This is a genomic window from Cytobacillus firmus, from assembly GCF_023657595.1.
GTDB classification, from domain to species: domain Bacteria; phylum Bacillota; class Bacilli; order Bacillales; family Cytobacillaceae; genus Cytobacillus; species Cytobacillus firmus_B.
In genome coordinates this window covers 4,489,868-4,547,538 of the sequence record NZ_CP098323.1, presented here as the reverse complement: position 1 = coordinate 4,547,538, position 57,671 = coordinate 4,489,868, and the positions used below count along the sequence as shown (strand labels likewise).

Sequence of the window (57,671 nt, the reverse complement as noted above, 5' to 3'; positions counted from 1 at the left end):
GTTACTTGTATAGATATAGATGAAGAAAAAGTAAGAAAAATGAGTAAAGGTATTTCTCCTATTTATGAGCCAGGATTAGAAGATCTGATGCTCCAAAATATTCAAAGTGGGCGTTTAACTTTTACAACAGAGCATAATAAGGGCTTTGCTGGTGTGGACGCAATATATATTGCAGTAGGTACACCAGAAAAAGAAGATGGTTCAGCCAATTTAATGTATATTGATGAGGTTATTAAAAATATCGCTGAAAATGTTGATAAAGATATTATTGTGGTAACTAAAAGTACTGTTCCAGTTGGTACTAATCATTATATTAAAAAGTTGTTAAAAGAATTAGTAAAAGGGGCTATTAAAGTAGAAGTTGTTTCTAACCCTGAGTTTCTCAGGGAAGGTTCTTCGGTATATGATACCTTTAATGGAGATCGGATTGTAATCGGTGCAGATAGTGAAGAAGCGGCTACGGTTATTGAAGAAATCAATAAGCCTTTTGGAATTCCCATATTCAAAACAGATGTAAGAAGTGCAGAAATGATCAAATATGCATCGAATGCTTTTTTAGCAACAAAAATTAGCTTTATTAATGAAATTGCAAATATTTGTGAAAAGCTTGGTGCGGATGTAGAAAGTGTCTCTCTCGGAATGGGAATGGACAAGCGTATTGGTTCTATGTTCTTAAACGCAGGAATTGGTTATGGTGGCTCTTGTTTCCCAAAAGATACAAAAGCATTGACTCAAATTGCATCTAACATTGATCATGAATTTGAATTACTAAAAGCAGTAATCCAGGTGAACAACAATCAGCAAAGAATTTTACTTGATAGAGCAAAAGAGCGATTTGATTCTATTAGAGGAAAGAGAGCAGCAATTCTAGGGTTAGCATTTAAGCCTAATACGGACGATATGCGTGAGGCTGCTTCTATTATTTTATCCAAGCAGCTAGTAGAAGAAGGGGTACAAGTTACTGCTTTCGATCCGATTGCAATTAGTAATGCAAAGAAGCTTTTACCCGAGCAAGTGGTATACGCAAATTCTTTGGAGGATGCAATTGACGGAGTAGATATGATCTTTATCCTAACAGATTGGGATGAATTTAAAGATATTGATTTAAAAGTATATGTCGAAAAGATGAAAGAGCCGATTATTTTTGATGGGCGTAATTGCTATGGGTTAGATAGGGTGAAAGATTATCCTATTGAATACCACTCTGTAGGACGAAATACTATATACAATCTTGAAAAACAACTGATTAAACATTAAATGATAGGGCAGACAAGTTAAGTCTGCTCTATTTTTAATACAGGAGGAATTCATATTATGAAATTAGTACTTTTATCGGGTGGCTCTGGCAAACGCCTCTGGCCATTGTCGAACGATACGAGGTCAAAACAATTTCTTAAAGTATTAGAAGGTAAAGATACTGTAAAACAATCAATGGTTCAACGTGTATGGGGACAATTGGAATCTGTGAATCTATCCGATTCAGCAGTTATTGCAACATCAAAAATGCAGCGTGATATGATTCATAGCCAGATTGGTACTTATGTTCCGCTTATTATCGAGCCGGAAAGAAGAGATACTTTTCCAGCTATCGCATTAGCAGCATCTTATTTATATTCTGTCCAGCATGCTGACGAGAATGAAGTAGTAGCTGTATTGCCGGTAGATCCTTATGTTGAAGATGATTTCTTCGAAAGAGTTAAAGAATTAGAGAATGTTTTATTAAATTCAGAAGCTGATTTGGCATTAATGGGTGTAAAGCCTACATACCCGTCATCCAAGTATGGATATATTGTTCCTAAAGGAAATGTAGATAAGAATGAGCCATTTACAGTTGACCGATTTACCGAGAAGCCAAGCGAGGAAAAAGCTCAGGACTTAATTAACATGAACGCACTTTGGAATTGCGGAGTTTTTGCTTTCCAGTTAAAATATCTAATTAATATTCTAAAAGAGAAAAATTTGCCCTTGGATTTTGAAGAGTTATCCCTTCAGTATAAAGAGTTACCAAAGATTAGCTTTGACTATGAAGTGGTGGAAAAGGCAAATCATATTGTTGCTTTGCCATATGAAGGGTATTGGAAAGATCTTGGTACTTGGAATACGCTTACTGAAGAAATGGCTACGGTTCAAATTGGAAAAGGTGTGCTTAGTGAGGATTCTAATAATTCTCACTTGATTAATGAGCTTGATATTCCAGTTACTGTGTTGGGTGTTAAAGATGTTGTTGTGGCTGCTAGTCCAGATGGTATTCTAGTAGCAGACAAGGCTTCTAGTCCAAAGATTAAAGACGTGATTAGTGGATTTGATCATCCTCCAATGTACGAAGAAAGATTATGGGGTTGGTCCAGAGTACTTGATTATGCAAAATATAATGATGGGCAGGAAATGGTAACGAAGAGAATTTGTATTCATGAGAGTAAAAACTCAAGCTATCATTATCATAATCTCCGAGATGAAGTTTGGACAATTGTTAGGGGTGAAGGGGAACTGGCTCTTGACGATTATATTACCCGTGTAAAAGCAGGGGATATTATACATTTACCTGCAGGAAAGAAACATGGTATTAAAGCTTTGTCTGATTTGGAGTTTGTTGAAGTTCAAACTGGGATAGGGATTAGTGATGAGGACTTTACACGGTTATACTTCCAATGGGAAGATGTTCTTGAGCATTTTAATAAATCGAAAGCAAAAGTTATTTTGTAAGGAGAAGAGGTTTTCTTCTCCTATTTTTTGTGATGTATTATGAAAACAATTGCCTATTATATTTCTGATTATGGTTATGGACATGCGTCCAGAAGTATTGCCATCATTAGAGAATTACTAAAACTGTCATTGAATATAAGAGTAATAGTTTGTCATTCTTTTGCATTATCATTCTTGAGAGAGTCTCTAGATCAAAATAAAGTTGCATATAGGGAAATTAAAACAGACATTGGATACCTTTTAAAAAAGGACTCTATTCTGCCTGATAAACAAAAAATTATTGAAGAATACATGCAATTTGTTTCAAACTGGGACAATAGAATTAGCACAGAAGAAAACTTTTTGAAGAGCAATGAAGTAGACCTGGTTATTTCTGATATTTCTCCCATCGCTTTTGAAGCTGCTAAGAACCTAGACATTCCATCTATTGGATTATCTAACTTTACATGGTACACAGCATATGAAAACTTTATTGAGAAAGAGGATTTAAAGGTTTTTGAAGAGGCATATAAGGCCATGAATTGTTTTATTTCTTTGGCAGCCAGTAAAGAGCCGGAATGGGGAAGAGAACAAAATATAGAGCGTAACTTTTATTCTAGAGAAGTAATTACTAACGAAGTTTGGAGAATTAAGAAAGAGATTAATCCCTTTAACGATAAATATATTGTTTTTGTAGGAATAGGGATGAAAATGGATCTCCAATTTCTTGAACAGCTACCTCTTTGGGATAACCAAGATTGTATGTTTGTTGTTTCTTCAAATATTAATATAAATCGGCAAAATATTATACAGATACCTCCATGGTATTTAGAATCCCAAAATTATATAGCAGCATGTAATTTTGTGATTACAAAGGCAGGTTGGGGGACAGCTAGTGAAGCGGTTTCTTCTAAGGTTCCGCTTTTAATCATAGATCGGGAATCAATGCAGGAGGATCAAAATACGATTGCATATTTAAAGAAATATAACCTCTGTAAAGTCATAGACTGGAACGAATTCAAATGCCTTAGACTTGAGAAAGGTTTTCTAGATAGTGTAATGAATATAAAACCGAGAATTTTTCATAATGAAAATGAAGTAAAGAAGATTTTACAAGATATTCTACAGTTTATTTGATTTACTCATATAAGTAATCAAATACCTTTTTATATCTCTAAAAAAGGGGTCAAGGGAAAATGAGTTGGAAAGAATCGGCGAACAACTGGCTTAGTTTTGAAAATCTAGATAGAGAGTTAAAGAGCCAGTTAGAAGAATTATTCTACACAGAAAAGCTATTGGAAGATTGTTATTATAAACACTTAGAATTTGGTACAGGTGGTATGCGTGGAGAGATCGGACCGGGTACTAATAGGATGAATATCTATACGATTCGCAGAGCTTCTGAAGGCCTTGCTCAGTATATCGCAGAGCAGGGAGAAGAAGCTAAGCAAAAAGGAATCGTTATTGCTTTTGATTCCCGTCATAAATCACCTGAATTTGCCTTGGAAGTGGCAAAAACAGTAGGGAAGCATGGCATTAAAGCCTATTTATTTGAGGAACTAAGGCCGACTCCGGAACTATCATTTGCTGTAAGATATCTAACTGCCTATGCTGGTGTGGTTATCACTGCCAGCCATAATCCTCCTGAGTACAATGGATTTAAGGTCTATGGTGAAGATGGTGGTCAAATCCCGCCAGAAGCTGCGGATAAAATTATTAAGTATGTAAATGCTGTTGAAAATGAGCTTACTGTTAAAGTAGCTAATGAAAAAGAAATGCTGGAGGATGGTCTTTTAACTTATATCGGTGAAAGCATTGATCGGGCATATGTGAATCAGCTAAAAACGATTCAATTAAACCCTGAACTAGTTGCGAAGATGGCGAAAGATTTAAAAATTGTCTTTTCTCCTCTTCATGGTACAGCGAATAAGCCGGTTAGGGATGGGTTAAAAGCTTTTGGTTTTGAAAATGTAACGATTGTAGAAGAGCAGGAACTGCCTGATCCTAACTTTTCTACAGTAAAATCTCCAAATCCGGAAGAGCATGCTGCGTTTGAATTGGCAATCAAGTATGGAAAAGAAATAGATGCTGATATTTTATTGGGAACAGATCCGGATGCAGACAGGCTTGGCGTTGCAGTGAAGAATAGTGAAGGACAATTTGAAGTGTTATCAGGTAATCAAATGGGTGCCTTAATGCTTGACTATTTACTTTCTCAGAAACAAGAGAAGGGACTTCTTCCCGAAAATGGGATTGTTATAAAAACAATCGTGACCTCTGAAATTGGCCGTAAGATCGGTGGTGCCTATGGTATTCCAACTCTTGATACTTTGACAGGTTTTAAATTCATTGGCGAAAAGATTAATGAATTTGAGAAAACTGGCCAGCATTCCTTCCTATTTGGATATGAAGAAAGTTATGGTTATTTGATTGGTGACTTTGTTCGTGATAAGGATGCTGTTCAATCTGCAATTTTTGCAGCCGAAGTAGCAGCTTATTATAAATCAAAGGGAATGAGTTTATATGAAGGGCTCTTAGAGGTTTTCGAAAAATACGGATTCTTTCAGGAAGCTTTGGAATCTATCACTCTAAAAGGTAAGGACGGAGCCGAGAAGATTGCTCATCTAATGGAAGCCGTTAGAAAACAGCCATTGAAGGAAGTTAATGGAATTGCGGTTAACCGTATAGAAGACTACTCTTCCAGTACATATTCGAATGTACAGAAAGGGGAAGAAGGACCGATCGAGCTGCCAAAATCAAACGTCCTTAAATATCACCTGACAGATGGATCCTGGTTCTGCCTTCGTCCATCAGGTACAGAGCCAAAAGCTAAGTTTTATTTTAGTGTAGTATCAGATAACTTGGAAGACAGCAAAAAGAAGCTCAAAGAGTTAAAAAATGCTGTCATGGATAGAATAGAAGAAATTCTGAAATAAGAGAAGCCTCCCGTGCAGGGAGGCTTTATTTGTGTTGGGAGAATTCAAGTGAAACTTAATCGTATCCATCATATTGCTATTATTTGTTCTAATTATGAAAGATCCAAGAAGTTTTATATAGATACCCTTAGGTTGAACGTTTTAAGAGAAGTCTACCGTGAGGAGAGGCAATCATACAAACTGGACTTGGAAGTAAACGGGCTTTACCAGATCGAGCTATTCTCTTTTCCGAATCCGCCAGAACGGCCGAGCTTTCCTGAAGCAGCGGGACTTCGTCATTTAGCTTTTGAGGTAGATGATATAGAAGAGTGGAGAGAGTACCTTATTTCAAATGGGATAGATGTTGAACAAGTGAGAATAGATTCATACACAGATAAGAAATTCACATTCTTTGCTGATCCGGATGGTTTGCCGATTGAAATTTATGAAGTTTGATAGCTAAATATCGGCATTAACAGCTCGATTAATGACTTCTTCGGCCATTAATCAAATTCCGATATTCTACAAGCAATAAATCCAAGAAAAGTTGAAAGGGTGCCCGGGAGCACATATCAATATCATCAAGGTAGCAATGTTCAATGGGAGTGTAAAAAACAAAATCCGATAGTTCCACTAAACGGTTTGATGGAGTTCCGACGATGGATAGAATCGTGATTCCACGTTCTTTTAGGATATGCGCATACTCTAAAATATTTAAGGTTTCTCCGCTATAGGAGACAAAAATAGCAAGATCATCCGTTCTTACGTTGAGGGCAGCACTTCGTAAATCATCCCAATCCATTCGAGCCATGCTGCTTTTGCCTAACATCAGCAGTTTTTTGGATGCATCCCAGCAAACAGAATAGGAATGGCCCATACCGAACCATTCTACATGTCTTGCCTGTATCATCATCGAAGCAGCTTTATTCAGCTTCTCTTCATCGATTCTATTTAATACTCCTTGTATATCTTTTTCATAGCGTTTTACATGGAAAGATAAGGATTCAGAAATTCCCTGGCTTACACCTTGAGCTTCATCCCTTATGTTTAAATGCAGCTGGAGTTTAAAATCTTGGAAGCCTTGAAAGCCAAGTCTTTTACAGGTTCGGCTGATGGTAGCAGTCGAAATATACATTTCCTTTGCGACCTCTTCGAGTTTTAAATGAACAAGCTTCTTGGGGTAGCGAATGATATAATCCAGTACCTGCTTTTCCAGCTGACTTAATTGATCCCGATGCTGGATCAGCCGTTTCATAAAAGATTGCATGTTATCACCTTTTCTAACCATGGATCAAGAGTCCTAATCAGTTACGGTGTAAGAGATAGAACCGAGCGTTTTAGTCTCTCTAAACCTTCGCTGACTTTTGATTGAGGACACCCAACATTCATTCGTAAAAAGATTCCTCTGTCCTCGCCATAGACTGCGCCAGACATGATTCCGACCTTCCCCACTTCAACGAGGGCTTGCTGGAGCTCTTGATTGGTTTTCCCAAGTTCGGTGCAGTCCATCCATGCTAAATACGTGGATTCAGGGATATGAAACTGAATGGATGGCAGTTCTTGATCGATGAATTCTTTCACCAATTTCATATTATTATACAGATAGGAACATAGCTCATCAACCCACTGATCACCATGACGATATCCTTCGATAACGGAAATTTCTCCAAAAATAGTGGCACTCGAAACGCCATCCCTATATTTTAAAAGCTTCATAAAGCTTTCTCTCGTCTTTTCGTTCGGAATCAATAGATAGGACCCGCCCAAGCCTGGTGTATTAAAGGTTTTACTGGCAGACGTACAGATATAAATATTTTGCAGATCATCTGCCAAGCCGGTAATAGGAATAAACCGGCGGTCTTGGTAGGTAATATCCATATGAATATCATCAGAAATGATCTTTACCTGGTACTTGGCACAAAGTTCGACGATTTTCTTTAGCTCCTGCTCTGTCCATACCCTTCCCGTCGGGTTGTGAGGATTGCAAAGCAATAAGACCTTTGCTTTTGGATGCAGCAGTTTTTTTTCCAAATCATCGAAATCAATTTCATATTTTCCATTTTGATACAAAAGCGGGTTAGGAATTAGGTCGCGTTTCGATTCGTTAATGACATGAAAAAAGGCATCGTAGGCAGGCACCTGCATAATGACGTGATCACTTTCAGATGATAAAATTTCGATCAGTCTTGCAATCGAATAAATGACACTCGGACTATAGAGTACCCAATCTATTGATATTTCGGCATCGAACCTCCTTTTATACCAACCGGTAATCGAAGATTTATAATCATCATGGTTCCATCTCGTATAACCAAAAATCCCATGATCGGTGCGTTTGTGGATCGCCTCAATCATTTCTGGAGGGCTTCGAAAGTCCATATCTGAGATGCTGAAAGGCACTAAATCATTTGAACCAAATCGATCCTTCATATAATCCCACTGGGTACAATATGTTCCGATTCGATTGACAGATTGATCAAAATGATGTTTCATTATATCCCTCTTTTCTCTGGTTGTTTCCAAAGCTGCGTAAGATGAAAAAAGGGATGAGAGATTCTCATCCGCTCTTCACTTCATTAATATCTATAAGCTTATCCATTTCAACTCGAACATGGTTTACTTGCGGGCCAATGACCACTTGAACATTATGGGCATCTAATTTAATCACGCCAAGGGCGCCATTTTTCTTCAATGCCGGTTCATTGAGTTTTTTCATATCATCAACCACTAATCGTAATCTAGTAATACAGTTATCAAGCGAGACAATATTTTCTGCTCCACCTAAAGCATATAACAATTCTCTTGCCTGATTACTTGTTTTTCCATCCTTACTTTCTGGTGCAGCCGATACTCCCGTTTCCGATTGGTCTTCCCTGCCAGGAGTCTTTAAGTTAAATTTGACAATTGCATAACGGAAAACAGAATAATAAATCGCAAACCAAATCAATCCTACTACTAAAACCAAATACCATTTTGATTCAGCTCCTTGTAGGATTCCAAAAATAAAGAAGTCCAAAATCCCACCATCAGTATTTCCGATTTTCACATTAAGAAGGGCCATCACCATAAATCCAAGACCAGTTAAAACCACATGGATTCCATATAAGGCTGGTGCAAGGAACAAGAACAGAAACTCGATCGGCTCGGTAATCCCTGTCACAAAAGTAGCAATAACTCCTGAGATTAGAAGTCCCTTAATCTTATTGCGATTCTCAGGCTTTGCTGTGTGGTAAATAGCTAAAGCAACCGCTGGCAGACCAAACATAAAGGTCGGCATTTTCCCTTGTGATAGGAAGGCTGTTGCTGAAGAACTAATAGGCTCCCCGCTTTGCAGCTGGGCATAGAAAATATTGAGCGCACCTGAAACAGTCTCACCGTTTACCACCATGGTTCCCCCGGCTTCTGTAAAACGAATCATGGCTACTAAAATATGATGTAATCCAAATGGAAGAAGCAATCGTTCGCCGGCACCAAATAGAAATGGACCGAACACACCAGCACTGCTTATCATCGATCCTATTCCATTAATAATCATGGTAAACAATGGCCAAATCATTGGAATCACGATTCCTACGACTGACATGACAATAGAAGTGATGATGGGAACGAATCTAACCCCTCCAAAGAAGGCAAAGGCATTTGGCAGCTTAATCGTATGGAAGCGCTGATGCAGCAAATAAACAAGAATACCCGCGATAATTCCGCCTAAAACACCCATCTCGAGGCTCTGAATACCAAGGACCATCCCTTGTCCTTCTTGTCTCATCACATCGGCAGCCGCAAGCTGATCGGTTTCTGTTAAATAAAAATTAATCGATAAATGCATCATGATATAACCAATAAGACCTGCAAAAGCGGCGACCCCTTTTTCATAGCGGACTAGTCCAAGTGGAATCGCTACAGCAAATAAAAGCGGCAAATAGGTAAAAGCAAAACCGCCAACCATTGACATAAAACGTAAGATAATCTGAATCACGTTATAATCTAGAAAAGGTAAATTTTCGATGGTTGCAGGGCTTGTAAACGAACTGCCGATACCTAAGAGCAAACCCATAAATGCTAGGAGTGCAACAGGAAGCATAAATGTTTTTCCAAGCCCCTGGAAGAACTCCCACCCTATTGAAGATTTCTTCATCTTCGTATTCATCACTTAACCCCCTTGACGTAGATGTGGAACAATTACCTTCACTTTACTTCCATATCAGCTCGTTCGCAACCGCTTTCAAAGGGAATGTAGCTGTATACAATTTTTGTATGCGCAATACAAAGCTGCAAAAAGAAGTAAGCCTCATTCATTTGTTATAATAAATAGAGGTTTAATTTGAGCGAGGTGAGAACAATGCACTTTGAAGAACGTATACATAAATTTGAATATAAACTAAATGATACGGATGATCAGATTATTGAATATATCCTCCAAAATAAATCCGAATTTGTAACCAAGTCTATACAAAGTCTGGCAGCAGCTTTTTATACAGTCCCCAACACCATCACCAGGCTTTCAAAAAAGCTGGGGTATGACGGTTTCTCTCATCTTAAAAATAGCATTAAAGATGAAATTGATACTACTAATTTTGTGGATGAGGAAAGTTCCTATTACCTTATTCAAAAGACATTTGAGCTTTTAGACATGGAGCAAATTGAAAGAGTTACTAAATTAATTCATGATGCCAAACATGTTTTTTTCTTCGGAGTGGGGGATTCTGCTGATTTTTGTGAGATGATGGTGCGGAACTTGCGTGTAGCTGGAAAGGGATCCGAATTCTCTATTCATCGTCATGAAGTACTCCATAGGATAGAACTAATGAATAAACAGGATGTTCTCTTTTTAATTAGCTTAACAGGTGAAACTGAGCAGGTTCTTGAGATGGCTGAGCGAGCAAAGGGAAGAGGGGTTACAATCGTGTCACTGACCCATTTCAACCGTAATTCCCTGCAGAAATTAGCCTCCTTTAATTTATATTGTTACTCACCCAAAAAGGTAATGAACGGGTACAATATCACGGATAGAACGCCATTAATGATAGTTTTACAGACCATTTCTCAATTCTATTGGGATCATTTTTAAAGATGTGTATAAATACACATGAAAACGCTTTATAAAATAGTGTTCGTGTAAAAATAAGAAGAATCCAGCTTCTTATTTTTTTTTTGATAAGATTGGAATCATAAATGAAAGTGCTTTCAAATTCCGATTTAGGAGGTAATCCTTATGCTGCTTCAAGCACTTACCTCACCAAGCTTAATTAGTACCGGAGAATCATTTCATTCAAAGCAGGAAGTCATCAGGTACTTAGTCAATCAGCTGGGTGACGCTGGAAAATTAACGAATAAAGAAGATTTTCTTCAAGCTGTAATAGATAGAGAAAAGCTTTCGCCAACAGGCTTTGAAGGTGGACTTGCTATTCCGCATGGGAAGTCAGCGTCTGTAAAGGAGGCCGGTTTTGCCATTGCCACTCTTCGAACACCGTTAACAGACTGGGAAAGCATTGATCCGAACAACAAGGTTCAGCTGGTCATTTTGCTGGCCATTCCAGAAAGTGAAGCTGGTTCCACCCATTTAAGTTTGCTATCTGAGTTTGTAACACGTTTATCAAATGAATCATATAAAAACGAATTACTGCAAGCAAAAACTAATACAGAATTGTTTGAACGGCTCGATAAAACAGAGGATGTTCATATGAATGCTGCTGAAAAAAAATTAGATAAAACCGTATTAGCAATCACAGCTTGTCCTGCAGGCATTGCCCATACCTATATGGCTGCTGAAGCATTAATCAAGGCCGGAAAAGAAATGGGTGTTGATGTTTTTGTTGAGAAGCAGGGGGCAAATGGCATTGAAGACCGGCATACAACGAATCTTCTAAAAAAGGCAGATGCCATTATTTATGCCAATGATGTAGCAATAAAAGAAGAAGAACGTTTTGCTCACTTGCCTAAAGTAAAAACATCAGTAGCAGCGCCACTTAGAAATGCAAAGAGCCTGCTTCAGGAAGCGCTGGATAAAGCGGCGAAGACTCCAAAAAAAGAGTATAACCCGACTCAGGGAAGTGCTTCCAATGATGAGGAAACTGACGAAAAGTCATTTAAGACGGAGATTAAAGACTCGATCTTAACAGGTATTTCATATATTATTCCGGTTATTGTCGCAGGCGGAATGACATTGGCCGCAGCCGTTTTAATCTCGCAGGCTTTTGGGCTTCAGGATGTATACGCAGAAGAAGGTTCCTGGCTATGGCTGCTAAGACAGCTGGGCGGCGGGCTGCTTGGTCAGTTGATGATTCCGATCTTAGCTGCTTATATGGCCTACTCAATTGCCGATAAGCCGGCACTTGGACCTGGTTTTGCAGCAGGGGTTGCGGCGAATCTCATTGGAAGCGGATTCCTTGGCGGGATGCTCGGTGGTTTCCTTGCTGGTTTCTTCTTAAAGTATCTGAAGAAAAAGGTGCAGCCTAAAGGCACATTTGCAGGGTTCATCAGTTTCTGGGTTTATCCAGTTGTCGGTACACTTGTAGTCGGTTCGATTATGTTATTTGTAGTGGGAGAACCGCTGGCTCTATTAAATCAAGGTTTGCTTAATTGGTTAAGCAGTTTGTCAGGTACAAATGCGATCCTTTTAGGAGCTATTCTTGGTGCCATGGTTTCTTTTGACCTGGGAGGACCAGTGAATAAGGCAGCTTATACATTCTGCATCGGTGCTATGGCAAGCGGAAACTTTATTCCATATGCAGCCTTCGCTTCGGTTAAAATGGTCTCTGCTTTCTCTGTGACAGGTGCAACTATTATCGGAAAAAAGTATTTTACAAAACAAGAACAGGAAATTGGAAAACAAACATGGCTGCTTGGCCTGGCGGGTATTACGGAAGGTGCCATTCCATTTATGATCAATGATCCTTTGCGTGTTATCCCTTCTTTAATCGCAGGTTCAGCAGTAACAGGAGCAATCGTTGCTTACTTTAACATTGGCTTAAATGTGCCTGGAGCCGGGATATTCTCACTCGCTCTGGTTCAAGGCCAGCCGCTCTTCATCGCAGCAAGCATTTGGCTCGGTGCAGCATTGCTTGGAGCTCTGATTTCCATGATTTTATTGATTGCAACAAGAAAAAGCAAATTAAGAAAAGATGGCAGTTCTGTACAAACACAGGATGCTGCGTAATATATAAAGTTTTCAGCAATAAAAATAAAAAATGGTACCTAAAGAATTCGCTTTAGGTACCATCTTATTTGGAGGACATCATGAAAAAAGTTCATATTGTACCCCATATGCATTGGGATAGAGAATGGTATTTTTCAACTGAAGAGTCACGGATCCTTTTAGTTAATAACATGGAAGAAATTTTGGGAATGCTGGAAACCAATCCAGATTATCCTTACTATGTTTTGGATGGGCAGACTTCCATTCTGGAAGACTATTTCGCAGTCAAACCGGAAAATAAAGAACGTGTCAGAAAGTTAGTTCAAGCAGGCAAGCTGATCATCGGCCCATGGTATACACAAACAGATGAGATGGTTGTGGGGGGAGAATCCATTGTTCGTAATCTCCTTTATGGATTAAAAGATAGTGAGGAATTCGGATCACCGATGAAAATCGGATACCTTCCTGATTCATTCGGACAATCTTCACAAATGCCCCAAATCCTAAATGGATTTGATATTAAATATTCTATTTTTTGGCGTGGAACTTCGGAGCGCCACGGCACAGATAAAACGGAATTTTATTGGGAAAGCGATGATGGTTCAAAGGTATTAGTACAGTTATTCCCGCTAGGTTATGCGATTGGGAAATACTTGCCTGAGGATGAAGAGAAGCTTCAAGAACGTATTAATAAATACTTTTCTGTTCTCGACCGCGGAGCGACAACAGAGAATATCATTCTTCCGAATGGCCATGATCAGATGCCTATTCAGAAGAATATCTTTACGATTATTGAGAAGCTGCAGCGCTTATATCCGGACCGCGAGTTTTTCTTAAGTAAATATGAAAATGTATTTGATCAGCTAGAACAAAATCACACATTGCCTACCCTTCAGGGCGAATTTCTAGATGGAAAGTACATGCGTGTCCACCGAAGCATTTATTCGACACGGATGGATATTAAGGCTGCGAATACAAGGATAGAAAACAAGATCACGAATATCCTTGAACCGCTGGCATCCATTGCGTATTCATTGGGCTTTGAATACCATCATGGCTTGATTGAATTGATTTGGAAAGAAATCATGAAGAATCATGCTCATGACAGCATCGGCTGCTGCTGCTCGGATAAAGTTCATCGTGAAATTGTCAACCGCTTCTTCCTTGCAGAAGAAAAAACCGATCAGCTTATTGAATTCTATAAGCGGAAAATCACAGATTCTATTGCCACTGAACGTAAAGAGGACCGCCTGACAGCTTTCAATCTTCTTCCGTATGAGCGGGCAGAAGTGGTTACCACGAAGGTAATTACCAAGCTTGATGCTTTTACACTTGAAGATGGGGCAGGCAATAAAGTTCCATTTGAAGTAATGAATAAAGAAATCATGGACCCAGGCCTGATTGATCGTCAGATTGTTCATTATGGAAACTATGATCCATTCTATCAATACACGATTCAATTAAAAGATTCCATTCCTGCAATGGGATATAAAACATACTTTGTGGTTAATGAAGAAAACGATATGGGTCATACTTTTGCCGAAAAAGAATTAGTAGAGACCGACTACTATGAGGTTTCTGTAAATCCGAATGGCACGCTGAAAATTTACGATAAACAGCTTCAAAAGGAATTCGACAACGTTCTATTATTGGAAAATGGCGGTGACGATGGAGATGAATATGACTTCTCCCCGCTGGCGGATGAAACCTTGCTATACAGCAACGATATAGAAGCTGATGTGAAAGTACGCCAAAATAAATACGAAGCACAGCTGGAAATTCAGCTGAAAATGGATGTCCCAGGTGATTTAGAAAATCGTAAAAACAAAAAAGCAGACCGGTTTGTACATGTTCACTGGAAGATCACGATTCCAAATCATCAGCCAATCATAAAAGTTGAAGCAGAAATTGATAATCAGGCGAAGGACCATCGTCTCCGCACCTTGATTCCAACTGGCATTGCTTCATCCTTCTCTGTTTCGGACAACCAGTTCGGGTTTATTAAACGGGATGTATATGATTCTGCGATGGATTACTGGAAGGAAGAAGGCTGGGATGAGCGCCCGGATTCGATCTATCCAATGCTATCGTTTATCGGGTTGTCAGATCATGAGCATGGTATAAGCGTGCTTACGAATAGCACACGTGAATATGAAGTGATCGGGGATCAGTTTGATACGATTGCCATTACCTTATTCCGTAGTATCGGTGTACTTGGGAAAGAAGAAATGCTCAGAAGGCCAGGTCGTCCATCCGGCATTAAGCTGCCAACACCAGATTCACAGATGCTAGGAAAGCTAACGCTTGATTTTGCGATTACAACCCATAAAGGTTCAACGGCATCAGCAAATGTAGGAAGAGCTGCAAAAGAATTTACCACTCTTATTCAAACATATAACAAGATTCCGCATAATGCGATGAAGCTGAATCAGGAGGATGTTCATACACCATTAAGCTTTAGTCTTCTTCAGGAAACAAACAGCACGACAGTCCTTAGTGTACTGAAAAAAGCGGAAAATGAAGATGGATTTGTATTAAGGTTCTTTAATCCAACTGACTCTGAAAAGGATGGTTCATTTAAAGTAAACCTTACTATAGATCAGGTTAAAGAAGTAAATTTAAATGAAGATACGCTTTCACCATTAAATGTTGAAGACAATCAATTTGTAGTGGCGGTAAAGCAAAATCAATTGAAGACGGTTATGTTCTAAGAATTCACAATCAGAAGTCTGCTCTTGTAAAAGGGTAGGCTTTTTCCTCTTTATGCTGCGCTCTCCCCATTTGATTAGACTCACAAATAAAGATAAACTTTACCTATATCAACTTTATTAGCAGGTGCAAGAATGAATAATAGACAAAGGGAACTACTTAGAATATTGCTCCTTCATGAGGAAGGGGCAGTGCAGATAAAGGATTTGTCTGATGAACTGGATTGTTCGGAGAAAACGGTCCGGAATGATCTGGATCGAATGGAGGAATTTTTACAGGATTCAAGGGCCGGTCTTTTGCGCAAACCTGGTATTGGAATCTCAATTGAAATAGATGAAGCAGAACGCACGGAAATTTTGCGCAGCCTGTTTTCAAATGAACAGAAAACTGCAGAAGAGCGGCTGTTTGAGATGGCCTTTCAGCTGTTGACCAGTACAAAGGCCATTACACTTCAATATTGGGCGGACCGTTACTATGTGCCGAAACCTACGATAAAAAAAGATATCGATACAATCACCTATTGGCTTCAGCGTTTTGACCTTGAGATTGTATCAAAGCAGCGGATCGGCAGCCTAATTGAAGGGCCGGAGTTAAAGAAACGGAATGCCATGGCACATTTGTCTGAGTTAATCCCTTCTCTTACAAATGAAAAAAATATGGTTCTGGATCTATTCTTTTCTTATGAAATTGCAGTTGTGAAGGAAGCGCTTAATTCCCTGCAGGAAAAGTACAGCATTGGCTTTACCGATGAAGCTTTGGATAGCTTGCTTGTTCATGCTTTGATTATGGTCAAACGGATAAGGCAAAAGTCGCCTGTTTTTGTACAAGATTCTGAAAGGGAAACGGCTTTGAACCGAAAAGAATATCAATATGCCAGCTGGTTCTTTAATCAGTTGGAAGAGGCATTCGGGCTAAGGTTTCCTGAGGCGGAGAGAATCTATTTTACGTGGCACCTTATCAGCGGAAAGCGGGTAGAAGAATCAGAGCAGGCTTTGCAATATGTTCAAGAATCTAAGGAGGTTGTCCTCCAGCTTGTTCGGAAGATGGGAAAACTGACATTGTTTCCATTTGAAGAAGATCCTATTTTACAAAATGGGCTTACTGTCCATATGCATTCTGTCATTAGCCGCATTAAATATGGTTTTCCTATCACAAACCCTCTTCTTGCGAATATAAAAAAGATGTATCCCTATATGTTCAGCATGGTAATCTTGGCAATTGAGGAAATGAAAGATAGTGTCGGATTCGACATCCCCGAAGACGAAGCTGCTTATATTGTTCTGCACTTTCAAGCCTCTATTGAACGTCTGGAAGGGAAAAGAAAAGTGGAGAAAAAGAAGGCGCTGATTGTCTGCCATATGGGCATTGGCATGTCACATTTGCTCGAAGCCAAAATTCAACAGCAATATCAGGACATTGAGATTGTTGCTTGCATTGGCAAAGCGGAGATTACGGATGCCTTGAAGGAGCATCAAGCTGATTTCATTATTTCAACAGTCAATCTAGAAAAAGCAGACATGGAATATATACAAATTTCACCTCTTTTCGGGCAAGAAGATAAGAATAATTTAAGTCGCTTTGTGGATAAGCTTAAGATGAAAAGAGGGGTACAGCAGGAGCAAAGTATTTTTTCTTCATTCATAGCTCCAGAACTGGTATTTTTTGAGATTAAAAAAGAACATAGATATCAAGTTGTTGAAATGCTGGCAATGGCTCTTTACGATAAAGGCTATGTAAAAAAAGAATTTATCCATAGTGCAGTCAATCGTGAACGGAATTCAGCTACCGCAATTGGCGGGGGCATTGCCATTCCTCATGGAGATCCTGCCATGATCCATAAGACCGTTTTAGCGATAGCGATCATGAAGGAGCCAATCGAATGGGGGAATGAACAAGTTTCCCTTGTCTTCATGCTCGCCATTTCAAAGGAAAACCAGGGAGAAATCCGAAATATTATTGGCAGGATTGCCGCTCTTAGTGAATCACCGCTTATTGTTCATGAGTTGATTGCAGCAGATAATGATAAAGAATTTTTAAGAGTGCTGGAAGAAATGCAGTAAGACTAATAAGAATTAGGGCAGTGGAATGACAGTTCCACTGCTCTTTTTAATGAAAAATTCCTTTTTACCGTAAGTTCCGGTAAAAATAAAAAAAATATAAGGACATGTTTGGATTTATTATATAGGTAAGCGATTACATTAGATTTTGACAACCAGGAGGTTAGGTTATGGCTAAAATATTAGCGGTTACCGCATGTCCAGTAGGTATTGCTCATACGTATATGGCTGCAGAGAATTTGCAAAAAGCCGGCGAAGCGCTGGGTGTGGATATAAAGGTTGAAACACAGGGCTCGATTGGTGTGGAAAACGCTCTAAGTGAACAAGACATTGCTGAAGCAGACGGAATTATTATTGCGGCTGACAAAGAGGTTCCAAAAGAGCGCTTCGCAGGTAAAAGAGTGATTGTAACCGGTGTTCAGGATGGGATCAGAAAACCAGAGGAGCTAATTAAGAAAATCCAAAATGGCGATGCTCCTGTATATAAACCGGAATTAGCGTCTAAAGAAGGGCCTGCTAAAGGTAAACAAAAAGAAAACCCTATATACAAGCACTTAATGAGCGGTGTTTCTTATATGGTGCCGTTCATCGTGGTAGGAGGGCTTTTGATTGCACTTGCCTTAACACTAGGTGGGGAGCAGACACCTGGAGGAATTGTTATACCTGAAGATTCGATCTGGAAGCAGGTAGAAAGCCTGGGCGGAACGGCCTTCATGTTCATGGTTCCAATTCTCGCGGGCTTTATTGCGGTGAGTATTGCAGACCGCCCCGGTCTTGTCCCAGGGATGATTGGCGGGTATATTGCAGCAAACGGCAGCTTTTATGGAAGTGAAGCAGGTGCAGGATTCATCGGCGGGATCATTGCCGGTTTCCTGGCTGGATATGTGGCTCTTGCTATTAAAAAGGTGAAAGTGCCAAAAGCGGTACTGCCTGTTATGCCGATTATTTTTATTCCGATTCTTGCATCAGTCATTGTTGGTTTATTATTCATTTATGTAATTGGTGCTCCTGTAGCCCAGGTGTTTGAATCCTTAACAGGATGGCTTGCAGGCATGCAAGGCGGAAGCTCGATTGTATTGGCTTTGATCCTTGGTGCTATGATAGCTGTTGATATGGGCGGCCCATTCAACAAGGTAGCTTTCCTATTTGGTTCAGCGATGATTGCAGAAGGAAATTATGAAATTATGGGCCCGATTGCGGTAGCCATTTGTATTCCGCCAATTGGACTTGGACTGGCAACCTTTATTAACAAACGCAAATTCCGTCCAACGGAGAGGGAAGCAGGGAAAGCTTCTTTTACAATGGGGCTATTCGGGATTACAGAAGGTGCAATTCCTTTCGCTGCGCAGGATCCTCTGCGTGTGATTCCAAGTATTGTTGTCGGTTCAATGGCTGGTTCAGTTATCGCTATGATTTCAAATGTAGGCAACCGTGTTGCACATGGCGGGCCGATTGTGGCTGTATTGGGTGCAGTTGATAATGTATTGATGTTCTTTGTGGCAGCTATTGTTGGTGCTGTGGTAACAGCAATTATGGTAACAGCTCTGAAAAAAGATGTGGAAGAAGCAATAGTGCCTGCGGGTGCTGAAAAAACAGTCTTAGATGAAAGTGAAGGACATGCTGTAATAGAAGAAAGTCCTGCCGATGTTGAGATCAAGAAATTAACAGACATAACAAATACAAAGCTAATCGAGCCTAACTTAGCAGGAACAACTCGGGATGAAGTAATAGATGAATTAATTGGGCACTTTGATAATAGTGGGATATTGAGTTCAAAGTCAGAATTCAAACAGGCAATTCTAAATCGTGAAGCTCAGAGCTCAACGGGCCTCGGAATGAATATTGCGATTCCTCATGGAAAATCAAATGCTGTTAAGCGGCCTGCTGTTGCCTTTGGCATCAAACGTGATGGCGTTGATTGGAAAAGCCTTGATGGTTCAGATGCAAAGCTGATTTTTATGATTGCCGTGCCAGAGAAAGCGGCAGGGGATGCTCATTTGAAAATTCTCCAGATGCTTTCCCGTAAACTAATGGACGAAAATTTCAGGGCGCAGCTGCTAAAGGCTGCTTCAAAAGAAGAAGCTTATAAGCTCTTGGAAAATATTCAATAATTATAAATAAAGGCTAGATAAACAAGATAAACATGCTGCATGCCTCCATTTAAATAGATGAAGTTTTAAAAACGAGCTGCCTGACTTTAAGATTCTCTCCTTTTAAATTTACTGTAGGGAGGGAAAAAGGCAGCTCATTTTTATATAATATATACAAATGTCTCAAATTTGGGGGAATTGGATAAATGCTAGGTGCAATAGAAGCAGGCGGCACAAAATTTGTTTGTGCCGTCGGGGATGAAAAAGGCAAAATTATAGACTCCATTAAGATTCCTACTACCGTTCCGGAAGAAACCATGTCAATGGTTATTGAGTTTTTTAAACAATATGATATAGAATCAATAGGTATTGGGTCATTTGGTCCCATTGATGTAAATCATGAGAGTGAAACCTACGGTTATATTACTTCCACACCTAAGCTTGCTTGGAGAAACTATCCTTTTGTTCAGGCGCTTGAGGGGGCATTTGGTGTTCCTGTCGGATTTAATACAGATGTAAATGCTGCGGCGTTAGGTGAAGCGACCCTTGGTGCAGCAAAAGGATTGGATAGCTGCTTATATATAACGGTAGGAACGGGTATCGGAGCAGGGGCTGTGGTTAATGGTAAATTGCTGCAAGGGCTATCTCATCCCGAAATGGGCCATATCATTGTTCGCCGTCATCCTGAAGATACCTATAATGGAAAATGTCCTTACCATGCCGATTGCCTCGAGGGTCTTGCATCTGGCCCGGCGATTGAAGAACGCTGGGGTAAAAAAGGGGTCAGCTTAATAAAACGCAATGAAGTCTGGGATTTGGAAGGATATTATATTGCCCAGGCGCTGATGCAATATATTTTAATCATATCGCCGAAAAAGATTATACTGGGCGGGGGAGTCATGAACCAAACGCAAGTATTTACTTCTATTTATAAATACTTGCCTGAACTGCTAAAAGATTATGTCACCATGCCGGAGTTATCCAGCTACATTGTCAGTCCGGGATTGGGAGACCGTGCAGGCATTACGGGATCACTATTGCTTGCAAATCAAGCTTTAACGGAAAAAGAATAAAAATTGGAGGAAGAAATTGTGCAGCCATTATTTTTAAAACCGGTATTTAAAGAAAGAATTTGGGGAGGAACAGCCTTAAAGGAATTCGGCTACCATCTTCCAAGCGATAAAACGGGTGAGTGCTGGGCTATTTCTGCTCATCCAAATGGACCATCTGAAGTTGAAAATGGTCCATTTGCAGGTAAAACCTTAGATAAGCTTTGGGAAGAGAACCCTGAGCTTTTTGGAAATCCGCAAGGAGAGGTATTTCCTCTTTTAACGAAGATCCTGGATGCCAATATGGATCTGTCAGTCCAGGTACATCCCGATGACGCCTATGCAATGGCTAACGAAAATGGAGAGCTGGGAAAGACGGAATGCTGGTATATCATCGACTGTAAAGAAGATGCAGACATGATTTTCGGCCATAACGCCAAAACAAAAGAAGAATTGGTTGAGCAAATAGAAGAAGGCAATTGGAATGAACTGCTTCGCCGAGTGAAAATCAAGCCGGGTGACTTTTTCTATGTGCCAAGCGGAACTATCCATGCCTTGTGTGAAGGAACACTAGTGTTAGAAACACAGCAAAGCTCCGATACTACTTATCGCGTCTATGACTATGACCGAAGAGATGACCAGGGGAACTTGCGTGATCTTCACTTGGACAAGGCGATCGATGTTACGACTGTACCACATCAGGATTCCAAAAGCGTTCCTAAGATTGAAAAGAAGGGGGATGCTGAAATTACTGCGTTTGTACAATCTGAATTCTTCTCTGTTTATAAATGGGATGTTAAAGGGTCAGCCACATTTAATTACGAAGAAAAATACCTGCTTTTGAGTGTGATTAAAGGAGAAGGTTCTCTCATTCATAATGGTGAAAATTATTCATTTAGTAAAGGCAGCCATGTCGTTTTACCGGTTGGACTGGGAGAATTTGAAATAAGCGGTGAATGTGAAATTATTGTTTCGCATCCATAATACGTCCTGTCCGATAATGTAGTTTGATTTTAGAAAAACCTTGCTGATTTGGAGCAAGGTTTTTTTCTATGGCGAGGAGAAAGTAATAATATTTCTCGTACGGGATATTAGGGAATTTGACTGTCCATACTGTGCCTGTTAAATACCGTAAATATTGACGAATAAACATTTTATTTCCCGAAAAATAATAGAGATTATCGAAGGTTGTAAAAAGCAGAGAAGCTAAAGAATTTATAAAATCCTATGAGCTATTAGGTTGGGTGAAAAATCCTTTCTTAAAGCAGCCGAGTGGCTACTTTGCAGAAAGGGATAGATACATCTCCAAGCTTTATCTAAATTTCAAATGAATCCTTTTTCACTAAATATCTTAATAAGGCTGCCATGCCAGCACCATGCTGAAATTCTCCTTTATTAATTATATGATATAACTCATTTATTTCGAGTGTATATAAATCGATTTGCTCACTTGGCTCCAGTCTTTGCTCTGTTTTCTTAAGGCCGGTAGAGGCAAAAAGGTAGATTTCTTCTGAGGTTGAACCCGGAGATGGATAAAAGCTTCCTAACGGAATCCATTCCTGTGCCTGATAACCTGTTTCCTCCTCTAACTCTTTTTTTGCCGTCAAAAGAGGGTCTTCCTTTTCGTGGTCAATCATTCCTGCAGGCAATTCCCATTGCCATTGTTTTATTGCATGACGATATTGACGAATACAAACAATCTTTCCATCATCTGTTATCGGCAAAATACAAACACCTTGGGAAAAGTTAATATAGGAGAAATCGAATTCTGTATCATTTGGCAAGGTAACCGATTCTTTTATTATTTCAAATCGGGATACTTTTTCTTTCTTGATTTGATTAGTTTTCCACTCCAATGATATCAGCCTCACTTTTCTTAAATGATAACCCTAAAGAACTGCTATGATGAAAATCTATTAAATTTCTGGAATGATGTTCTATTCTCTTTTCTTACTTACTGTTTCGTGACTATGAAGATGTCTGGAACTGCTGCTTTCGAGATGGAAAATACCGGTGCTTTTTATTTTTACCTTACTTTAGTTCCACCAAATTAAGATTTAAAAGGATCTTTGTTGTCGAACGTTTTTATTAAATGACATTATTATGTCCCTATTATGACACCCTTTTTAGCGAGTGTCATTTATACTTTATGCAAGTCTCTGGTCGAGCACCTAAAGAGAATCCTAATTAGGGGTGTGCTATGTATAAAGAAGAAAGCTTTGTTCATGGTTTGCTATGGGGTACTTGTATAGGGGTAATATGCTGGATTTCTTTTTTTGGCTGGATAAAGCTTATTTTGACAGGATGATAATAAGGAACAGTTTCATTCAAGGGCAGAATTTTTCTGTCCTTTTTTATTTAAGGCTAAGGTAAAGGGGGCATTTAAAATGAAAGAAGGATTTATTAAAGAAAAGAAGAACATCTCCCTATAGAGCAAAAGTTCCAGACAAAGGAGAATCTTCATGAATCTAAAAACAATTAGAAAATCCTATAAAGCAAAGCTGCTCTCTCTTCCTTATCGCATTAAGCTCATTCTGGTTTTCTCCCTCCTAATCTTACTAACCGCCTCAATCCTTGGCAGTATCACCTACTATCAATTTGGTGGAGCAAGCCAAAGGAACGCTGAAGAATACTCGATACAGCTTGCTGATCAAATCAATCGGAATCTGGACCGTTATATTAAAGAAATGCAGATCATCTCTTTATCCCCTTTATATGATCAAGAAGTAATAAATATATTAAAGAATCACCAGATTTCAGGGGTGGGAGCCCCCTTTCCGCCAGCGAATGAGAGAGTGAAAATCTGGCGATATATTTCGAGTTTTGTCCATATGAGAAATGAAATTCGAGGTATACACATCCTGGCCAATGATGGGAATATATTCAGCAATCTGGATTCAAATACCATTATGCTCCAAGTATTTGAACAAAATAACGAGTGGCTTCAAAGAATAATAAAAGCAGATGGTGAACATGTGATTCTCCCGCTTCATCATCCGAACTATTACTTAAATAAGGATACAGCTGTCTTTTCGGTGGCTAGATTAATAAGGGATCCGTCCGATCAAACTCCGCTAGGTATTATTAAAATAGATTTGAAGCAAGAGCTGATCCAAGATATGGTTAAGAATACAAAGACAAAAAGCCAAATTTTTATTGTAAACAATCAAAAGGAAATCATTTATCCAAACAGTGAGGAAAATGATATTTATCCAAACATTTTGCCAGAAATGGAAAATATAAAAGTTAATAATTATACCAATATCCCAATTGAAGGTGTAGATTATATGATGGTTTATAATCAATCCGAATACTCGGGACTTAATATTGTCATGCTCACACCCAAATCTGAAATTTTTAGCGAAGTGAACTATCTTCGGAAAGTACTTTTCGTTGTGGTTATGGCCGGTATTTTAATAGCGTTCATATTAGGTTTTATTTTATCAAAGCCTCTAGTTGGTTCCATTCATAGACTTAGTGAGGCGATGGAGGGAGTGAAAAAGGGGAATTTCTCCCAGCGGGTAATGGTTCAATCAAATGACGAAATTGGTGATCTTGGAAAAGGATTCAATCTTATGGTTAGTGAAATCGATCGTTTGGTTACCGAAGTCTATCGAACGAGCCTGAGAGAGAAGGATGCGGAGCTGAGAGCCCTGCAAAGCCAGATGAATCCTCATTTCCTCTATAACACATTGGAGTCCATTAATATGCTGGCGATTACCAGAGGGAATTTTGAAGTATCGGATATGGTCTCTTCATTAGGCAAGCTGCTCCGGTATACGGTGGACAACAAAGCGAAAATTGTCAGATTAGAGGAAGAGACGGCATTCGTTGGCTCTTATATCACAATTCAAAAAGTAAGGATAGGAGAGAAGCTGCATTATATAGAGGACATTCCAGATTCCTTAAAGGATTCAGTCATACCCAAGCTAATCCTTCAGCCCATTATTGAAAATGCGATTGTCCACGGATTGCGCAATACTGGCGGGAAGATAAAAATACAGGCTTTTAAAATAGGGGAACAATTGAAAATAATCATTTCGGATAATGGAGTGGGAATGGAATTGGAGAAATTAAAAGAATTAAAACAAATTATTAGAGCTCAAAAACCAAGCCATTCTAATGAACAGCATCATGGTGTGGCATTGCCAAATATACATGAACGGATTCAGTTGCTGTATGGAAGTGATTTCGGCTTGGATATCCAAAGTGAAGAACATAAAGGGTTTTCTGTCTCTGTTTCTTTACCGCTATATAGGGAGGAGGAAAAATTGTATGAAAAACGTATTAGTGGTTGAAGACGAATCAATTATTAGACAAGGGCTGAAGGTATTGTTAGAGGCCATAAGTGGAGAGCTTCGAGTATGGGAAGCGAACAGCGGTGAGGAAGGCATGATGCGGGTTCGTCAACAGATCCCGCATTTAATAATTACGGATATACGTATGGGAGGAATGGATGGTTTAGCATTTATTTCAAAGGTAAGGCAAGTCTCTGAAGATGTACCCGTTATTATCCTGAGCGGGCACAGTGATTTTGAATATGCAAGAGCTGCTCTTAAATATGGTGTTAATGATTACTTGCTTAAACCAGTTAATCGGGTTGAGCTTTCTAATGTAATCACCAATATTTTTAAAGATAAAGAGGAAGAATCATATACAGATGTTTCCGGACAGTTTCAGAAAATCTTGCATTACGTTCACGATCATATTGGGCAGGAAGTAACACTTAAACACATTGCTGATCATATGTTTCTCCATCCCCAATACATAGGGCAATTATTTAAGTCTGAGCTGAATCAGACCTTTACAGACTATTTAACGGGTGCACGTTTAAAGAGAGCGAAAAATCTGCTGAAGAACACAAACCTAAAGGTATATGAGGTAGCTCAGCTCTCAGGTTATAAGAGCCCAAAGCATTTTATGTCACTTTTTAAACAGGAAGTAGGCTTAACACCTAAAGAATACAGGAAGTTATCTTAAGATTCGATCAACTATTAAAATAGTACTTTTTCTTTGATTGAAGGGATATTTTGAACCGGATTTTCCTTCTACAATTAGAGTCAAAGGAGAGGGGGAAAAAAATGAAAAAGCTTGGTGTAATTTTTTTAATTTTATTAATGACAACGTTTACATTCGCCTGCAGCAACAAAGCAGAACCATCCAGCTCAGATGGAGATTCGAAAAAGAATGATGAACAAGTTGAACTTACCTTTATGATATGGGGAAACGAAGCGCATCAGGAGATGTATAATAAACTGCTTGAAAAATTCTATGAGACACATCCTAATATCAAGGTAAATTTAGAAAGTGTTCCATTTCCGGATTATCAGCAAAAAATAACCGTTTTAGCAGCTGGCAGAGAATTGCCTGATATCGGCTGGGCAGCTGAACGAATGGTTCCTCAATTTATGGAAAATGGCATTTTAGAAGATGTATCTTCGTTTAAAGATGATGCGGAATATAATATGGATGACTTCTTCCCATCTACTTTAGAACTGTTTGAAAAAGAGGGAAAGTTATATGGACTCCCGTTTTCTACACCTCCCATGGTTCTTTTCTATAACGAGGACCTGTTTATAAACGCAGGGGAAAAGACACCAAATGAACATGTGGAAGCTGGAACATGGACCTGGGAGCAATTTGAAAAATCCGCAAAGGCAATCTCTGCAAGCGGCACATATGGCGCTAATTTCTTCCGTGACTGGAACACTTGGATTGCATTGCTTTCACACACTTGGAGCAACGGAGGAAGCCTATTTAATGAAGAAACAACTGAGTTTACGTGGAACAGCCCACAAGGGGTTGAGACACTGGAAATGCTCGATCGCATGATGTTTAAAGACAAGTCTCATCCGAAAGCTGGTGAACAAGTAAGCTTTGAATCCGGCAAAATTGGAATGTTCTTTGATGTATACAGCTATGTATCACGTGCCCGTGAGGTGAAAGATTTTAAATGGGATATCGCACCGCTTCCGGAAGGTCCTGAGGGAAGATTCCCAATGCTGGGCCAGGCTGGTTACACGATGTTTGCAGGATCTAAGCATCCTGAAGAAGCAAAGGAACTCCTAAAGTTTCTAACGAGCCAAGAGGGAATTACTGCCTCATCTACTTTCTTTGTACCGCCGCGAGAGTCTGTCCTAAGTTCTGATGAGTTTGTAAATCAGCCGAACAACCCGCCGGTTGAAAGTATTCAGCGTGCAGTTATTGATGAGATGGATAATGCAAGACTGCAGGAAGGCCATATGGAATGGCAAAAAATTGATAACGCAATCCAATTCGGATTCGATGAACTGTTTGGACAGTTAAAGAAACCAGAAGAAATTCTGAATGGAATGGATGAAAAAATTGATCCGATTTTGAAATAAAACTGTTTAGCAAGCGGTTAATCCTCATTAGGTTTAACCGCTTGCCTATTCATGGGAGTTGAGGGAATGAATTCTTCTTTAAGCAAGTGCCTGAGTGAGAAAAAAGTTACACTAATTGTAAGCTTGCCTGAGAACAATCTCAAATTGGCACTAGCTGCATTAAGTGAAGGTGCAGATGCTGTAAAAATGCATGTGAATGTGAAACATCGTGCATCAGGCAATGAGTTCAATGCAGCAGAATCCTATATCGATGTCTTCCGGCATATTCGGTCAAAATATACTGGTCCCCTGGGGATAGTGCCAGGTGGTTCTTATGAAGAAATCAAACAAAGTGAAATGAATCTGCTTTCCCAGATAGGTTTCGATTATTTTTCAATTTATGCTCACCACATGCCTAGCTGGATGTTAAAGCTTTCTAATATGGAAAAAACTTTTGCCATATCGTCTGATTATGATATTGAGAAAATGGGTCAGTTAAGGTCTCTGGATATAACAGCGCTTGAAGCATCTATTGTGCCTGGTGAGGAATATGGGTCTCCCCTTACTTTTAAAGACATTCTTGCTTATAAATTTTTAGCAGAGAAGGTGGATGTACCAGTTCTTATCTCATCGCAGCGAAAACTGGTGCCAGATGATATTTCTCTTCTTTCTCAAGCTGGTGTTAAAGGGATTATGTTAGGCGCGGTTGTAACTGGACATACAGCAGAAAGCATTAAGAGTTCAGTTGCTGATTTTAGGAATGCCATTGACAATATTTAGGAGGGTGCAGAATGGAAGCAAACTTAAAAACTCCGGCGCATCTCTCTTTGGAAAAGAAAAGGCGCAGGAAAAAGTTTATAGGGAGTGAAGCCTTTTACGGCTATTTGTTTGTGAGTCCGATGGTGTTAGGTTTTTTAATTGTGATGCTGGGACCGCTGCTTTACTCCTTTTATATGAGTCTCACAGACTGGCAGCTGCTTGGTGATCCAAACTTTATTGGATTGGAAAATTACCGCCGTTTAACTGCAGATCCTGAATTTGGGGCTGTATTGAAGAACACGCTCATTTTTTCAGTCGGACTGGTGCCAGTCAATATTATTATGGCCCTTATGCTGGCTTTGCTGCTGCACCGAAACCTGCCTGGAATGGGAATCTTCCGGACGGCCATCTTTATTCCTGTCATGACATCGATTGTTGTGTGGTCCATTATCTGGAAGTATATGTTCGCAACGGATGAAGGATTTATTAATCAAATTCTGCAGGTGTTCAGCATTGAGGGTCCAGCATGGCTTTATGATCCGAAGCTTGCCATGGCGGCAGTTATTGTAGTCAGTGCCATGAAAAATGTCGGTTTGAATATGGTACTTTTCCTTGCCGCTTTACAGCAAGTGCCCCGTACACTTTATGAAGCCTCTTTTTTGGATGGTGCCAACAAAAGCAAACAGTTCTGGTATGTCACGCTGCCAATGATAACACCAACTGTATTTTTAACACTCATCTTAACGGTGATCGGATCCATGAAGGTGTTTGGGCAAATTTATGTCATGACCGGAGGAGGGCCTGGGAATCATACAAAGGTTCTTGTTTATTATATTTGGGAAACAGCCTTTAAGCTATTTGATTTCGGCTACGCTTCGGCCATTGCGATTATTCTATTTTTAATCATTTTAGTTTTCACCATAGCCCAGTGGGTGTTAAGAAAGAGGTGGGTTTTCCATGAACAATAGAAAAAAGAAGAGTTTTGGAACAAAGGTTATATTTTATGGAGTATTGACCCTTGTATCTCTAATTATGATCGTGCCATTTTTATGGATGATAAATACATCATTTAAAGACTCGACCAAGATTTTTACTTTCCAGTGGATACCCGATCCCTTCCGCTGGCAGAACTATTTGGATGTACTGGAGAAAACACCGTTTCACCTATTTTATTTTAATAGTATTTATATTGCTATATTGGTCACGATTGGCACCATTTTCTTTGGGTCATTAGCTGGCTATGCGTTTGCGAAGTTATCCTTTCGCGGCAGTTCGATTCTGTTTCTTTGCTTATTAAGCACTATGATGATCCCTGTCGAGGTCATTACTATCCCGTTATTTCTATTAATGAGAGATTTGGGATTGGTGAATACTCATATCCCCCTAATAGGGATACCAATTTTGGGGCCAGCGGGAGTATTTGGGGTATTTGTCATGAGGCAATTCTTCCTCCTTGTACCTAAAGAGCTCGAAGAAGCTGCAAAGCTGGATGGGTGCTCCTATTTCCGAATCTATTGGAGCATCATGCTTCCTCTTGCCAAACCAGCGATTGCTACATTGACCATATTTACTTTCTTAACAAGCTGGAATGAATTCTATGAACCATTGATTTATATTAATTCGAAAGAACTCATGACGCTTCCGTTAGCATTAGCCTTATTTACAGATGAAGTGGGAACAAAGTGGGAACTGTTGATGAGTGCCTCAGTTATGGCAACAGTTCCGTTATTAATTGTCTTCTTCTTTGCTCAAAAGCAGTTTATTGAAGGTGTGAGTATGACAGGAGGAAAATAATAGACTGGTAGATTGTTGAAAGGACGTGATCGTTTTGAAAAATGAGTTGGAATTTGATGTAGTCGTTGCAGGAGGGGGACCTGCAGGAATTAATGCAGCTATTGCGGCCGGGAGAGGAGGAGCCAGGACACTTCTTATTGAGAGGTATGGATTTTTAGGAGGCATGTCTACTGTTGCGCTTGTCTATCCATGGATGACCTTTCATACGGAAACTGGACGTCAGGTCATTAAAGGGATTGCTCAAGAGATTGTAGAGAGGCTTATAGCTATTGATGGATCTCCCGGCCATTTGCGGGACACAGTGGGCTTTACCAATACAGTCACTCCATATCATCCTGAAAAATATAAGCTTCTTGCACTTGAAATGCTTGAAGAAGCTGGAGTGGAAGTTCTTGTTCATAGCTTTGCAGATTCAGTTGAAGTGGATGGAGGAACCATTAAAAACATTCGATTGGTAACCAAATCGGGTCCAATACGAGTTAAGGCCAAACAATTTATAGATTCAACTGGAGATGCTGACATTGCATTTCTATCAGGTGCTCCCTGCTTAAAAGGGAGAGAAAATGATCAAAAAACCCAGCCCCTCACAATGAAATTTCGAATGAGGGGCGTGGATGTTTCGAAAGTAAAGGAAGCCATGAAAAGGAATCCTGAAAATTTTTATAAGAAGACGCCTATTAATGAATTAGATGAACTTCCTCTTACGGGCGTACAAGGCTTCTATAAAGAATGGAACGCTTCAGGAGTTCCTATTAATCGTGATCAAGTGCTATTTTTTATTGGGCCTGAAGAAGATGAGGTCCTGGTTAACTGTACAAGGGTCCAAGGGCTTGATGGCACGGACGTATTTGACTTAACAAAGGGTGAAAGAGAAGGAAGAAAACAGGTCATGATGATGGCAGAATTTCTGCAGACAACCATTCCTGGTTTTGAAAAATCCTCCATTTCGGCGGTTGGTTCCCAGATTGGCATACGGGAGACAAGGAGAATTTCTGGCGAGTATTCTTTAACAATTGAAGATGTGATTACTGGCAAAAAATATGACGATACGATTGCCTTAAGCGGCTATCCAATTGACATCCATGACCCGACCGGAAAAGGTGTGCAGGCGAATGACATTGAAGGGGATGGAAGCTACGGAATTCCTTATAGATGTCTTATTCCTAAAGGGATTGACAATTTGCTCGTAGCAGGAAGATGTATTTCTACCACACATGAAGCACTTGCTACGACTCGTCTAACACCAAGCTGTATGGCAACAGGCCAGGCAGCAGGTACGGCAGCAGCCCTATCACTGGCTGAAGGAATCGCTCCAAGAAATCTTGATGCCATCATGCTGCGTAAGAAATTATTAGAGGGTGGGGCAGTTTTACAATAATATCTAAAAGGCATCTTACTTTACATCCTGAATCTACTTTATGTTATTGGATTATAAAGGAGGAGAAGGCGTGAATAGATGGAAAGCTTTGTTTTCAGCATGTATGGCTGTTCTGTTGTTATTTGTTAATTTAGGTGAAATGGAGGCTGCAGACAAGAAGGATGGTTTAGCTAAGATTCTCATGGTTCCATTGGATGACCGACCCGCAAATCTCTATTTTCCGCAGCAAGTTGGAAAAGCTGCGGGTGTTGAAGTGATAACTCCGCCAAACGATATGATTGGTTTTTACACAGAGCCTGGAAATGGCAAAGAAATCAGCAAGTGGTTATTGGATAATGCTGAAGAAGCAGATGGGTTTGTGATTTCTGCAAGTATGCTGGCGTATGGGGGATTAATTGCTTCCCGTACTGGAGTGAAATCCGAGGAAGAGGCACTTTCTGATATACAGGTAATTAAAAAACTCAAAGAGCTTTATCCTGAAAAGCCTGTATACGTTTATGACACCATTCAGCGGCTTGCCGTAACAGCAATAAGCGAGGAATATTTGAAATACTACGACCAAATCAGAAGATGGGCAATTTTATATGATCAGGTCATTAACTTAGGAATGGAAGAATATCGAGCTGAATTTGAGAAATTAGAATCCGAAATACCGGAATCTGTGCTGCAGGATTATCTAAATGCGAGAGCAAGAAACCATTCTATTAATAAACTGTTAATTGATTGGGTTAACAACGGTTCAATTGATTATTTGATTCTTGCCCAGGATGATGCCGCTCCTCATGGCCTTCACCGCGCCGAAAGAGAGATTCTAGTTGAAAAGGTAACAGAATACGGTTTGGAGGATCAAGTTTCCGTATTCCCTGGAGCCGATGAAGTTGATGTGGTATTAGTATCTAGATTCGTAACTCAGCTGTTTAATACAGAACCATTATTTTATATTGAGTACGGCGGCATTCACGGAAAGGACTGGATTGCACCATTTGAGGATACAACCTTCGACTATAATGTAATCAAGCATATTACCGCTTCAGGCGGCAAGATTGCCGAAGATGAAAAGGCTGCTGATATCCACCTGTTATTGAATACTCCTTCAAGTGATAAAAATAATAGAACTATAGATGTCGAAAAAATGGTAAATAGAACGAGTGACCTTATTAAAGCAGGAAAGCAGGTTGCAATCGGGGATGTAATTGAGGTTAATCGGGCGGATGCTCTGCTTATTAGCCAACTAACTGAGAAAATCGATTTAACTAAACTTCTTGCCTATAGCGGCTGGAATACTGCTGGCAATACAATTGGCATTACAATTGGTCATGCTGCTGCCCGTACTGCATTTCTTGAACAAACTTCAGGATTTGGTGTACCACTTTATGAAGACACCGCAGAAGCACATTATGAATTCCTTCTTCATCGATTCTCAAAAGATCACAGTTATAAAAACATTGTTCATCCTGCAGCAAGGGCCTATATCTCCAGTATTGGCGCAAGTGAATGGGGCTTAGGTGAAGATTACGACTTAGTTAATCAATTTGTTCATGATCAATTAAACTTAGAAACACAAAAATGGTTCGAGCATTTCGAAGGGAAACACGTTTATATTGGAAAAAGAGGGAACAAGAAATTTTATAGGACGATCAATTCTTTAGAAAGTGTCCATGTTAAGCTTCCTTGGCCGAGGATTTTTGAAGCGGAGCTGGAGCCGGAAGTAAATCTTAAATAATTTTTTGATAACCTAATAACAATTTAAGAAAGGAGCAGGCTAATCTGCTCCTTTTGTATTTCTTTTATAAAAAGTCGAATCAGTATGACATTATTTCCCGAAAAATAATATATATGATCGAAATATGGAAGAAACCAACCTAAATAGATTTTTTCATTTCTGAAAAAGGTGTGGGTAAGCCTTTGTAACACAAATGAAATAAAATTGGAAAATATTGAAACTTATTTCATCTTTAAACGTCTAACTAATATAGATCCAATGGGAAAGGTGTGGAGGAGATGAAAGGGAAAATTCCGTTAATAATCCTTACTGCGGTGTCATTATCTACAGTGGGTGCATTTTATTATGGAGGTGCACCTAAAGAAACGAATGCAAATGAGAAAGAGCTGGTATCTAATGAACTTCCACAATCACAGAAGTACGCTGAGTATAAAGATGGTGACACAGAAAAATTTATGGAATCCAAAGAAATTCCTCCTGCAAACAAGGTAGTAACAAAAGGAAGTGAAGCAACAGAAAAATTGGAGGAGACTGGAGAAGTTGTTCAATCGAGTGAAAACAAAGAAAGAATAACTGAAAAAAACAAAGATGCCAATGATGAAACCCAGGAAAATGAAGAGGAACAGGTGGCAACAATTAAATATGGCGATCTCATTTATGTGGAAACCATTGATGTTAGTGAGAATAATAGATTAAAACATATTAGGAATGTTGCAGCCAAATATGGTTCAAAGCTATACGTTGTGCAGGACACTGATCTTTATGCAATGTTTAAAAATGGGGAAATGATCTATACCAGCAGTACTGGCTATGCCTCTGCTTCTTCTGGCTATTCGGAATTGCTTAAAGGAGTGTTTACAGGAGAGGGGTTCGTATATGAAGGCATGACTGAAAATATAGATTTTGTAAAAAAAACAGGGGCAAAGGTTAGTGTTGAATTTACGCGACACAAAGCGTATACAATTGATCAAAAAGAGGATGGATGGATTACGGTTAGCTGGTAAAATAATAAACAAAAGTCTTTATATTTTGATATAGCAAGTTTTCTATTAAACTGCAACTAACATTTAATCAAACGTTTGATTAAATTAAAAGAGTGATTTAACTCATTGTATATAGATATAAAGAGGCCGGTTAGAAAAAAACTTGTTTCTTCCATAATAGCCCATTTAGACTCTTCATTGGATGAGTCTAAGTGGACTATAGCAAAATTAGAATCGTTAAGGGTGAGAAGAACACCATTTATGTTTATCTTAATCAGGAATTAGTAAAAAGCATCATGAAAAATGGGAAACACTATATTCATCAAAAATCATTTTATATATTTCATTCTCCAACCTTTTATTTTAATTCAAAGGTAATTTCTTGTGGTTCTGCAATTGTGTTATTCTCTTTATCGGTAACTTTGCCAGTTATTAATTTTATCGTTTTTACTTTCAGTGGTTCCGGTTCCACTATAAAGCCAATTCTTGATTCATCCCTTTCTTTACTGTCAAATTCTCCTCCATTATTTTTACCCCTAAACTCGATATCAGCCGCTATTTTTTCTTCATCTGTGTTTAATATGACCTTATCTATAGGAGCGTAGAATCTAAGATCGTCTTCTGAGGTGTTCTCCACCGAATAATCAATGAGCATGTAGTTATAATTTTTACTGCCAAACCCTTCGGACTGGGATGAGCCGTATGGATATTCATCAGTAACTTTCATATTTATTATCTTTATATTATTAATAGTAAGAGAAATTTGATTTAGATTGATTGTTTTATTTGCTTCTTTTAAAACAAGGAGTTCACCTATCATCCCATTGTATTCGATTATTTGTCCAACAGTCTTAAGAGTAGTCTTATCGTCTTTATCACTTTTTTCATCCAATGTGTCTAAAGGTTCCTGTATATTTTCCTTTGGCTCAGTAGCTCTGTTGGTTTCAAATAAATTAATCTGTTTTCCAGCAAAATATGTGATTCCCAGAAATAGTTGGCAACAGTCAGGTAGATAGTATTAGTCCTTTAGCAGAATTAAAATCCTTAAGTTATTTACGTTTAGATGGAAATGAAATTTCCGACCTCACACCATTAAGTGGGTTAAGCAACTTGACGTCCTTATCTTTGAACGGAAATAACATTACGGAGTTGACGCCTTTAAAAAATTTAAATGGTTTAAATTCCATTGGGTTAAGCGGTAACAACATTTCTGATATAGATGTATTGGCAAGTTTGAATTATCTTCAAGTACTGGAGTTAAGCCATAATTCATTAACAGATATAAGCCCTTTGAAAAATTTGACCTGGTTAAAAACACTTTATCTGGAGAACGCAGGGATCACGGACCTTACTCCATTAAGTGAAATGTCTGATTTGGAGCAGCTTAGGCTGGAAAACAACGCTATATCTGACCTGACCCCTTTATCAGCCCTTACTGAATTAACCGATTTAAGTTTGGCACATAATAGGATAAGTGATATCAATCCCTTGTATAACCTCGGTAATTTAGACTTTTTGGATATATCATTCAATCAGGTTATTAACTACAGCCCCTTCTCTGGGATAAGGAATCTTTATATAAATAATAATTTCATTGCCGGCAAGAGAGATCAATATAAGTTCGTTATTCCTTCAAATTATCAATCGATTGTGCTAGGCGAGAAGCAAATGGAAGTACCTTATAACTGGTATTTTAACAATGAAATCATGTACGAATGGGACGATTATATTAGGAACCTGGTAACTATAGAATCAAAAAATAACAATGTGTCTGCTTCAGTTTTGGAACCTTCAGCAGGTACTAATGGAAAGATAATATTGAAAGGTAACTTAAATGGGGTTGATGAGGTTACACTTAAATTTGCAAACCCAGACTTAAATAAGACCATTAAAATAAATGAAATTGATTTAGTTCGTCCGGCTGCTCCAAAAGTTAATATGGTGGCTGATTTTTCAGAGACAGTATCGGGAAAAGCTGAGCCATATGTAAGTATAACTGCCAAGGTTAACGGAAGAGCCTGGGACATGGATACGAGTGCGGATCAGGACGGAAACTTTTCTTTATGGATTACTCCTCAAAAGGCAGGGACGGAGATAGAACTGACGGCCATAGACCGGGCAGGAAATACTAGTGATACAGTAAAAGTAATCGTTGTTGATGAAACTGCACCTGCTGCTCCTATTGTAGAGAAAGTAACCGTGGACTCAATCTCAATTAAAGGCAAGGCAGAAATAGAGTCTGAGATAACTGTTAAAATAGGAAGCCAAGATTGGAAAGGAACGGCTGATGCTAATGGGGATTTCTCCATTGATATACCAACTCAAAAAGCAGGAACATTCATTGAAGTAACTGCAAAAGACACTGCAGGCAATGTGAGCTCAGCTGCTAAAGTCATTGTAGTTGATGAGATGCCACCTGCACCACCAGCGGTAAATGGAGTAACTGATTTGCAAACCCAAATTACAGGTACTGCTGAACCGAATGCCACTGTCATTGCGAAGGTATCTGGCAATGAAATTGGAAGAACAGAAGCTAATGCACGCGGCCATTTTGTTATGGAGATTGAAAATCAGCAAGCTGGAAGCTATATTCAAATACTCGCGATAGACGCTGCAGGTAATTCAAGCGATATTTCGGAGATCGAGGTTACTGATGTAAAACCTCAAATTCAGAAGCTAGTTGGAAAAACAAGATATACAACCGCAGTGGAAATCTCTAAAGTCGGCTGGGATAAATCTGATACAGTCTTTTTAGTAAATGGTTGGGCTATTGCCGATGGATTAACGGCTACACCATTAGCATCAGCTAAGGACGCTCCTATTCTGTTAACAACCAAAAATGCTCTGCCGGAAGAGACACTTGCTGAAATAGAGCGGCTTCAAGTAAAGAATATTGTATTCATAGGGGGATCGGGTGTTATTTCAGATCAACTAAAGAGCAGTCTATCTTCTAAAGGATATCAGGTCACGCGAATTGGCGGGAAAACTAGATATGAAACGTCACTTCTTATCGCACAGGAGCTTGATAAACTAATCGATGTCCAAACTGTATATATGGCATATGGCTACGGAGAACCAGATGCTTTATCCATTGCGGCTCAATCTGGTCAAACTAAACAGCCAATTATTCTTTCAGACAAAAATGCTGTGCCTTCAAAGACCTTTTCATGGTTAAAAGGTGAAGGGCTGGATACTTCTTATTTCATTGGTGGGAAAGGTGTTATATCCCCAGCCATCATGAATGAAATGAATCAAATTACAAGTAAGAACGTATTAAATAATAGGTTAAGCGGTGTCAACCGCCAGGAGACAAATGCTAAAGTCATTGAGACATTTTATAATCAGTCTGAAATGCCAACGATTATGGTGGCTCATTCAAATACAGCGAAACTAGTGGATGCCTTAGCGGCAGGGCCGCTGGCAGCAAAGTTTAATGTTCCTGTATTATTAGTTTCCAGTACTCTAACTGATTCACAGATCAGCACCTTGGAAGCTAAACAATCTGCAGATGTTCACCAAGTTGGCGGAGGAATTGGAGAACCTGTGTTAAAGCAAGTAGTTGATTTAATGAATTAGCATTGGAGGGGATTAATGATTGTCGAGCAATCAGTTAGTCTCTTTTTCCAAGCATTTGGCATCATTTATTTAAATAAGATGCCGCAGAACTTCGATATTCTAGACTTCAATCAAACGTTTGATTGAAAAAATTATTTAATTGATAGATCTATAAAATGGTAACAATATATATAATATTACCATTTATTATGTTATACTTTCTTGGAATTATTTAGGAGGAAGTAGTGTGGAAGGTAAAAAAAGTAAATGTAATTTTCTTAGGGTTATTTTATGGGGAACATTATTTTTAATAGAGATAATAAATTATAAAATACGAAATAAAGTAAAACCATCTCTGAAATGAGATGGTTTCAGTTTGTAGACAAAAAGGGTTCGGATTAGTCTCATTCCGAACCCTTTTTTGATTTTTTATGGTTTTTTAAGCAATTACAGACCTCTCCGAGGTTATCATTTAGGCCATTTCTGGACCTTGCCAAGTCCAGTTGGCCATTTTCTTCAAATTCATGGCAGCGAAAGTAAGCATCGCCTGCATCGACAATTTTTTAAGTCCCCTGAGGGTTGTCCAACGCATGCCATGCTTTTCTTTTGCATCTGCGAATACTCGTTCAATTGTTTCTTTGCGTTTTTCATAGATCGATTTGACGTCTCGATGATGGCGAAGATGATCTGCTTCTTCCACATGCTCCTCCCACACATGACGTTGAATCAGTTTTTGATGTGCTTGACTCTGTGTGCATTGAGACAAGAAAGAGCATCCAGCACAAATTCGAGGATCTGATTTATATTGGCGATACCCTTCCTTTGTAGTTGTTGTATATTTTAATATCTCACCATCCGGGCAAATGTAACAGTCAAAATGCTCATCATAAACATACTCATGTTTTCTGAAGAAACCCTCTTTTGTGCGAGGTCGTGTGTAAGGTAAGGCAGGAGTGATGTCGTTTTTCAATAAGTAGCTCGTGATGGCAGGTGTTTTATAGGCTGCATCTGCCGCAACAGCTTTTGGTTTACTAACTTTATCAATGACCTGTTCTACTAATGGCTCTAGAATATGACTATCATGCGTGTTACCAGGAGTTACAATTGTCCCAAGAACAAAGCCGTTGCGGTCTGCGGCCGCATGGAAAGAATAGGCGAACTGTTTGGTACGCTCATCTTTTACATAGTAACCACTCTCTGGGTCCGTTGTACTTTCCTTGATTTCTTTGTATTCTTCCTTATCAAACTTATCTGGTGGAAACGGCTTTTTTCCATGATCCTCACGGTCTTGGTTAATCTCCTCTTGAAGGCGTTCTTGATAGGCACGGGTTTCTTTTCGAACCACTTTCTTTTCAAATTTGCGTTTATTTGCACTCGCTTTTACATGCGTAGAATCTACAAAAACGTGTTCGACACTAATTAAATTCTTTTCAGCTGCGGTTTTTAAGATTCGATAAAATATTTGTTCAAAGAGATCGGTGTCTTTAAATCGACGCTCATAATTTTTACCGAAAGTTGAGAAGTGAGGAACTTTATCGTGAAAGCCATAACCTAAAAACCATCGATAAGCCATATTCGTTTTCAATTCTTCAATGGTTTGACGCATGGAGCGAATACCGAAGGTATACTGAATGAATGTGAGTTTAATTAATATTACAGGGTCAATACTTGGGCGCCCTTTTTCTGAATACTTATCTTTTACCAAGTCATAGATGAATGAGAAATTAATCGCTGCTTCAATTTTGCGAACCAAATGGTCCGCTGGTACAAGTTCGTCTAAAGCAACCATTTCAATTTGATCCCGTTGAATTGGATTATGTTTTGAAAGCATTTAAATCACCTCAAGCATTGTATTACTTCTATTTTAAAACAAAAAAGACTGCAGACAAGCACGATTTTCACCGAGTTTGTCGACAGTCTGAAACCATCTCTGAAATGAGATGGTTTATTTAAATATTCTTAGAAACTCTGGATAATAAACTGTGAGCAAGATGGCTAACCCTAAGAATAGGACTATTCCAAAGTTTAGAATATAGAGGATCTTAATCCCTAAATCGTAACGTTCTTTATTATATTTTCTTTTAGTCACTTTAACCGACTCCAGATAGTCCCTTTTAAAATATATACAAAAATGGGAATGAAATAGTTTCAAGATTATCTTATGGTTATCAATTGTTTTATTACTATTTATAAAAATCCTCTTTCACTTTTAGTGAAAGAGGATTCTCTTTAATTAAGCTCTAAATGAGTTTTTAATTCGTTTTGAACGCGCTGTTTTTCCTCATCCGGAACCATTAAGTAATAGACTTTGTCAATTTTTGTTCCTGAACCTTTAAGAGACATTTGTTCAACTGATTTGGCGGCAGCCCGATAGTTTTTCTGAATGCCCACCATTTCATTGAATTTCATATTGGTTTTAATATTATTGCCGAGAGCTGAAAATATTTCATCATAGTTTGTTAAAGAAGATAAGCTTGCACCTTCTTTAAGCACACCTTGGATCACCTCACGCTGCCGAAGCTGGCGGCCAAAGTCACCCCTAGGGTCGTCATATCTCATTCTGGAGAACTTTAATGCTTTTTCTCCATTTAAAGTTAATTGTCCTTTTGTAAAATGAACACCTTCATAAGTGAAATCTAAATCATTATTTACTGTTACTCCGCCAACGGCATCAACAATATCCTTAAAGCCTTCCATGTTTATTTGCATATAGTAATCAATTGGAATATCAAGGAAGTTTTCCACAGTATTCATGGACATCTCAACACCGCCGAATGCATAGGCATGGTTAATCTTATCGTCAAAACCTTTTCCAATAATTTCTGTCCTTGTATCACGCGGAATACTAAGCATTTTTACTGAGTTTTGGTTTGGATTCACAGTAAGAACAATCATGGAATCTGACCGTCCGCGGTCTCCCTCGCGCTCATCGACACCAAGCATCAATACAGAGAAAGGTTCCTTCTTCTCCAGCGTAATTTGCTCTGTACGCTTTTCGGACTTCTCTCTTTCTATCGGTTCATGCATTGTTTCTACTGCACTTGTTAATGATTTATATACGGTATATCCATATACTCCTGTGCCGATTAATATTAACAAAACCAAGATACCGGTCACACGGAGCCAGGTTCGTTTCTTCTTTTTATTCTCTGACCTCATTGTTGCTTCCCTCCACATAAATTGACAAAAAGTTACATCATAGATAATAGAATAACAGAATTGACTTCATTTTGATACTGAAATTTTAATTCGTAATGGGAAATTCTTAGGAGCATAGTCTTAGTAAGTTTCCTCTATATTTTATAGACGAGGAGAAGCAGCTTTTGGTTGCAAAAAAGCTAGGTTTTTACTGGGATGAAGAATCCCGATTGTGCACTCTGCAAATAGAATACAAAAACCTGCAAATAGGACTAGGATTTTTGCAAATAGAATGCCAACACCTGCAAATAGAACCAGAATGTTTACAAATAGATAAAACAAATCTGCAAATAAGAGGGACATATCCAAAAAGAATCATAGAAAAAGAGATGGGAAGTGCCCCATCTCTAACTAATTTATTAATTTTCCAAGTTCGTTCTCCACACCAACCACTGATTTACCGCCAAGGAATCGGAAATGATCATAATTCTGTTCAAGAATTGTCGCTTTGATCGGGTCATCAATGGATGTTGGCCTTGTTAATAAGAGGTGTGAGTTATTTTTGGCAGCCAATACTGCTCCAGTAAGGGCATCTGCAAAGTTATAGCCTGTAGCTACATAAGCTTGTTCGTTGCCTAGCTTCAGTTTCTTTACTATGTCGGCGTTTGTTTCAAAACGGTCTTTTCCCCTGAAGCGTTCGACACTTTTTAGTCCTGATATAGCATTCTCGCTTATAACTCCAAACCCGCCTGAAACAAGTGTCTTGTTAAAGCCTTTTAAGATCGTGGCAGTTGCAGCTGGAATTTGATTCTTTTCAGTTAATAGAATCGGGTAGCCATTTCGGGCAGCATAAGGGGCAATAGTCAGGGCATCAGGAAAATTGCGTCCATTTGCCAAAACTGCCTTATCTCCTTTATTCGGTAAATGCATAGCAATTTCATTAGCCGTTTCAAATCTGGTTTTACCGCCGAGACGGTTAATTTCTATTATGCCGAGACTCTTAAGTTCTTTAGCTACAGTATCACTGATTGCACCAGTTCCTCCAAGCAGATAAGCAACTTTTGGCTTCAGCCTTTCAATCTCAGCTTTTGTTGGATCCGGTAAGCTATTAACCTTAGTTAATAGCATGGGTGCATCCAGCTGATAGGCCAGCGGAGTACCGGCTAGTGCATCAGGAAAATCTTCTCCATAGGCAAGCACTACTGTGTCTGCACCATCCTTCCATCCTTCCTGTGAGATGGAAACCGCTGTATCATAACGGGTTTTTCCGTATAATCTTTTGCCAAGATGCTTGAGGTCACTCGAGGCGGTATAAGCCGTTCTGCCATCCTGCATCTCTACCTTATACCACACGTATTGCCGGAACCGCATCTTGTCATCCGCCAATCCATATTGGTTGGATTGATCATATACAAATGATTTATCCAGAACTCTAACAGCTTCTCTTTCACCTGAGGGAAGCTTCTTCAAAGATTTGGATAAGCTGGAGGGAGCCTCACGGAAGTTTGCGCTATCTGCAGAAAGCAGGATATCATGTTGTGTAAATTTATGCTCTGTTTTATGAAGCAGATGCACAGGGATTTCATAATTAGGTTTAGTAAAGCTTAATAGGTGATCCGGTGCACCGCTATACGTAAAGTCCTCAGGCTTAAAGTCAAATGGGATCGGGTGAATATCCATTCCAATATAAAAGGAATCATTCATTAACTTAAAGAACTTCTCCTGATAAGCATCTTCATTTCTGCTTCCATCTGTAGTTAATTTCAATGGGCTATTTTCTTCGACTCTGCCGTTATAAGCTAGAATAGCAAAATACCAGCTTTCCAGAATATCACGGTCATTATGATTTAAGGTCGGCAGTTTGCCATCAACGCCGCGGAATTTTTCATCTAGCTTTTGCAAGCCGGCATCAATATTGTATTTGATGTCAGTCTTTAATAACTCCTCATCAAATCTGGGGTCATTTGTTACCTGCATAATGCCGATTCCGCCATCAGGCGCCACATAAGGTTTACCGTCCTTGAATTGGTTCCAGCCGCTTTCCTGATATGCTAACGATTTAACAATCTCTGGCGGGATATTGTGTGCCAGTGCAGCATCAGTTAATAGCTTGTTCGTTTCATGGTATGTGGGAATATCGTAACTTTCCTCAGCTAAACTATTAGCTGGGCCAAATGATCCCAAAAACAGACTAAGTACTAGAAAAATTGGTAGTGCTTTTTTAATCATTCTCCTCCGCCTTTCAATAATCTCTCTATAAAAGCCTAACATTCTTTAAAAGACAAAATCTACTAAAACCTTACAATTTTCCCCTTTTTTATTGATGCCATCTGCTTTCCAGGTATTTAATCGCATTCTCAAAGTAGTCTGTTACAGAGATTTGCCCAATCTGAAACTTGCCTTTCTCAGGGGCCCATTCGCCATAAGCATTTAAAGCGTTTTGGTACTTCTCCGCATGTTCCTCACTTATTTCATCTTTGCCCGTAAAGGATAAATTACCGAATTCCTGAATGGGGATGTGGTAATAACCTTCCTTTTTAATTGTCCCTTCTTTTTGCAGGGCTTTTAAAGCCTTGCCTGTTGATGCGTGGTCTGGATGGGGGTCATGGTAAGTCATCACATGATGGATGGCTCCAGGGTAGTCTTTTTCCATATCAATCATGATTTCTTTTACCATATCAGGTGTGAAGGAAGCATCCGGCAAATCGTAAATATGGATGTTTTCAGGTTTCACGCCCATGGTCTCTACGGATTTTTTAAACTCCTTAATCCTGGCCTCGCCAAATTCATCCGGAGATATGTTATCATAGCCCTCTTCCTGAAGCTTTGTGTTCACCTTATGATAGGCGCTGCTGGCCAGGCCCTTGGACAGCAATATAACTATGACATTTTTATCTTCTTCAACTGCCTTTATAATTGAACCTCCCATGCTTAATACTTCATCATCTGCATGGGGAGAATAAAATATAACTGTTTCTTTTTTAAACAAGAAATAGCCGCCAATAAATAATGCTATGATTAAAAATAAACCTATCAACCGTTTCAAGAAAAGTCCTCTTTTCTGCGTTTTTTTCCAAGAAGTATTATATCATATAACAGTAATGACATTTGCTAGAAAGGATATTGTATATGGAACGTGCATTAAAAGAAACACCGAAGAAAAGAAGATTTCGCTCCCTTGATATAACAAGGGGATTGATTGTATTGCTGTCTGTGTTTTTATTTCATATCCCGGCGGGAGGGTACGAGTATCTCCGTCATGCCAGGTGGTATGATATTACAATCATGGACTATATATTGCCTGGATTTATAACAGTTTTCGGAGTAGGGATGGCTTTTGCCTATCATCGCGGTGTGAATTGGAGCAAGCTTATTAAGAGAACCATCCGGCTAATCATCTATGGACTGATCTTTAATATGATTGTCGATTGGAAAGTTGATTTATCTACTATACGCATTACAGGGGTGCTTCAATTATATGGAGTTCTTGGACTGCTAGCAGTTATTATCTCCACCCTCGTAAAATCTTGGCGACTGCTTATCCCGGTTGTGGCTTTCATCCTGCTTATTCATGGATATATTCTATTTTCATTTAGCCAAAGCTGTACGGACGGGCTTCTGCAGCCGGATTGCAATCCTTCAGGGATAATTGATGTTGCTGTATTCGGAGCTGAACATTTGTATCATCAGGGAACAATGGGCTATGATCCCGAAGGTTTTATGACGGTAATAGGGGCTCTATCGAATGTGCTCCTGGGTATGATAGCCGGAAGAATTTTATTGGAAAAGCGGGATAAAGGGGCCTGGAAAGAATTAATTCTTTTTGGTGCTGCCGTATTGCTTCTTTCTTATGCAGCTTCAAATTTCTTGCCCTTTAATAAAAAAATCTGGACTCCTTCATTTGCGATGCTAACTGCCGGAACTGTCATAACTGTATTTGCCTTTATTCATCTTGTATTTGATCAGCTGAAAAAAACGAATAAAGGAATTTTAACATGGTATATTGAAGCGTTTGGCCGAAATAGCTTCCTCATTTATTTTGGCAAGTTTATCGTTTATTCATTCCTGGCACGGATAATGATCAAATCCGGAGGGGAAGAAGTGTCATTTTCGGCCTGGCTGTTAAGTAAAATTGACCTAGTCACCCAATATCCGCAGCTGGCCTATGCCGGCGTAATGCTTTTAGCCTGGTCTGCTGCTGCTATAATTCTCCACTTGAAAAAATGGTATGTGAAGGCTTGATATTAAGGAAAAAGGAGGCCAATTTCCATTAGGTCTCCTTTTTTATGAGGATATTAATATGAGCAATATTTAGAACTATCTAAATATTGATTGACTATCAATCTAGCAATTTGTAAAATATAACTATAAATACCAATTTGTTAAAGGAGGCAGCTCTTTTCTTAGTAATATTTTACTAAGGTAATAGTACATAGCTTTCTTATAATCTATGAGATAATGGGGGAAGAAAAAAGTTGAAAAAACAAACTAGAAAAAAGGCCGGTAAGATAGCTTCATATGCCCTTACTTCTGCATTAGTTCTATCTAGCTTCAGCTACACAGCTTCTGCAACTACCAAAAGTTCAAATGACTTCTACGACCAAAAAATCAGCCAAATAAAAGAAATGAAAGCAGAGACATTAAAGAAAACAGAACTTAAAGATAAGACTCTTAAATCTGAATTAAAAGCTTCAGATAAAGTTCGTGTAATTGTTGAGCTTGACGGAAAGACACCTTTAGAGACTGCAACAGATGAAGGCAAGCTGTACAAGGAATTATCAGAATCAACTAAAAAATCACTTACTTCAAAGGTGTTAAAGCAGCAAAGTTCAGTGAAAAGTGCGATTAAGTCAAAGGGCGTTAAATTTGAATATCTAAAAAACTTCTCTACTGCTTTTAATGGATTCAGCGGTGAAGTGAAATTCGGTGAAGTCGCTAAAATCGAAGGTTTATCTGGTGTTAAAGCAGTTTATTTAGCCAATGCTTACAACCGACCGGAAGTAGAGCCTAACATGAAGACCAGCCACAGTTTTATCCAATCAGCTTCCACTTGGGGAGATGCTGGATATAAAGGGGAAGGCATGATTGTTTCTGTAATTGACACGGGTGTTGACCCTTCCCACAAGGATTTTCAGAGTATTGATAAAACCAATGCTGATCTGGAAAAGAGCGAAGTAGATGCTCTTGTTAAAGAAGACGGCCTAAAAGGTAAATATTATTCAGATAAAGTGCCTTATGGCTATAACTACTATGACGGCAATGATACCATTTTAGACCTAGGACCTGCTGCCTCCATGCATGGTATGCACGTAGCCGGTACAGTAGCAGCAAATGGAGATGAAAAAACTGGAGGCATTAAGGGTGTCGCTCCAGAAGCACAGGTTCTTGGCATGAAAGTATTCAGTAACGATCCGAATTATCCGTCCACTTGGTCTGATGTTTATTTAGCAGCCATTGATGATTCTATTAAACTCGGTGCAGATGTATTAAATATGAGCTTAGGATCAACAGCTGCCTTTTATGAGGAAAATGGCGCTGAAGATGTTGCGATTACAAGAGCTGTAGAAAACGGAATTGTAGCAGCCGTTTCTGCGGGTAACTCTGCACATCTGGGCAGCGGCTGGGATGCACCATACGCTAAAAACCCGGATATTGGGGTTGTTGGATCACCAGGGTTAAATCCGGATACACTGCAGGTTGCTGCTTCAGGTAACGTTGCATACTTGTACCAGCATCAGGCAACAGTAGGCGGAAAGACATTTACAGGCTATGGAGTGGATGATTGGTCCAGTCTGGCTGCTTCCGGTTTAGAGCTTGTAAGCTTATCACAGGCAAATGGTGTCACAGAAGAAAGCGGAAAGGCTTGTAAGGTTTGCGGAAACCCTTCTGATTACGAAGGTGTCGATGTAAAAGGCAAGATTGTCGTTGTTAAGCGCGGAAGTCTATCATTCTTCGATAAAACAGTAAACGCTGCAGAAGCAGGCGCAGCAGGAATCATTGTATATGATTCTGGAGCAGGAACATTCTATGAAAACCAGGGCGGCTGGAATGTGCCGTTTATGATGATTTCAGCTGGCGATGGGGAAGAATTGGAAAAAGTGATTGCGAATGGCGATGCAACTGCTTCTGTTACCCAAACAAGCAAAAAAGAAGATCCGGTAATGGGCCGTATGACTGACTTCACTTCATGGGGTGTTACGCCTGATTTGAGATTGAAGCCGGAAATCACAGCTCCTGGCGGAAATATTTACTCTACAGTAAATGATGATAAATATACGGTAATGAGCGGAACTTCCATGGCAGCTCCTCATGTTGCCGGCGGATCTGCGTTGGTTCAGCAATTCCTGCAAGAGGATGACAGATTCTCTGATCTGGATTTTGAACAGCGCACTCGATTGGCTAAAGTTCTTTTGGTAAATACTGCGAAAACTATTGATGATGTTCATGGCCAGCCTTTCTCCCCTCGCCGTCAGGGTGCAGGCATGATGCAGACCTTCAGTGCAGTATCATCACCAGCCATATTAACTGATCAGTCAACAGGGGAAGCGAAAGTAGAACTTTTTGACTTTAAAGAAACTAAATTTGAACTGCCTTTAGCGGTTACCAATATTTCTGAATCAGAAGAAGTTACTTATAACGTAAAAACACGTGTACTAGCTGATACAATTCAGCAGGTTGAAGGCGAAGAAGACCGCAATGCCCTAATTGCCGGTGACCTTACTGGTGTTGAAGTAGAAGGTCCTGAGACAGTGACAGTAGCTCCAGGTGAAACTGTAGAGTTCACAGTCACAGTTGATATCTCTAAAGCGAAACTTCCAGGGTTAGATAAAGATGGAAAGCCTATTTCCCTTTACCTTAAAGAAGATATCTTTGTAGAAGGATTTGTGCATTTGGAAGATGCCAAGAAGGATAGTGCCAATCCAACACTGACTGTACCTTACCTTGGATTCTATGGTGAGTGGGATCGCCCTGAAATCTTCGATGGCTTTAAGACTCTGGGGGAAAACAGATTCTATGATGCATTCCCTACAGATATGCTTGTCGAAAATGGTGACTACTTCGCGGAAATGTTAAAAGTAGATGGTAAGGATGTATACGCATTTTCACCGAATGGCGATGGCAATCTTGACGATATCAACGCTCTTCCGGCTATGCTGCGTAATGCCAAGGAATTGCAGACAAATATCCTTGATAAAGATGGCAAGCAGGTAGCAAGAGTAAATCTTGAATCAAATGTCAGAAAGAATTGGTTTGATTCCGGCGATACAAATCCTTATGACTTCAACCCAGAACGCGCCTGGGATGGAAAAGTCAAAGGAAAAGAGGCGGAAGATGGTTTATATTACTATGAGTTAAAAGGAAAAGTTCATTACGAGGGTGCTGAATGGCAAACCAAGAAAGTGCCTGTATACGTAGATAATACAGCTCCTAAGCTTGAGGCTGAATATGATGCTGAAAGCAAAACAGTAAGCTGGGAAGCTTCTGATGCAGGTGTTGGTATTTCGGCTTATGCTGTGTTTGTAAATGGAGTGAAAGTAGCTGATGCAGCTGCAGATAAAACAAGTGTTGTTCTTGATTCCATTCCTGAAAAAGCTGTTGTGGAAGTAGCTGCTGTCGATAAGGTGTATAATGTGTCCTTTGATGAAGTAGCTGTAGGAGATTCTGGACTTCCGATTATTGATGTCTCTACAGATGAGCTTGTTCCATTTGGACAATACAATACTCGTTCGATTACATTCTCTGGACTGGTACATGAAGATATCGCCCTTAAGTCACTAACTGTAAATGGCAAGGATGTTTCATTCAAGCAAAACGACAAAGGGGAGTATGAATTTACTGCAACTGTTACGTTTGAACAGGATGGAAAATATGATGTCCAAATCGTAGCAAAAGACGTTTCCGGAAAAGAGTTTTCATTTGCCCGTAAGATCATGATTGATACAACCAGTCCTGTGTTAAGCACGGATGCTCCTAGATTTGTTGATAAAGAAGTTGACGAAGTTACATTCAATGTTGATATTGAAGATAACTTTAATGCCTTCACATTATTATTAGATGGTGAAAAGGTATTCGTACAGCAGATGGAAGAATTGGCTGAGCCTGATACGGCCACAGCGGAAGTTACTGTACCTGTAAAAGAAGGGGATAACTCCTTCACATTAACTCTGGTAGATGGTGCTGGAAATACAACTGAACAGGTAGTAGACATTTACCGCAATGAAGACGCAGAGCGTGTAAATCGCCTATCTGGTTCTGACCGTTATGTAACTGCAGTCGAAATCAGCAAGAAGGGCTGGACTGAGGCAGATACTGTCGTCTTGGCACGCGGTGATAACTATGCCGATGCTCTTGCAGGTATTCCGTTAGCTAAGAAAAATGATGCTCCATTACTATTAACAAAACCGAATAGTCTTTCGGATGCAACAAAGGCTGAAATTGAGCGCCTAGGTGCTAAGAATGTAATCATTCTTGGAGGTAAAGGTGCTGTAAGTGATGCCATTGCTCAGAATTTAGAAGATGCAGGTTTGAATGTGGAGCGCTTATCCGGTAAAGACCGATTTGCAACAGCTGCAGCCATTGCACATGAAGTAGCTCCTGATGGGGCAGAAGAAGTTGTTGTAGTTAGAGGCAAGGACTTCCCGGATGCTCTTTCTGCTGCTGCCTATGCGGCTTCAAATGGAATGCCGATTCTATTAACTGAAATGTATAGCCTTCCATCCGTAACAAGCACTGCGATCAGAGATTTAGGTGCTTCCAAGTCACTGGTAATTGGCGGAACTGGAGTTGTATCTTTCTCAGTAGCAAGTGAATTGCCTAACCCTTACCGTATTGGCGGGAAGACTCGTTATGAAACTTCTTTAAATGTTGCCAAGCATTTTGATAACGGTGCTTATGAGTACTATGTAGCAACTGGAAAGCAATTTGCTGATGCTCTTGCTGGTGCCGCTTTAGCTGCTAAGAATGATACAGGCATTTTGTTAACTGATGCTAGCTTGCCGGCAGAGACAGAAGCTTTCCTTGCTGAAGAATCCGTGGAAAAAGTAACGGTTCTTGGTGGAAAAGGTGCTGTAAGCGAGACTGTATTCACTAAGTTGAAAAATCTATTTAAGTAATCGAAAAAAAGAAGGCTGACTCAAATGAGTCAGCCTTCTTATCTTACTTAAGAGATATCAAGGTTGCGTTCCCTTCTTAAATATTCTCTTTTTTGAACAATATATCCAAGGGTAACGCCATACAGCAGCCACATTGGCCAGAAGTAAAACAAGCTGCTTGGCCCCAGGCATGCTATCGCAAAGCCAATGAAGCTTAAGAAAAGAGTCAAAGCCAGTTTGTTTTTCTTTTTGTCAGACCAGTAAATCAAATATAACTGGATTAAGATATAGCCAAAGAATACGCAATAACCTGCAAAAATGAAGAGGCCATAGTTAGTGAGGATCTCTAGCCACCAGTTATGGGGATTTGTAAATCCAAGAGTATTAAAATAAATATGATGCTGGAAGTTTCCTGGACCTACTCCTAACATAAAGGACTTAAAAGAAGCATACAGGCCGCTTAAGTATAAATTCATCCGAATAAATCCAGATCCCTGGCCGGCTTTTATCCCTTCAAATAATGAGGCATTTGCAAGGTAATAAAAGATGCCGGCTGCTGCAAGTAATAGGAGCGGGCTGAATAGCAAAAATAGACGGGTGCCATGTTTAATCAGGTTCTTAAATGATAGTAGTGCAAATAGCAGTACTTGCAGGACAATCGCCATTACACTCAATCGAGCATCATTTAAATACGTAATTAAAAAAATGGCTATAATCATACCGGCATTTACTAATTTGAATAATATCGGCTTTTTTAGCAATCCCGCTAAATAGAATGGAACGATCATGACTAAGTATAAAGCAAAGTCATTTTCATTATAAAAGAAGCCTGTAGCCCGACTCGCTGTGGCATCCGTAAATCTTTCTGCTTCAATGACGAAACGGGAGGTAGGCAAATGGATATTAAATTTAAACTCCAAAACAGAGATCAGGACCAATACAAAGCCGCTAATCCAAAATGTTTTCGTTATCAAGCTGCTCTTAAGTTGCTGCAGTAAAAATATCAAAACAATAATTAACAATAAAAAGACGGCAAAGTAATAAAGCTCTTTAATTGCTGTCCCTTTATTACTTGTCCAGATTAGCGAAAGGGCGCCATAGTAAAACCAAATTCCCAAAAATGCCAGCGGAAATTTAATATGCTCAGTAATCAAGGGATTTCTCTTAAGAAAAATTTGATCAAGCATAATGATGAATAGCACACCGATAACCAGCCTTAATAGTGTTATTCGTAAGGGGCCAATGGGAACATTAAAGAAAAACGAGTCTATAAAAATGAGAGCAAATACAACTATATAAGCTGTGGCTTTCCAATTCATGATGAGTACCTCTAAACCAGAGTTTGATATATTCTTAAAATTTGTTCCGTAATCACTTCTTCACTGAATCTTGCCGAACAATCTTCGCGTATTTCTTTTGAGTCAAAATCTGAGTAGTTATGGCAGACCTTTTCCATCGCTTGGCGGAGCTTTTCTTCGTTATCAACAGGAACAATAATTCCGTTCTTTTCATTAACGATTGAACGGGGACCTCCCGAGTCTGTTGAAATCACCGGTTTTCCGCAGGCCAGGGCCTCAATTAGCACAACCCCGAAGGTTTCAAATTTACTGGCAAGTACAAAAGCGTCACACGCATTCATCTGCTGTATTACTTCTTCCCGATTTATGGCACCCAGAAATATGACTTGCTTATCAACACCCAATGTTTTGGCCAGGTTCATTAATTCTTCTTTTTGGGCGCCGTCTCCACCGATAAACAGCTCCGCTTCCTGATCTTTGAAGCCGCCGGCAAAACTTCTGATCAGCAGGTCCATCCCTTTATTTGGCGTTAATAAAGCCAGCGAGAAAAACCTGAACTTATTCGTTTGGCGGGCCCCAACAAGCTCAGCATTCTGAAAACTTTTGAAATCTACTATGTTGGGGATTTCAATAATTTCTTTGTCAGTATAATGTGCCAGCGCCTTTTTTAAACTTGGCCCTACTGATATAATTCTGTCTGTTTGCTTCAGCGTTTTAGTGATTTCTTTCTCTTCATATGGCTTAAGCAGGCCTCTAACTAGTTTGCTCGAATGCTCGGTAACAACCAGAGGAATCTTTTCTTCTGCCGCTATTTTTGCTGCTGCCCATCCTCCCCAAAGACATGAGTGAGCATGGATAATATCTGGCTTACCTTCTGCTTTAACCAATTGGCTGTACAGCGTTTTTAATCTTAAATAATAGATGTACCCTGTAGCATAAGGAACTCTGGCAGGGAAGGGATTATATCCTCTGTAGCGGTACGTTTTTATGCCATCCTCATTCTCGACTCTGATCCCTTTTTTCCAATTGGCATTATAGGAACGCATAGTCTTGATTTCGGGATAGATAACAGTAACGTCACATCCGCTTTTTTGGATAGCTTTTGCCTGCTCCTTGAAGAATATGCCTAAAATCGGATTTTCTTTAATAGGGTACCATGAAGGGATAATTAAGACTTTCATGATCTTTTTACCGCCTTATTGATTAGTCGTTTAAAAAGGATAAGATCCTCTTTTTGCAATAGAACCATCTTTGCATAAGAAACGCCAGTTTCCCTTTTGAATAGAATCATTTTTACCAGTGTACTTAAACTGTATGTAACTGAGGTACTTACAGCTGCTCCAGCTATACCAATTTTAGGAATGAGCAGGATATTTAAAATAATATTAGAAGCCACTGTGAAAATAGAAGTGTACATATTCAGCTCAGGCTTTCCTCTGCCTGCCAGATCATTGGAAAGTATTCGATCAACAGAGAATAAGATAATTCCGGGCAATAGCATTTTTAATATATCGGAACTGTCTGCATACGCCTCTCCAAATAACAATCTGAAAATGAGATCGCTGGCAAAGTAAAAAACGATACCGGCTATTATAGAAAAGAATAAAACATTTCTGCTTATTACGCTTGTTAATTTATTTTTACTATCAACATCACTTGAAGAAGAGATGACTGGGTATAAAACCGAAGAAATGGATTGAGAAACAATCCATAATCTTTCTGCAATACTTACAGCCACTCCGTATAAGCCAACCGCCGCTGGATTCAGGAACATTGAAATTAGGTAGATATCAGCTCTGTAATTGATGAATGACAATACATTGCTGAAGTGGGCTTTAAAGCCGAATGAGAAAGATTCCTTAAAATAGGCTTTAGAAAAGCTCCCTGAAAACAAATTGGTTTTTAGATTTTTATTCAGCAGGATGAGCGTTACTATAAATTGCGTTACAACCCCTGCTATAAAAGCAATGACTGTTCCGACAAGACCGATCCTGAGCACAAATATAAATAAAACCAGAGTAATCAATGCGGCCAGCTGCCTTAATAGGGCCAGTGAATTAAAGGATTTAAAATCCTGGACTCCCTGAAAAATAACCAGATAAAAATCATTAAGCATTAGCAGCGGCATGATCAGCAGAATGAAGTAAAGGTAATTTGGCGGCACCCCTTCAAAGAACTTATCAGAAAAAAACATAACTCCTATAAGTCCAATAATAACGGCTGCAAGACTTAAAACAGCTCCTGAAGCAGTGTTCGTTTTGATAATATCTTTAATGTCATATTTCTTTTGTCCAACGTAATACACACTGGAGGTACCTACACCCAAATTAAGCAGGGTCATAAGGGTAGTAGGAAGCAGGACAATCAGCTGGTACAACCCGTTTCCTTCAGGGCCCAATGATCTTGCAATAATAATGGAAGCCAAAAGGCCAAGTAAAATCCCGGAGATTTGCCTGCTTAATGTCATGATCGTATTTTTAACAAATGAATTGCTCATATAAACACCTTCTGTTTTTTTAACCGGCAAAACCCTTAAAACACCAGTGGCATCAAGGATTTTAAGGGTTTCATTATGATATAACTATTTTCGCTCTGATAACGCGCGTCGAGCGTTGATGATGTATTTCCACAGTACTAGAAGGACCAGCATTAGTTGGAAGCCAAAGGCACCTGCAAGTATCGTATTTCTAAGTAGGTTATTGGATGTTTGGGTTGTTGTTACTTCATTATTATAGATCGGCGGTTCCGCTGAAGACAAAAGATCTTTGGCTTCAAGAAGGTCTGCTTTATACTCAGAATCCATTTTACTGATCAATACTGCAGTATAATTGAAAAGCTTGTCTTCATCCGAAGTTTCTAGAAGTTGATTATATTTTGAAACAGCCTCTTCCGTTTGATTTACTACTTTTACAAGGGCATTTACATAATCTTTCAAGGATCCATACTGGTCATTAAATTCTATCATCAGATCCTTCTCATATTGTTCGGCCAATTTTTTCATAGCAGATTCAACCGTTTCCTTATCATTTCCACTTAAAGTAAACGTAATCTGGAAAGGGTCAGCTTGGACATTTAGGGTGTTCTGCAGTGCATTTGGAAGCTCCTTTTTATACTTGGCTATAATCAAATCTGGTTTTGATAATTCATCATTATTTGCGTTTCCTGTAAATACCAGGGCAGTCGAAGTATACACTGTCTCCTTCGTATAACTAAACCCCGCACCAATCACCATGCACAAAATAGTAAAGCCAATCAGCAAAAGCTTCTTTTTCCAAATAAACTTGATATAGTCGTAAACCGGATATTTTATTTTCTCCATGTAATAATTCTCCTTAAAATTATCAAAATAAAAACATTTTTATCTTACCATAGATACCTTAAATAATTCCACCGACATCCGGATTGGGTATAGAAAAGAGAAGAAGCTGTATTTTCCAGCAGAAGATATGCCAGAATTCACCTGAATTAGTTGCCATATCCTGTATTGTGCAAACTTAATAGTAAAAGGCGGGCATAGAGCCCGCCTTATTCCATTTCAAATACTTTTCTCACCATATTATTCTCCAATAAAAACTTCGAATCTTGAACGTCATTCCTTAATTTATTATAAACACTTCTGCAAGCCTCAATATCTGCTTTTTTGCCTGTTCGATTGTCTACGCAGGTTCCCGATTCAAATTGCCCATCATGTGAGGCCGTGTAATCGTAATCATCGGTAAAATAGGTGAATCTGGTTGTTTCATAGGCAAATCCTGCAAACCCTTCTTTCTTTAAGTCAAGGGATTCACCAAATTGGATGAGAGGCCCTTGAATACCTAATAGAGTAGAAATGGTCGGGTAGATGTCCATTTGGCTTGTCGTAATGGTATTCACTTGCCCCTTTACCTGTTCAGGATGATGGATGATCAGCGGCACCTTGAAACGTTCTTTTTCATCAAACGTGATACCAAGAAGCTTCTTTATTTCAGCTCCATTCTTTGGAACCAATCCATAGTGATCACCATACATAACGAATATGGTATCATCCCATAAATTGTCCTTTTTAAGCTCCTCTATAAAACTGCCTATGGCCTGATCAAAATAATGGACACTTTGAAGGTAATTTCCTGTTGGTGTATCTTTGAACTCAGGTGGCAGATCCAGGGATTGTTTTTCAATTGGCAATTCAAAGGGTCTATGGACAGATAGCGTAACGATAAAATTATAAAAAGGCTTTTCCATTTCTTTGTACAGGTCTGCCATTTGATTAAAAATACTCTCATCCGAGATACCCATCCCAATAATTTCTTTTCGGTCAATTTTGGGATGATTAATATGATAAAACTGATCATATCCCTGCTGTCGGTATGCTTCCTGCCGGTTCCAGAAATCCGGGCTGTTTCCATGAGTGGCACTCGTTGTGTACCCCATTTTATTTAGGGCCACAGGCAGAGACAGAAAGTGGTTATCAGGGTATGTTTGATAGATCCCTTTAGCGGCAATCGGATACATTGAATTATTGGCAACAAACTCAGCATCTGAGGTGTTTCCACGCCCGATCTGCAGATAAGTATTTGGGTAGTAGCTGCTTGAAGCTATTAATTGATCTAAATTGGGTGTGATGTCTTGACCTTTAATGTTCATCCCGATAGGGAATGTATTAAGAGATTCTGCCTGAACCATAATCAGGTTTTTCCCTTTATATTTTCCAAAGATTGCGGACTCTGCTGGCGTTTCAAATTTGTCTTCGAATTTTTGCTTTAGTATGGCAAGCTGTTTTTTTTGCTGCTTGGCATATTCCTCAGCCAAAGCCTTTTCACGGTAGCTTTGGGCAATATCATAAATATGTGCAGGAATGATGCCTGTTAAGGAAACCTTGTACTGATCTGTGTGGGCAGGCTGTAAAGGAAGAAACGCAGCAATCAATATGGCAGCCATTCCAAGTCCCCCGGCAGCAGCAGCTTGCTTAATGCGGTTATCATCAGAAACATTCTTTTTGAATATGAAATAAAAGGAGATCGCCAGCAACGGAAGGTCAGCCCAATAAAGCAGATCAGACTTGTACATTAATGAGACAACTGAATCAGTAATCTCTCCCAGCTGGTTTGCCTGTCCGGCTAATTCAATATGAAGAATAGCATCATAATATCTTTCGTAGACTACATCTGCGTATAGAAGGAAGGACATGATGAAGTAGACGGAAAATGCCGCCAAACTTCCTATTAAAGATCTCCTGGCGAAAAACATGGAGGCAATAACCAGCCCGAACCCTCCTGAAGAGAGCAGAATCAGTTTTTTGTGAGGACTTAGATCAAGCTCCTCTATAAAATAGAGAGTTTTAAAAAACCAAAATGCTGTAACCAGCCCAATCAATAATATAGGTAAATACCAATAAGGTCTTCTTATATATTGCCTCATATTACACATCCTTAAATTACTAGTTTGCCAGAAGAATTCGTATAACAAATTTTAACAAATAAATAAAGTAATTTAAAGGAATTTATACATGAATTTAACATATTTAAAGTTGTAGCAAAAAAAGGCTGTTAGTAGAAAGGAGATTTAAAAAGGGAGTTTTCAGACTAAAGTAACTAAAATGTAATAAAAAATGTGTGTTTTTACCGTTTTTTAATCTTTCTGAAATAGACTTATGCCAATTAATTCACTAAAATTGGACAAGAGTTACTTCCTTATCGAAAAAAGCATCGCAGCTGAAACTTTTTTCGAAAAAGTTCGTCAGACATAGTGTGAGGAGTTTTAAGAAGATCAAAGTGGGGAAGGTTACTTTTAAATCTATAGTTTACTGGGTAAGTATCTTTTATTCATGGCAATAAAAAAAGATTGCGGATTTAAAGAAATATGATACGATTAGGGATAGTGAGTAAAACTAAAACAAACCTCCAATAAAGGTGATGACACATGTATATTCAAGCTGGTATAGCTTTTTTAGTATCCTTAGTTACTGTTCTGATTGCCACGCCTTTTGTACAAAAGTTCGCACTAAAAATAGGTGCTGTAGATAAGCCGAATCATAGAAAAGTTCACCAAAAGCTCATGCCTCGTTTAGGTGGTCTAGCTATTTTTATTGGGGTTATTGCCGGCTACTTTGCAGGCGGCGTTTATAATCAAAAAGTTACTGCGATAAGTGTCGGTGCTGTTTTAATCGTAATTATCGGCATACTTGACGATAAATACGAATTATCAGCAAAAATTAAGTTTGCTGGGCAAATCCTTGTTGCTTCATTAATAGTGGCTAGCGGTCTTACAGTAGATCTTTTAACCATTCCCTATATTGGTGATTTTGAATTGGGATGGTGGAGCTACCCTGTTACTATTTTCTGGATTGTAGCCATCACTAATGCGATCAATCTGATAGATGGTCTGGATGGATTATCGGCAGGTATCTCTGCAATCGGTATAGCGACCATTGCCATTATGGCGGGCCTTTCCGGTGCTATGCTGATCTTTACCTTCTCCGCCATACTGCTGGGAAGCATATTAGGGTTTTTATATTACAACTTTTATCCCGCCAAAATATTCATGGGGGATACAGGTGCGCTATTCCTGGGATATTCCATTTCGATTTTATCCCTGTTAGGGCTATATAAAAGTGTGACCTTATTCAGCTTCTTGGTTCCAATAATTATTTTAGGTGTGCCGGTTTTTGATACTACCTTTGCGATCTTGCGCAGACTGGTGAATAACAGGCCGATCTCTGCTCCCGATAAATCCCATTTGCATCACAGGCTCTTAGCATTGGGGTTGTCACATCGGAATACCGTTTTGGCCATTTATGCCTTTGGTATTTTGTTTAGCATCAGTGCTGTATTAGTGTCTGAATCAACTTTATGGGGCACAATCTTTATTATTTTTGGCCTGCTTGTGGTCACGGAAATAATTGCTGAGCTTATTGGACTGGTCTCGGATCGGTACAGGCCTATCATCAATTTGTATAAAAAGATTACAGGAACCCGCTCATTAGGGAGAACAG

At 39.2% G+C, this 57,671-nt stretch carries 39 protein-coding genes (2 of these 39 running past the window's edge); 25 read left to right on the top strand and 14 right to left on the bottom strand.

Translation table 11 applies throughout. The annotated features are described in order from the left end of the window. The 5 genes in view from NAF01_RS22850 to gloA2 are tightly spaced (at most 59 nt apart) and all read left to right on the top strand, a layout consistent with a single transcriptional unit that may run on beyond the window. Nucleotides 1-1,257, top strand: partial view of a UDP-glucose dehydrogenase family protein gene (locus tag NAF01_RS22850; RefSeq protein ID WP_250801236.1) — the 3' portion only. The gene continues 75 nt to the left of window position 1, outside the view; 1,257 of the gene's 1,332 nt are visible here — the last part of the coding sequence; the start codon falls outside the window, past its left edge; it ends in the stop codon at nt 1,255-1,257. 57 nt (nt 1,258-1,314) lie between these two features. After that, nucleotides 1,315-2,703 (top strand): sugar phosphate nucleotidyltransferase, encoded by a 1,389-nt coding sequence (locus NAF01_RS22845; RefSeq protein WP_250801235.1) that lies wholly within the window; start codon nt 1,315-1,317, stop codon nt 2,701-2,703. A gap of 39 nt (nt 2,704-2,742) precedes the next feature. Continuing rightward, nucleotides 2,743-3,819 (top strand): glycosyltransferase family protein, encoded by a 1,077-nt coding sequence (locus NAF01_RS22840; protein WP_250801234.1) that lies wholly within the window; start codon nt 2,743-2,745, stop codon nt 3,817-3,819. Nucleotides 3,820-3,878: 59 nt separating this feature from the next. Further along, nucleotides 3,879-5,618, top strand: a complete 1,740-nt coding sequence (locus NAF01_RS22835; RefSeq protein ID WP_250801233.1) for a phospho-sugar mutase — start codon at nt 3,879-3,881, stop codon at nt 5,616-5,618. A 48-nt stretch (nt 5,619-5,666) separates the two neighbouring features. Further along, complete coding sequence (gene gloA2, locus NAF01_RS22830; RefSeq protein ID WP_250801232.1) at nt 5,667-6,053, top strand: SMU1112c/YaeR family gloxylase I-like metalloprotein; 387 nt, start codon at nt 5,667-5,669, stop codon at nt 6,051-6,053. Between the two features lie 28 nt (nt 6,054-6,081). Here the strand turns inward: gloA2 and NAF01_RS22825 are convergent, their stop codons facing one another. The 3 genes from NAF01_RS22825 to malX all read right to left on the bottom strand — a co-directional run bounded on the left by NAF01_RS22825 (nt 6,082) and on the right by malX (nt 9,744). Further along, nucleotides 6,082-6,885, bottom strand: a complete 804-nt coding sequence (locus NAF01_RS22825; protein ID WP_250801231.1) for a MurR/RpiR family transcriptional regulator — start codon at nt 6,883-6,885, stop codon at nt 6,082-6,084. Nucleotides 6,886-6,905: 20 nt separating this feature from the next. Next, the gene (locus NAF01_RS22820) at nt 6,906-8,090 is read right to left on the bottom strand and encodes a MalY/PatB family protein (protein WP_250801230.1); all 1,185 of its coding nucleotides are present in this window, start codon (nt 8,088-8,090) and stop codon (nt 6,906-6,908) included. 64 nt (nt 8,091-8,154) lie between these two features. Continuing rightward, nucleotides 8,155-9,744 carry a maltose/glucose-specific PTS transporter subunit IIBC gene (gene malX, locus NAF01_RS22815; protein WP_250801229.1) on the bottom strand — a complete coding sequence of 530 codons (1,590 nt, stop codon included), beginning with the start codon at nt 9,742-9,744 and terminating at the stop codon, nt 8,155-8,157. Nucleotides 9,745-9,936: 192 nt separating this feature from the next. On the opposite strand from malX, the gene NAF01_RS22810 reads away from it, so the two are divergent. The 7 genes from NAF01_RS22810 to manA all read left to right on the top strand — a co-directional run bounded on the left by NAF01_RS22810 (nt 9,937) and on the right by manA (nt 21,621). Next, nucleotides 9,937-10,665: a MurR/RpiR family transcriptional regulator gene (locus NAF01_RS22810; RefSeq protein ID WP_250801228.1), complete on the top strand. Its 729-nt coding sequence runs from the start codon at nt 9,937-9,939 to the stop codon at nt 10,663-10,665. Nucleotides 10,666-10,809: 144 nt separating this feature from the next. After that, complete coding sequence (mngA, locus tag NAF01_RS22805) at nt 10,810-12,753, top strand: PTS 2-O-a-mannosyl-D-glycerate transporter subunit IIABC (RefSeq protein WP_250801227.1); 1,944 nt, start codon at nt 10,810-10,812, stop codon at nt 12,751-12,753. An 80-nt stretch (nt 12,754-12,833) separates the two neighbouring features. Continuing rightward, nucleotides 12,834-15,443, top strand: a complete 2,610-nt coding sequence (mngB, locus tag NAF01_RS22800) for a mannosylglycerate hydrolase (protein WP_250801226.1) — start codon at nt 12,834-12,836, stop codon at nt 15,441-15,443. A 132-nt stretch (nt 15,444-15,575) separates the two neighbouring features. After that, a complete protein-coding gene (locus NAF01_RS22795; RefSeq protein ID WP_250801225.1) occupies nt 15,576-17,501 on the top strand; it encodes a BglG family transcription antiterminator in 1,926 nt (641 codons plus the stop codon). Nucleotides 17,502-17,668: 167 nt separating this feature from the next. Further along, nucleotides 17,669-19,609 (top strand): PTS fructose transporter subunit IIABC, encoded by a 1,941-nt coding sequence (locus NAF01_RS22790; RefSeq protein WP_250801224.1) that lies wholly within the window; start codon nt 17,669-17,671, stop codon nt 19,607-19,609. A gap of 185 nt (nt 19,610-19,794) precedes the next feature. Further along, nucleotides 19,795-20,661: an ROK family protein gene (locus NAF01_RS22785; RefSeq protein ID WP_250801223.1), complete on the top strand. Its 867-nt coding sequence runs from the start codon at nt 19,795-19,797 to the stop codon at nt 20,659-20,661. Nucleotides 20,662-20,676: 15 nt separating this feature from the next. Next, on the top strand, nt 20,677-21,621 hold the full coding sequence (manA, locus tag NAF01_RS22780; RefSeq protein WP_250802522.1) for a mannose-6-phosphate isomerase, class I: 945 nt from the start codon (nt 20,677-20,679) through the stop codon (nt 21,619-21,621). Between the two features lie 332 nt (nt 21,622-21,953). Here the strand turns inward: manA and NAF01_RS22775 are convergent, their stop codons facing one another. Next, a complete protein-coding gene (locus NAF01_RS22775; RefSeq protein ID WP_250801222.1) occupies nt 21,954-22,493 on the bottom strand; it encodes an NUDIX hydrolase in 540 nt (179 codons plus the stop codon). 606 nt (nt 22,494-23,099) lie between these two features. Between NAF01_RS22775 and NAF01_RS22770 the strand changes: the two genes are divergently transcribed. From NAF01_RS22770 to NAF01_RS22730, 9 genes are all read left to right on the top strand, one after another. Next, nucleotides 23,100-24,935 carry a sensor histidine kinase gene (locus NAF01_RS22770; protein WP_250801221.1) on the top strand — a complete coding sequence of 612 codons (1,836 nt, stop codon included), beginning with the start codon at nt 23,100-23,102 and terminating at the stop codon, nt 24,933-24,935. Continuing rightward, nucleotides 24,913-25,617 carry a response regulator transcription factor gene (locus NAF01_RS22765; protein WP_250801220.1) on the top strand — a complete coding sequence of 235 codons (705 nt, stop codon included), beginning with the start codon at nt 24,913-24,915 and terminating at the stop codon, nt 25,615-25,617. The genes NAF01_RS22770 and NAF01_RS22765 overlap by 23 nt, the downstream gene beginning before the upstream one ends. A 101-nt stretch (nt 25,618-25,718) precedes the next feature. Beyond that, on the top strand, nt 25,719-27,002 hold the full coding sequence (locus NAF01_RS22760) for an ABC transporter substrate-binding protein (RefSeq protein WP_250801219.1): 1,284 nt from the start codon (nt 25,719-25,721) through the stop codon (nt 27,000-27,002). Nucleotides 27,003-27,068: 66 nt separating this feature from the next. Next, nucleotides 27,069-27,761, top strand: a complete 693-nt coding sequence (locus tag NAF01_RS22755; RefSeq protein ID WP_250801218.1) for a hypothetical protein — start codon at nt 27,069-27,071, stop codon at nt 27,759-27,761. Nucleotides 27,762-27,772: 11 nt separating this feature from the next. Further along, the gene (locus tag NAF01_RS22750; protein ID WP_250801217.1) at nt 27,773-28,708 is read left to right on the top strand and encodes a carbohydrate ABC transporter permease; all 936 of its coding nucleotides are present in this window, start codon (nt 27,773-27,775) and stop codon (nt 28,706-28,708) included. After that, nucleotides 28,698-29,534 carry a carbohydrate ABC transporter permease gene (locus NAF01_RS22745; RefSeq protein WP_250801216.1) on the top strand — a complete coding sequence of 279 codons (837 nt, stop codon included), beginning with the start codon at nt 28,698-28,700 and terminating at the stop codon, nt 29,532-29,534. Before NAF01_RS22750 ends, NAF01_RS22745 begins: the two co-directional genes overlap by 11 nt. Before the next feature lie 34 nt (nt 29,535-29,568). After that, on the top strand, nt 29,569-30,912 hold the full coding sequence (locus NAF01_RS22740) for an FAD-dependent oxidoreductase (RefSeq protein WP_250801215.1): 1,344 nt from the start codon (nt 29,569-29,571) through the stop codon (nt 30,910-30,912). Nucleotides 30,913-30,982: 70 nt separating this feature from the next. Beyond that, nucleotides 30,983-32,635, top strand: a complete 1,653-nt coding sequence (locus NAF01_RS22735) for a DUF4127 family protein (RefSeq protein WP_250801214.1) — start codon at nt 30,983-30,985, stop codon at nt 32,633-32,635. A gap of 278 nt (nt 32,636-32,913) precedes the next feature. After that, nucleotides 32,914-33,639 (top strand): hypothetical protein, encoded by a 726-nt coding sequence (locus tag NAF01_RS22730; protein ID WP_250801213.1) that lies wholly within the window; start codon nt 32,914-32,916, stop codon nt 33,637-33,639. Nucleotides 33,640-33,976: 337 nt separating this feature from the next. Here NAF01_RS22730 and NAF01_RS22725 read toward each other — a convergent pair whose 3' ends face one another. After that, nucleotides 33,977-34,510, bottom strand: coding sequence for a hypothetical protein (locus tag NAF01_RS22725; RefSeq protein ID WP_250801212.1), 534 nt, complete (start codon nt 34,508-34,510; stop codon nt 33,977-33,979). A 233-nt stretch (nt 34,511-34,743) separates the two neighbouring features. Between NAF01_RS22725 and NAF01_RS22720 the strand changes: the two genes are divergently transcribed. Continuing rightward, nucleotides 34,744-37,194 (top strand): cell wall-binding repeat-containing protein, encoded by a 2,451-nt coding sequence (locus NAF01_RS22720; protein ID WP_250801211.1) that lies wholly within the window; start codon nt 34,744-34,746, stop codon nt 37,192-37,194. 451 nt (nt 37,195-37,645) lie between these two features. On the opposite strand, the gene NAF01_RS22715 is transcribed toward NAF01_RS22720, so the two are convergent. The 4 genes from NAF01_RS22715 to NAF01_RS22700 all read right to left on the bottom strand — a co-directional run bounded on the left by NAF01_RS22715 (nt 37,646) and on the right by NAF01_RS22700 (nt 43,357). Then, a complete protein-coding gene (locus NAF01_RS22715; RefSeq protein WP_163140644.1) occupies nt 37,646-39,004 on the bottom strand; it encodes an IS1182 family transposase in 1,359 nt (452 codons plus the stop codon). 398 nt (nt 39,005-39,402) lie between these two features. Continuing rightward, nucleotides 39,403-40,332 (bottom strand): polyisoprenyl-teichoic acid--peptidoglycan teichoic acid transferase TagU, encoded by a 930-nt coding sequence (gene tagU / locus NAF01_RS22710; protein ID WP_250801210.1) that lies wholly within the window; start codon nt 40,330-40,332, stop codon nt 39,403-39,405. Nucleotides 40,333-40,722: 390 nt separating this feature from the next. Beyond that, the gene (locus NAF01_RS22705) at nt 40,723-42,540 is read right to left on the bottom strand and encodes a cell wall-binding repeat-containing protein (protein WP_250801209.1); all 1,818 of its coding nucleotides are present in this window, start codon (nt 42,538-42,540) and stop codon (nt 40,723-40,725) included. Between the two features lie 88 nt (nt 42,541-42,628). Then, nucleotides 42,629-43,357 (bottom strand): PIG-L deacetylase family protein, encoded by a 729-nt coding sequence (locus NAF01_RS22700; RefSeq protein WP_250801208.1) that lies wholly within the window; start codon nt 43,355-43,357, stop codon nt 42,629-42,631. Nucleotides 43,358-43,440: 83 nt separating this feature from the next. Between NAF01_RS22700 and NAF01_RS22695 the strand changes: the two genes are divergently transcribed. Then, a complete protein-coding gene (locus tag NAF01_RS22695) occupies nt 43,441-44,553 on the top strand; it encodes a heparan-alpha-glucosaminide N-acetyltransferase domain-containing protein (RefSeq protein ID WP_250801207.1) in 1,113 nt (370 codons plus the stop codon). A 233-nt stretch (nt 44,554-44,786) separates the two neighbouring features. Beyond that, complete coding sequence (locus NAF01_RS22690; RefSeq protein WP_250801206.1) at nt 44,787-49,424, top strand: cell wall-binding repeat-containing protein; 4,638 nt, start codon at nt 44,787-44,789, stop codon at nt 49,422-49,424. A 47-nt stretch (nt 49,425-49,471) separates the two neighbouring features. On the opposite strand, the gene NAF01_RS22685 is transcribed toward NAF01_RS22690, so the two are convergent. The 5 genes from NAF01_RS22685 to NAF01_RS22665 all read right to left on the bottom strand — a co-directional run bounded on the left by NAF01_RS22685 (nt 49,472) and on the right by NAF01_RS22665 (nt 56,098). Next, nucleotides 49,472-50,722, bottom strand: coding sequence for an O-antigen ligase family protein (locus NAF01_RS22685; protein WP_250801205.1), 1,251 nt, complete (start codon nt 50,720-50,722; stop codon nt 49,472-49,474). 11 nt (nt 50,723-50,733) lie between these two features. After that, nucleotides 50,734-51,882, bottom strand: coding sequence for a glycosyltransferase (locus NAF01_RS22680; protein ID WP_250801204.1), 1,149 nt, complete (start codon nt 51,880-51,882; stop codon nt 50,734-50,736). After that, nucleotides 51,879-53,198, bottom strand: a complete 1,320-nt coding sequence (locus tag NAF01_RS22675) for a flippase (protein ID WP_250801203.1) — start codon at nt 53,196-53,198, stop codon at nt 51,879-51,881. Before NAF01_RS22675 ends, NAF01_RS22680 begins: the two co-directional genes overlap by 4 nt. A gap of 84 nt (nt 53,199-53,282) precedes the next feature. Further along, nucleotides 53,283-54,020 carry a Wzz/FepE/Etk N-terminal domain-containing protein gene (locus NAF01_RS22670; RefSeq protein WP_250801202.1) on the bottom strand — a complete coding sequence of 246 codons (738 nt, stop codon included), beginning with the start codon at nt 54,018-54,020 and terminating at the stop codon, nt 53,283-53,285. Between the two features lie 206 nt (nt 54,021-54,226). Next, the gene (locus NAF01_RS22665) at nt 54,227-56,098 is read right to left on the bottom strand and encodes an LTA synthase family protein (RefSeq protein WP_250801201.1); all 1,872 of its coding nucleotides are present in this window, start codon (nt 56,096-56,098) and stop codon (nt 54,227-54,229) included. Between the two features lie 501 nt (nt 56,099-56,599). Here NAF01_RS22665 and NAF01_RS22660 point away from each other — a divergent pair. Beyond that, nucleotides 56,600-57,671, top strand: the 5' portion of a protein-coding gene (locus NAF01_RS22660) for a glycosyltransferase family 4 protein (protein WP_250801200.1). 11 nt of this gene lie beyond the right edge of the window; 1,072 of the gene's 1,083 nt are visible here — the first part of the coding sequence; it begins with the start codon at nt 56,600-56,602; its stop codon lies beyond the right edge, outside the window.

Coding starts and splice junctions, on each gene's coding strand:
- NAF01_RS22845 (WP_250801235.1), top strand. CDS start 1,315: ATGAAATTAGTACTTTTATCGGGTGGCTCTGGCAAACGCCTCTGGCCA.
- NAF01_RS22840 (WP_250801234.1), top strand. CDS start 2,743: ATGAAAACAATTGCCTATTATATTTCTGATTATGGTTATGGACATGCG.
- NAF01_RS22835 (WP_250801233.1), top strand. CDS start 3,879: ATGAGTTGGAAAGAATCGGCGAACAACTGGCTTAGTTTTGAAAATCTA.
- NAF01_RS22825 (WP_250801231.1), bottom strand. CDS start 6,885: ATGGTTAGAAAAGGTGATAACATGCAATCTTTTATGAAACGGCTGATC.
- NAF01_RS22820 (WP_250801230.1), bottom strand. CDS start 8,090: ATGAAACATCATTTTGATCAATCTGTCAATCGAATCGGAACATATTGT.
- malX (WP_250801229.1), bottom strand. CDS start 9,744: ATGAATACGAAGATGAAGAAATCTTCAATAGGGTGGGAGTTCTTCCAG.
- NAF01_RS22810 (WP_250801228.1), top strand. CDS start 9,937: ATGCACTTTGAAGAACGTATACATAAATTTGAATATAAACTAAATGAT.
- mngA (WP_250801227.1), top strand. CDS start 10,810: ATGCTGCTTCAAGCACTTACCTCACCAAGCTTAATTAGTACCGGAGAA.
- mngB (WP_250801226.1), top strand. CDS start 12,834: ATGAAAAAAGTTCATATTGTACCCCATATGCATTGGGATAGAGAATGG.
- NAF01_RS22795 (WP_250801225.1), top strand. CDS start 15,576: ATGAATAATAGACAAAGGGAACTACTTAGAATATTGCTCCTTCATGAG.
- NAF01_RS22790 (WP_250801224.1), top strand. CDS start 17,669: ATGGCTAAAATATTAGCGGTTACCGCATGTCCAGTAGGTATTGCTCAT.
- NAF01_RS22785 (WP_250801223.1), top strand. CDS start 19,795: ATGCTAGGTGCAATAGAAGCAGGCGGCACAAAATTTGTTTGTGCCGTC.
- NAF01_RS22770 (WP_250801221.1), top strand. CDS start 23,100: ATGAATCTAAAAACAATTAGAAAATCCTATAAAGCAAAGCTGCTCTCT.
- NAF01_RS22765 (WP_250801220.1), top strand. CDS start 24,913: ATGAAAAACGTATTAGTGGTTGAAGACGAATCAATTATTAGACAAGGG.
- NAF01_RS22760 (WP_250801219.1), top strand. CDS start 25,719: ATGAAAAAGCTTGGTGTAATTTTTTTAATTTTATTAATGACAACGTTT.
- NAF01_RS22755 (WP_250801218.1), top strand. CDS start 27,069: ATGAATTCTTCTTTAAGCAAGTGCCTGAGTGAGAAAAAAGTTACACTA.
- NAF01_RS22750 (WP_250801217.1), top strand. CDS start 27,773: ATGGAAGCAAACTTAAAAACTCCGGCGCATCTCTCTTTGGAAAAGAAA.
- NAF01_RS22745 (WP_250801216.1), top strand. CDS start 28,698: ATGAACAATAGAAAAAAGAAGAGTTTTGGAACAAAGGTTATATTTTAT.
- NAF01_RS22730 (WP_250801213.1), top strand. CDS start 32,914: ATGAAAGGGAAAATTCCGTTAATAATCCTTACTGCGGTGTCATTATCT.
- NAF01_RS22715 (WP_163140644.1), bottom strand. CDS start 39,004: ATGCTTTCAAAACATAATCCAATTCAACGGGATCAAATTGAAATGGTT.
- tagU (WP_250801210.1), bottom strand. CDS start 40,332: ATGAGGTCAGAGAATAAAAAGAAGAAACGAACCTGGCTCCGTGTGACC.
- NAF01_RS22705 (WP_250801209.1), bottom strand. CDS start 42,540: ATGATTAAAAAAGCACTACCAATTTTTCTAGTACTTAGTCTGTTTTTG.
- NAF01_RS22695 (WP_250801207.1), top strand. CDS start 43,441: ATGGAACGTGCATTAAAAGAAACACCGAAGAAAAGAAGATTTCGCTCC.
- NAF01_RS22685 (WP_250801205.1), bottom strand. CDS start 50,722: ATGAATTGGAAAGCCACAGCTTATATAGTTGTATTTGCTCTCATTTTT.
- NAF01_RS22680 (WP_250801204.1), bottom strand. CDS start 51,882: ATGAAAGTCTTAATTATCCCTTCATGGTACCCTATTAAAGAAAATCCG.
- NAF01_RS22675 (WP_250801203.1), bottom strand. CDS start 53,198: ATGAGCAATTCATTTGTTAAAAATACGATCATGACATTAAGCAGGCAA.
- NAF01_RS22670 (WP_250801202.1), bottom strand. CDS start 54,020: ATGGAGAAAATAAAATATCCGGTTTACGACTATATCAAGTTTATTTGG.
- NAF01_RS22665 (WP_250801201.1), bottom strand. CDS start 56,098: ATGAGGCAATATATAAGAAGACCTTATTGGTATTTACCTATATTATTG.